The sequence below is a fragment of the Cytobacillus sp. Bac17 genome (assembly GCF_024519925.1).
GTDB lineage: Bacteria > Bacillota > Bacilli > Bacillales > Cytobacillaceae > Cytobacillus > Cytobacillus pseudoceanisediminis.
The window spans coordinates 1-57,671 of record NZ_JALJRC010000009.1 but is presented as its reverse complement, the minus strand read 5'-3'; the positions used below and the strand labels follow the sequence as shown (position 1 = coordinate 57,671).

Here is a 57,671-nt window from a genome sequence, read left to right as displayed (position 1 = left end):
CAAGATCCCCAGGGTCAGGAGTTTTCAGAGGCATTGATGAATTAAGGCCTGCACATGCGCTGACCTTTTCGAGAAATGGACTGAAGGTATGGCGTTATTGGAATGTAAAAAGTGCGCATCATGGGGATAATGTTGAGGAAACTGCTGAACGAGTGAGAGAATTATTTACGGATGCTGTAACAAGGCAGCTGGTCTCGGATGTCCCTTTATGCACGTTCCTTTCCGGCGGTGTGGATTCGAGTGCGATTACCGCTATTGCGGCAAAAGCTTACGAAAGAGATGGAAAGGGCCAATTGAACACTTATTCGATAGATTATGAGGGAAATGAAGAGTTTTTCAAGGCAAATGAGTTTCAGCCCAATTCGGATGGAGCATTTATCCGAAAAATGTCCCAGTCCTTTAATACGAGACATAACAGCTGTATAATCACCCAGCAGAAGCTGGCAGAGGATTTAATCGAATCCGTGCATGTAAGGGATCTTCCGGGCATGGCTGATGTCGATTCCTCCCTGCTATGGTTTTGCAGGGAAATAAAAAAGGATTTTGTTGTAAGCTTATCAGGTGAATGCGCGGATGAAATATTTGGCGGCTATCCATGGTTCCATAGAGAGGAAGACTTAAAGCGTAAGGGCTTCCCGTGGATGAGGTCGCTCGAAGCCAGACAGGGGCTATTGAAAGAAGATTGGAGGAAGAAATTAAATATCCATGACTATGCCATGGAAAAATATCTTCAGGCAATCTCTGAAACCCCTGCCTTAGACGGGGAAAGCAAGGAAGACGCAAGCAGGAGAGAACTTTTCTATATTAATATGATTTACTTTATGACGACCCTTTTGGACCGTAAGGACAGAATGAGCATGGGGGCGAGCCTTGAAGTCCGGGTGCCTTTTGCCGATCATCGATTGGTGGAATATGTATGGAATATTCCGTGGGAGATCAAAATGCATGGAAACCGCGAAAAAGGAATCCTGCGCAAAGCACTCGAAGGCATACTGCCGAATGAAGTCTTATACAGAAAGAAAAGCCCGTACCCCAAAACGCATAATCCGGAATATACGGGAGCAGTCCAAAAGATGCTCACTGGATACCTGGAAGACCGGTCATCCGCTCTGTATGAATTCTTTGATTACAGCCAGCTGAAGAATATAATAGAATCGGGCGGTGACTCATTCCAGGAACCATGGTTTGGGCAGCTTATGACTGGTCCTCAGCTGTTAGCACACCTTGCACAGATTCATATTTGGTTTAAAGACTATAATATAAATATTTTAGAATGAAAAAACAGCGGCAGTCTTAACTGCCGCTTTCATTATGGGGGTCATGCAGACGCTGCCGCAGGATAAGGAAAGCTGCCGCAGCGATACATCGCACACCCGAAAGCGGTAGCTTTTGGGAGGACGTGGCGTATTTAGTCTGCGTTCCTCAGTGAGCAAGGCGCTTCCGCTTTTCTTATTTAGACTGCTTTTGATGACACAAACGATTTGTTAACCCAGACTCTGGATCTCCAGCGCCATAACATGAGTAATCCTCTAAGCCATTCATCGGCAATAAAAGCGATCCAAATGCCGGCAAGTCCCAGTCCAAAATGAATTCCAAGAACATAGGAAAGGGTGACGCTTACACCCCACATGGACAGGATCCCCATATAAACGGGGAATTTTACATCGCCGGCTGCGCGGAGGGAGTTAATGACGACCAAATTAAACGATCTGCCGGGCTCCAGGAGTATGGTTAGAAGAATGAGAACACTGCCAATCTTTATGATGTCTGGATTAGAAGTGAATATGCCCATCAATTCTTCTGAGAATAAGGAGAAAATAACGGCTGTTCCGAACGAAATCATGATGGCAAGGCGCAGACTTTTCATGCACCTTTTATAGGCTGCCTCATAATCCTTTCCACCTACCATATGGCCTATCAAGATTTGAGTGCCCTGGCTGATGGCAACACTGAAAAGGAAAATGAACATCATAATATTTTGTGCATAAACTTTTGCAGTCAGAGCTTCTGTACCCAGAGCAGCGATGAAAATGGTAATGACCATCTGCGACCCATTATAGGATAAATGTTCACCTGCTGAAGGGATCCCAATTCTTAAAAGATTTTTGATATGTTTTTTTGGAAAGCGGAAAAGTAAGCGGAACGGAAGCGCTTTTTCTGTTCTTCTAAGCAGGACAGCGACAGCAGCAGCAAATCCGATCAATCTGCTGATGACAGTGGATATCGCCACTCCTTCTACACCCAATACAGGAAAGCCGAATGGGCCAAAAATGAATAAGTAATTGCCTATAACATTTAATATGTTCATGCCGATGGTAATGTACATAACATCTCTGGTAAACCCATAACTTCTGATGATGGCTCCAATTGTCATAATTAATGCCTGGACAAAGGATAAGCCGCCAACGATGACCAAATAGGCGTTTGCCTGGCTTAAAAGTTCCACCGGCAAATCCATCATCCGGAGCAGCGGTTTGCCAGATACATATAGAAGGATACTTAAGATGATTCCAAATACAAGGTTTGCCCCTAAGGAGACAATTGAAATTTCAGCAGCTGTTTTATTATTTTTTGCACCTAAATTTTGAGCAATAAGGATGGACGTCCCAGTTGCAACAAATCCAAACATGACGATCACGAGAGAAAGGATCTGATTTGCCACACCAACTGCAGCTACGGATTCATCCGAATATTGCGAGAGCATAAGCGTATCAGCATTCCCCATAAGCATGTGAAGCAATATTTCTATAAAGATCGGCCAGGTTAATGCAAATAATGTCAATTTTTTCTGGTTCTTAGTCATGGTTATTCTCCCTGTTTGTAAATAAATTTTCATGTAAATAGGAGGGGCCGACGACAATTAAAAACGAAAAAAGAAAAGCCTTAAGGTCTTGCCCTTAAGAACTTTCCTTACTTCAATCAGGTTTCCTATTTATTGAAGCTGGCGGGGAAGGACAGGATTTCAAACCCAAACCCATCAAGCTGAACTTTAAGGTTCTCCGCTTCTGCTGCAAATTCTTCGTCTGTAAGCATATTAGTAACTTTTACACCTTTCAGCGGATAAGGCAAAGTAACTTCCGCATTTTCATCCGCAGGATTGGCGAGCACGATGATTGTTTTAAAGTCATCGTATTTGCGGTAGGCAACTACATTAGAATCAGTTTGAATAAATTCAAAATGGCCATCATTTGCCAGCAGCTTTTCCTCTTTCCGCAGCTTAATCAGCCTTTGAATATGAGAATGTAAATCACGATCCTGTTTTTCCTCATCCCATTCCATGCATTTTCTGCAGCCGGGATCCATTTCACCGCTTAGCCCAATTTCATCACCATAATATATGCATGGTGAACCCATAAAGGTAAATAAAAGTGTATAAATAAGTTTTACCCTGTCTTTATCCTCTTTGCATTCCGTTAAAATTCTGGGTGTATCATGGCTTCCAACCAGATTGAATGCAGCTTCATAGACATTGGCCGGGTAGCTGTGGATTTCAGCGGTCATATTGTTGGCGAATTCAGTTCCGGTAATGGATTTTTTTGCAATTAAATTAAGCAAGTTCGTGGTAAAAGGATAATTCATGACAGCATCGAACTGGTCTCCGCGCAGCCAGGGCATAGAATTGTGCCAGATTTCCCCTAAAATATAGAGATCTGGTTTAATTCGTTTAACAGTCTGTCTGAATTCACGCCAGAACTGATGGTCAACTTCATTGGCCACATCCAGCCGCCAGCCGTCGATATCAAATTCTTCAATCCAGTAACTGGCCACTTTGAGCAAATAATTTTTTACCTCTGGATTATGTGTATTCAGCTTTGGCATCTGCTCAACAAAAGCGAAGGTCTCATAATTAGGATACTCCCCGCCTTTTAGCGGGAAACTATGAGGATGGAACCAATCTTTATATCTTGATTTTTCTCCTTTCTCAAGCACATCCTGGAAAGGGGGAAAATAGTATCCGCTATGGTTGAAAACAGCATCGAGCATCACTCTAATATCCCGCTTATGGCATTCTGCAACCAGTCTTTTTAATGTATCCTTTGAACCGAACTGGGGATCAATTTCCAGATAATCTATTGTATCATATTTATGGTTGGAAAATGCCTTAAAAACAGGCGTGAAATAGATGCCGGTGATGCCAAGCTCGTGAAGATAATCAAGATGTTCAATGACACCTTCAAAATCACCGCCAAAAAAGTTATCCTTAGAAGGCTGTTCACTGCCCCAGGGAAGAACTCCTTCGGGGTCATTGCCGCGATTCCCGTTAGCAAATCTTTCTGGGAAAATCTGATACCAGACTGTATCCTTCACCCAGGAAGGAGCTTTAAATACTTCTTCAGGATGCAGATAAGGAAAGTTGAAATAATAACCTGAATCAGAAGGAGCCTCCTCGTAAAAACCTTTTTCGGTCAAAATTAATTTTTCTTCACCAGACTTTAATTGAAAGCCATATCTGGATCTTCTATGTGGCGGGTCAATATATACATGCCAATAATCATGAATGCCATCAGATCCGGATTTCTTCATTTCCGTTTTTTCATACTGCCATTTTCCATCTGCCCAAAGATATTGGTCACCGTGTATTAAAGTGACTTCAGAAACATCTTCTTTCTTTGTTTGCAGTCTAATATGTAAGGTTTTCTTGCTGATGGGATAAACATAATGATCAGCAGGATAATGTATGATAGCTGCTTTTTCCATTGAAATTCCCCTTTCAAAGTGCAATCGCTTGCATTATACCATATGAAAGAAATGAAAATATAGTATAGAAATGAGTATCAATCTTTTGAAATTAATTTTCGCTTAAAAATATTTAGAAAAAAGTAGTTGTAAAAGCCCAAAAACCTTGTATAATAAAAATTAGAAATTGTGCAATCGTTTTCATTAAGCGGTTTCATTGGGTAATAGTTTAAGTGAACGCTCATATTTTTTAGAAATAGATAAAAGCGTTTACACTTTTGTGCAAACGGTTGTACTTTTTGCATTACTCAACAGATTTATTTAAAGGGGGCAATATCATGAAAAAGTCACTATCTTTCTTTATGATGCTGGTATTAGTGATCGGAATGCTGGCAGCTTGCGGTCCTCAGCGTGAGGCACAGCCGGAAAACACAGATAAAGATAACGGCACAAGCGAAAACCAGGCTGAAGAGCCAAAACCGGAAAAATTAGTAGTTTGGGAAGACACAGATAAAGGCATAGCTTTAAAGCCTGCCATTGAGTCTTTTGAAAAAGAATATGGAATTAAAGTTGAATTTAAAGAGTTGGGCATGGCAGATAAGATCCGTGACCAATTAAGACTTGATGGACCTGCGGGAAATGCACCTGACGTTGTTACACTTCCTCATGACCAGATTGGCCAGGTTGTAACTGAAGGTCTTCTTCAGGAAATCCAGGTAGAAGACAGTGTTCTTGATACTTTCACAGAATCATCCATCACTGCTCAAATGTTTGACGGAAAATTATATGGTCTTCCAAAAGCAACTGAAACACCAGTATTCATCTATAATAAAGCATTAATGGAAAAAGCTCCTGAAACAATGGATGAGCTTTACACTCAAGCTAAAGAATTGACGGCTGGCGGACAGTACGGATTCCTGGCTCTATTCGATAACTTCTATTTCGCACACGGACCTATTGCTGGCATGGGCGGATATGTTTTCAAGGAAAATGACGGTGCATTAGACCGTGAAGATGTAGGCTTAAACAACGAAGGCGCTGTTGAAGGTGCTGAGTTCATTCAAAAATGGTACAGTGAGGGCTTATTCCCTAAAGGAATCATCGGGGAAAGTGGCGGAGCAGCAATGGATGGCTTATTCAATGAAGGAAAAGCTGCTTCTGTTATGAATGGTCCATGGGCACTTCAAGGCATGAAGGATGCAGGAATTGATGTTGGAGTTTCTGTAATGCCAAAGCTTCCTAACGGTGAGCCTGTTAAAACATTCATGGGTGTTAAAGGCTGGCATGTAACTGCATTCACTAAAAACCCTTATTGGGCAACAAAATTTGTTGAGCATATTACAAATGAAGAAAACTCAAAAATCCGTTTCGAGACAACTCAGGAAATCCCTCCTGTAAAATCTCTTATTGAAGATCCTGTAATTGCAGACAATGAAGCTGCAAAAGCAGTCGCAGAGCAATCTCAATATGCTGTTCCAATGCCAAACATTCCTGAAATGGCTGAAGTCTGGGGACCAATGGCCTCTGCACTTCAAACGATTGCAACAGGAAAAGCTGAACCAAAGGCAGCACTTGACGATGCAGTAAAAACGATTAAAACAAATATCGAAACAAATCACCCTGCCAAGTAAATCTTGACAGACAAAGGGCGGTACCTCCCAGGAGGTATTGCCCATCATTTTTATATAATGCCAAAAAAAGTAGAAGGAGCCCGCTTCGGCTTAGCTCCAAGAGCCGCTGTCGTCTGGAGCTAGACAGTTAATCAACTTCAGAATTAATACATTCATATCTTTAAATTGAAGCGGCAGAAGCCGCTTTCCTGTTCCTCTTTAAAGCAACCGTTTGCACAAAAACAGCCGCTATTATTTTGGAAATGAATTATAATAATAGAAAATACTTTCTCCTATAAAGAAAGGGGAGGCCACAGCCATATGGAAACAAAAAAAATGACATCCAATCATGGAAGAAATGCTGCTCTATTATCCATCCTGCCTGGATTTGGACAGTTTTATAATAAACAATTCGTGAAAGGTGCCATATTCTTAATTCTTACTGTTTCGTTCTTTGCAGCATTCTATGACACACTAAATTGGGGATTCTGGGGACTTATTACACTGGGGGAAATTCCAGTTCTGGACCACTCAATTTTTCTCCTGATCGATGGAATTATCGCACTGATTGTAACAGCATTGGGACTTATCATATATGCTTTCAATATTTATGATGCATATAATAATGGAAAAAAACGTGATTTGGGGCTGAAATTAAACAGTGTCAGGGAACAGTACCACAATCTCCTTGATAATGGTTTTCCATATTTAATGATATCACCAGGATTTTTTCTCTTAGTTTTCGTAGTTATTTTTCCTATCTTATTCGTAGTTCTTCTTGCATTTACAAACTATGATCTATATCATTCTCCGCCTGCAAAACTGGTAGATTGGGTTGGCATTCAGAATTTTATCGATATCTTCAAGCTGGATTTATGGAGAAAAACCTTCTTTGGCGTAATGGGCTGGACAATAGTCTGGACTTTTGTAGCTACCTCTTTGCAGGTAGCTCTGGGTATTTTCCTGGCAATTCTCGTTAACCAGAAGGATCTTAAAGGGAAAGCGATTATCCGAACAATTTTCATTCTCCCTTGGGCAGTTCCTGCATTTATATCGATCCTGATTTTCTCAGGGATGTTCAATGAGACATTTGGTGTGATTAATAAAACGATTCTGGATGCAATTGGCATCGGTCCTGTTCCATGGATGACAGAGGAAAATTGGACACGTTTAGCATTAATTTTCATTCAGTCATGGCTTGGATTCCCGTTCATTTTTGCTATGACAACAGGTGTGCTGCAGTCCATTCCGGATGAGCTTTATGAAGCTGCAACAGTGGATGGTGCAACGATCCTGCAGAAATTCACAAAAATCACTCTGCCGCTGGTTCTTTTTGCAACGGCACCCATTATCATTACTCAGTATACATTCAACTTCAACAACTTTAATGTTATCTTCTTGTTCAATGGCGGGGGACCGGCCATTCCGGGCCAAAATGCCGGCGGTTCGGATATTCTTATATCCTGGATTTATAAACTGACAATGACTTCTGCCCAATACGGCAAAGCCGCTGCAGTTACCATGATCCTATCACTCATAGTCATCACGGTAGCCCTATGGCAGTTTAGAAGAACAAAATCATTCCAAGAAGAGGATTTGATGTAGCTATGAGCATGAAGAAAAATAAAATTATCCGGCTGACTTTTTCCTATGTCATCATTGCCTTGATGAGCTTTATTGTGATTTATCCGCTTTTGTGGGTAGTGGGTTCTTCCTTAAATCCAGGCCAAAGTTTGTCGGGATCCACAATGTTTCCTGAAAATCCGACATTAGACCATTACAAATACCTTTTTGATTCAGATAAATCCAATTATGTTAAATGGTACTGGAATTCTTTGAAAATAAGTACATTGACCATGATTTTAACGGTTATTACAGTATCCTTCACTGCGTACTCATTTTCCCGTTACCGCTTTATCGGAAGGAAAAATGGATTATTAACTTTCCTGATACTGCAAATGATACCCAACTTTGCAGCGCTGATTGCCATATTTGTATTAGCGACAAGAACAGGTTTAATTGATACACATCTTGGATTAATCCTTGTGTATGTCGGCGGACAGATTCCAATGAATACCTGGCTGATGAAGGGTTATCTCGATACGATTCCAAAAGAACTTGATGAATCTGCGAAAATGGATGGTGCGAGCCATCTGCGTGTCTTCTGGCAAATTGTTATGCCGCTGGCAAAACCAATTGTTGCGGTAGTTGCGCTATTTTCATTCATAGCTCCTTTTGGGGATTTTATCCTTGCAAGAATTTTATTAAGAACAGATGAAAAGTTCACAATGGCTGTAGGATTGTATGAAATGGTTGCGAAGCAATTTGGAAATGAATTTACAAAGTTTGCTGCTGGTTCTGTTTTAATTGCCATTCCGATTGCTGCACTGTTCCTTATGTTCCAAAAATACTTTGTATCTGGTTTGACGGCAGGGGGAACAAAAGGCTAATCTTAAAGGGCTGAAACTTTACTGGCCGCTGCAGTCTGCGAACTGAACTGGATTGCAGTCTCTCAGCGGCTTGAAAAATGAAGGAGGAGCGGCGATGAATAAAGGAATCATAACCTTCATCTTAATCCCGTTTCTTCTTTTTTATGCCCTGCCGGCAGGAGCAGCTGAAAAAGAAGAGCGTAAATGGCAAGATGAAACATTTTATTTCTTAATGGTTGACCGATTTAGCAATGGAGATCCCAACAATGACTTTAAAGTCGATGTTCAGGACCCAAAAGCTTATCATGGCGGAGATTTTAAGGGGATTACAGAACGCCTGGATTATATTAAAGATATGGGGTTTACCGCAATTTGGCTGACTCCCGTTTTTGATAATGAAGAGAAGGGCTATCACGGTTATTGGATTAAAGATTTTTATAACACGGAAGAGCACTTTGGCACAATGGATGAATTCAAGCAGTTAGTCCAAGAAGCTCACAAAAGAGATATGAAAGTGATTTTGGACTTTGTTGTAAATCATGTGGGCACCAATCACGAATGGGTTAATGACCCCGGGAAAAAGGACTGGTTCCATGAAAAACAAGATATCATCAACTGGACGAATCAATCTGAGATTGAAAATGGCTGGATTTATGGACTCCCTGATTTAAAGCAGGAAAACCCTGAGGTACAAAACTATTTAATTGATGCAGCAAAGTGGTGGATCGAAGAAACGGATATTGATGGATATCGTCTTGATACTGTAAAGCATGTTCCAAAATCATTCTGGACCGAATTCGCCAAAAATGTAAAGTCAGTCAAAGAAGACTTTTATTTGCTGGGGGAAGTATGGTCGGATGATCCAAAATATATTGCTGAATATGAAAAAACAGGAATAGACGGCTTTGTTGATTATCCTTTAAATGATCATTTAAGAACTGCCTTTGCAGAGCCTGACAAATCGTTAAGCTGGCTTTTTGCAAACTGGGACCGAAATAAGGCATTTTATGAAAATCCCTATCTAATGGGAAGCTTCATGGATAATCATGATACTGTCAGGTTCACTCGGGATGCTATCACAAAAAATCATCATCCGGGTCCAAGGTGGAAACTTGCCTTAACATACATGTATACCACACCTGGGATTCCAATTGTTTATTATGGAAGTGAAATAGCTATGGATGGCGGTGAGGACCCTGACAACCGCAGGCAAATGGATTTCCGTACAGATAAAGAACTGATTGATTATATCGCAAAACTTGGGGAAGTTAGGCAAATGCTGCCATCTTTAACAAGGGGCGACATGGAACTGCTGGAGGAAAAGGACGGTTTTGCCGTTTATAAACGGAATTACGAAGATGAAACAACGGTTATTGTGATCAATAATTCAACAAAGTCACAGAAAGCGGTACTTGATTCCACTCAATTAGAAGAAGGAAAAGAGCTTCGCGGCATGATTGCTGATGATCTCATCCGAGATAAAGACGGAAAATATGAGATGATCATTGACCGGGAAGAGGCTGAAGTATATGTTCTGGCAGAAAAATCGGGATTGAATATTCCGCTGATTGCAGCACTTGCAGCAGTTTATTCAGCCTTTATGATTTTTATCTATCTTTTATGGAAGCGGTCAAAACAGAAGAAATCCGAGTAATTTTGGCATTAGAGCCTCCCCTTCTTCCTATTCCTGTTAACTGTTTAAAAAAGGAAAGAAAATCAAACCTGTTTTGATTATAATATTAATAACAGAGACCTCACGGAGAGGGTGATTCTATTGGCAGTCACAATTAAAGATGTAGCAAAGATGGCAAAAGTTGCGCCTTCTACTGTTTCAAGGGTAATTGCCAACAATCCTCGCATCAGCGAGAAAACTAAGCAAAAAGTCAGGGAAGCAATGGAACAGTTAGGATATCATCCGAATTTTATTGCCCGAAGCCTTGCAAGCCAATCAACCCGCGCAATTGGGCTGATAATGCCCAGTTCTACGGATGTTGTATTTCAGAACCCCTTCTTTCCAACTGTCCTTAGGGGTCTGAGCGAGGGAGCCCATGAAAGGCATTATGCTCTCCATATGACAACCGGGAAAACAGATGATGAGATCTATGAAGGTGTTGTCCAAATGGTACAGGGCGGCCGGGTAGATGGAGTGATATTGCTGTATTCAAAAGTGGAGGATAAAGTTCTGGCCTTCTTAAAAGATAGGGATTTCCCATTTGTTGTTATTGGCAAGCCTTTTTCGGACGAAGAAGAAATCACTTACGTGGATAATAATAATTTCCGTGCAGCCAAAGAAGTAACGGAATACTTGATTAAGCTGGGCCATAAGCAAATTGCGTTTGTCGGCGGAAACTTGAATCTAACCGTTACAGTTGAACGTCTGCTCGGCTATGAAAAAGCATTAAGGGATGCTGGAATTGAACTGGTAAATGAATATATTGTTCATGAAGAATTCTTAAAAGAAGGAGGCCAGGAAGCTGTCAGAGAACTCATTTCCCTGACAAAACCTCCAACCGCCCTTGTGGTTGCCGACGACTTAATGGCATTGGGTGTCCTGAATACTCTGGATGAAATGGGTATAAAAGTTCCTGAAGATATGTCTATCATCAGCTTTAATAATGTGCTTCTGGCTGAAATGTCCAGACCTCCTCTAACTTCTGTCGATATCAATATATTCGATCTGGGATTTGAATCTGCCCGAAGCCTTATATACAGAATTGAAAACCCGCGGGAGCCTGTAAAGCGCATTATTATTCCCCATAAAATTGTAAAACGCTGCTCATGCAGCAGTCCGAAAACTGAAGAACCACAGATTGTATCATAAAAAAGGGAAGCCTGATGCAGGCTTCCCTTTTTTATCGCAGTCTAACGGTCAGTAAGACTCTCCAATGGAAGACTCAGAGGATTCATAAGAGGATTCATAAGAGATCATTGGGAGTCAAACTGCCCGTATAAGCCAGATTGGTTCAACTAACAATCAGAGGGGTTAATTGAACCCTTTCTGATTGAAGTTTCACTCTACCCGTTTACAATAGTGCCTCCATTGACATGAATCATCTGGCCGCTCACATAAGATGAATCATCACTGGCAAGATAGACATAGGCCGGAGCTAATTCATAAGGCTGTCCTGCTCTGCCTATTGGGGTATTTGATCCAAATTTTGATACCTTATCTGCTGTGAATGTAGATGGAATAAGCGGTGTCCAAATAGGTCCAGGAGCAACTCCATTTACGCGAATTCCCTGTCCAGCCAGCGATTTGGCCAATGAGCGTGTAAAGGAGACAATCGCTCCTTTTGTTGAAGAATAGTCGATTAGCTGCTCGTTGCCTTCATAAGCTGTTATCGAAGCAGTATTGATAATTGAGCTCCCTTTTTTAAGGTGAGGAAGTACTGCTTTTGTCAGATGGAAGAATGAAAAGATGTTTGTTCGGAATGTTTTTTCAAGCTGTTCAGCAGTGATATCAAGCAGGCTATTTTGAGGATGCTGCTCGGCTGCATTATTAACCAGTACATCGATTTGCCCAAATTTATCAAGTGTTTTCCTGACTGCATCCTTACAGAATGTTTCGCTTCCGAGATCTCCGGAGATCAGCAGACAGTCTTGTCCTTCAGCCTGAATGGCCTCTTTAGTCTTTTCTGCGTCTTCATGTTCTTCCAGATAGACAATCGCCACGCTGGCTCCTTCTTTGGCAAAATAAATGGCAGCTGATTTTCCGATGCCGCTGTCTCCGCCTGTTATTAAAACAACTTTTCCTTTTAATTTATCGGACCCTTTATAATTTGGATCAACAGTTTGGGGCTCAGGCTGCATTGGCGCCTCTGTGCCGGGCTGATGATCCTGATGCTGAGGCGGAAATTCCTTTGGATTGTTTTGAGTATTAGACATTACTAAATCCCTCCAAATCATTAATACTCTTTTAATTCCATTTTATTATGGTAAAAAAACATGGAAATTATTTGCATTTCTCTTATATAATGGATTTAAAAAAGAGTGGGGGAACAGGATTTGCAGATTCGATCAGCTGACAAAAGTGATGCAGAAGCCATTTTGGCGCATTGCCGGAAAGCTTTTGGAGAAACTGATTTTTTAATGACTGAGGCGGATGAGTTTAATTTAACAATTGAAGAAGAGGAAGCGTGGCTTGAGCAGAGCATTAGAACTGGAGATCTTATTTTATTAGCGGAAGTTGACAATGAAGTGATTGGAATGCTGAACTTTCGGCGTTCAAAAAGCAAAAAGGTAAACCATCTGGGGTATTTCGGGATTACAATACAGAAGAAGCATTGTAACCAGGGACTGGGAAGCAAAATGATGGAGCAATTTTTGAAGTGGGCGCAAGAGGAACCGGGTCTTGAAAAAGTATGCCTGGAAGTCTTTTCGTATAACCAAAGAGCAATCCATCTGTACAAGCGATTTGGATTTCAGGAGGAAGGACGCAAAATTAAACATATTAAAAGAAGCGATGGGTCTTATGCAGATGAATTAATGATGTATAAATTTGTAAAATAACCCTTAGCATTCTTTCTCAAACGGTGAAAATTAAAAAATCAGCAAATAAATTCATTTAAAGCAAGCTGGTTTTTCTGAAAAATTATAAAAGCAAACGGATTTTCTCCGTTTGCTTAAAATTACCGATAATTTACGAATTGAACATCAACAGTCAAATCTGCCTCTTTAACAGCAGCAATAATCTTCTGCAGGTCATCGCGGTTTTTGCCGGTTACTCGGACCTGATCATCCTGAACCTGGCTCTTCACCTTTAAACCGCTGTTTTTAATAAGGGTATTGATCTTCTTGGCATTGTCTTTATCAATTCCCTGGACAAGCTTTGCTCTTTGGCGTACAGTTCCGCCTGATGCCCCCTCAATCTTGCTGTAATCAAGATTTTTTACAGGTATGCCCCTTTTTATCAATTTACTCAATAAAACATCTTTAAGCTGTTCCATTTTAAATTCATCATCAGATAGAAGCACGAGCTCTTCTTTATCGAGCTTTATATCACTTTTGCTGCCTTTAAAGTCATAACGGGTGGAGATTTCCTTCATGGCAATATTAATGGCATTGGTTACTTCAGAAAAGTCAACTTTGGATACAATATCAAATGAGCTTTCTTTAGACATGACAGCCTCCTTGGAGATAACATTTTAAGTTTCACTTCTTGTCCTTATTATAGTAAAATATAGCAGTTCAAACAACTTTAGGAGTTATGTGATCTTAATTGGGAAAGATTTAATATAATGAATATTTGTTTACTGGAAACTAAGAAGGAGGAAAAGGGATGGCTTTAGAAGAGAATTTAGGCCGTGCTGCTAAACTGATTGTTTCAAGGGAAGCGGCTTTTGGCTATTTTTTGACGGATGGAGAGGAAGATGTTCTTCTTCATCAGAACGAGACAGATGAAAAGCTGGAGGAAGGACAGGAAGTCGAGGCTTTTCTTTATATGGACTCGCAGGGAAGAATTGCAGCAACAACTGTGATTCCGGAAGTTCAGGCTGGTACATATGGATGGGCGCATGTAAGTGATGTAAAGCCCGGCATCGGTGTATTTATCAACATCGGCATTCAGAAGGACATGCTCCTCGGTGAGGAAGATTTGCCTGTACATGAAGCCGTCTGGCCGATTGAAGGGGATAGGTTATACATTACACTCCGGGTGAATAAGAATAACAGAATTTATGTAAAAATGGCTACTGATCCTGTCATTACAGATATTTCAATAAAGGCAGCCAAAAGTGATTTTAATAAGAATATTCACGGACATATATATAGAACTGCAAAGGTTGGGAGCTGGATTTTTACAGCTGAGGGCTTTAAAGGCTTTATCCATGAATCCCAGCGCAAAAGGGAGCCCCGTCTTGGCGAAAAAGTTGAGGGACGGATTGTTGATGTGAAAGAGGACGGAACAGTGAATGTTTCCCTTATACCCAGAAAACATGAGGTATTGGACGATGATTCCGAAAAAATCCTATCTTATCTTGAAAGCCGCAATGGTGCGATGCCATTTGGCGATAAAAGCGCGCCAGAAGATATACAGGATCGTTTTCAGCTAAGCAAAGCTTCTTTTAAAAGGGCTTTGGGAAGGCTTATGAAGGAAGGCAAGGTTTATCAGGAAGATGGATGGACATATATAAAGAAAGACTAATTCACAATCTAAAAACGGACAAGCCAATGCTTGCCCGTTTTATTATTATAGATGATCTGTCTTTTTGGAATATTGGTTTTTCCCGGCTTTGCGGTTTTTCTCGCGCATCATATTTTTTTCGTGAAGAAGCGCATTATTGTCTTTTGCTTTTTTATCATTATCGGAAGTATGCGGCATAATAATAATACTCCTTTCATACTGAGAGGTTTATCCTTCAGAATATTACTGAAGTACAATCATATTGTCTGTCAGAATGAAATGGAGTATGTATTCTTCACTAGGTTTATATTTGCTTTTGGTAGAAAATCGCAATTGTTCCTGGACCCGTATGGGACCCGATTGCAGAGCCTATGGATGTAATATAGACTTCTTTGGCTTTTAGCTCTTCCAGGATTAATTTTTGCATTTCAAGAGCTGTGTCTTCATCATCAGCATGGCTGATGCCGACCGTCTGATTCTCAAACGAAGTCCCATTTTCTTTCATCAGCTCAATGATGCGGCGAAGAAGCTTTTTCTTGCCGCGCAGTTTCTCAATCGGTACAAGTTTGCCATCTTCTACAGTTAGCAGAGGTTTAATGTTCAAAAGTCCGCCTAGAAATGCGGAAGCTTTAGAAACACGGCCGCCTTTTGCCAGGTATTCGAGATCATTTACAGTGAATAAACTCTCGAGGTGCCGGCATCGAAGTTCGATATCTTGCTGTATGTCTTCCTTGGATGCGCCTGATTGTGCGTTAGCAGCCGCTGCCTTAACGATTAATCCATATCCCAATGAAGCCGCCTTAGAATCGATAATGGATAATTTGAAATCCGGGTATTTCTCTTTTACTTGCTCCAAAATCATTACAGCGGTCTGGTATGTACCTGAGAGTCCGGAGGAAAAAGAAACATAAATGCCGTCTTCATTTTGTTCTGCCATCTTCATGAACGTTTCCTCAAAATGGAGAGGGGATACCTGAGATGTTTTAGGCACCTGGCCCTCACGGATAGCATCATAAACATCCTTAGGTTCTATGGTGACTAAATCTTCATATTCTGTATCATTCAGTTGAACCTTTAATGGGAAAAGTGTGACGCCATTTTCTTCATAAAAGCTTAGCGGCAGATCACACGCACTGTCAGCTAAAATTTTTACTGACATTTTCTTTCACCTGCTTTCAAACTATATGAATTAAGTTTATAGAAATCAAGGAGAAAAAACAATGAATTGTGTTGAAAATGACACTTTTCGCAAGTCCAACGGGCAGTAAGACTCTTACTTTCAGAATCAAAGGAATAGAAGGGGATATAAGCGGGGGGCAAACTGCCCGTATGCTGTGAAAACGTCTTTGTGACCCGCTTCCTCCCATAAGCTGCAGCTTTTGGTTGATGATTATGCTGACGAAGCCTTCCTTGTGCTGTGTGCCTCAACTAACAATCAGCGGGGAAAAATCCCCCGCTGATTGAAGATTCACTTTACTGGGTAAAGAAAATAATAAAAAAATTCAGGGGGTAAAAAATGGTTTGGTTAGAAACTAAGAAAGTATTTATTGTTTTGATTGGCGCGATATTGAACGCAATTGCGATGAATTTTTTTCTGATACCTGCCAATGTATATGCGAGCGGTTTTACAGGTGTGGCACAGCTATTATCAAGCATTCTTGGGGATTTTGGATCAACAGGAATTCTGCTGTTCATTCTAAATATTCCTGTAACCATTTTAGCCTGGAAGAAGGTTGGAAGGTCTTTTACTATTTACAGTTTTCTAAGCGTATTCTTAATGTCATTTTTCTTGGAAATCATACCGGTAATTCATGTTTCAAAAGATATTTTGCTTAATGCCGTTTTTGGAGGTGTGATTGCGGCTGTTGGCGTAGGGATAACACTGAAATGGGGGGCTTCCACAGGAGGAATGGATATCATCGCAATGGTATTGTCCCGAATGAAAGACAAGCCTGTCGGTACATATTTTTTCACACTTAACGCCATTATTATAATAACAGCTGGCTTTTTGTATGGATGGGAAAAAGCTTTATACACTCTTGTTACCCTTTATGCCTCAACCAGGGTCATTGATGCCATTCATACAAGACATGAGAAACTGACAGCATTAATTATAACGAAAAAATCGGAAGAAATGAAAAAAGCCATCCATGACCATCTGGTCAGGGGAATTACAACCATTCCGGCAAAGGGGGCTTTTACAAATGAAAACAAGGAAATGATGATGATTGTCATCACCCGTTATGAGTTATTCGACCTTGAAAGAATTATTAAAGAAGTAGATCCGAATGCCTTTACAAATATTGTCCAAACCGCTGGTGTTTATGGTTTCTTCCGCAGGGATTAAATGAATGGAGGGATGAAGGATGCTTCGGCTTTTGACTGCTGCTGCTCTGATTATCTTCACTATGCCTTTGCAAAGTTTTGAAGCTTCTAAAAAGGAAATGCCATTTGATTTTAAAGTAATGCCTCAAGCAGGAACGGAAACAATGGAGATAGAATTGCTTCTGAGGAATACTGCCAATTACCCGCTAAGCTTTGAGTTTAGGACTTCCCAATTTTACGAAGTAAATATATTAAATCAAAATGGCGAAATGGTATATTCCTCTTCAGAAGGTAAAGCATTTTTACAAGCTATACAGACCATTGCCGTCAAACCGGATGAATTCAAGGTGTGGAAAGAGCAGTGGGATTATCGGCACAATGGCAAAAGAGTAAAGGAAGGGGAGTACATTGTAAAAGCCAGGCTTTTGGCATCAAACTTAAATGGCAAAGAACTGGAGACCAAAGCGGAATCAGAAGCCTCTGTCTATATCCCAGGACAAAATCCTGCCTTTCGCCATGTTAAGGTTACTGGAGAGAATGGCTTATATTCAGTATCAATTGAAGGGCGTCCAAAAAACGGAAAGCTATGGTATACAGTTGAAGATGGCCATAATGAACTGCTGCCTGAAAAGGGAGTATCAGCTCTTTCAAATAACTGGGAGAACTATAATATAAAAGTAAGCATTCCTGCTGATAAATTGCCTGAAAACGGATCAGTGATTTTGCATTTATATGAAAAAAGCCATAATGACGGACATATTATAAATCCCTTTCCTGTTATCCTGGAAAGGAGGTAAAAAAGAAGCTGGCAGCCATCGAGGCTGCCAGCTTCTTTTTAGCGATTCTGCGAATATTGCTCAAGCTCCTGCTGCATCTCCCGCAGCTGTGCCTGTTCAGCCGCCGTGGAATTGGCAAACGCGGAACTTAAAGCATTTTTCGCACGGGAAACAGTTTCTTCGCCTGCAGAACTTTTAGCTATTTCCACATATTTTCTGGCTTCCTGAAATAATCTGTTTCCCATCGTTATATTCCTCCGAGGGATGATTCTTTCACATTAGCTAATTTTTGGGCTTCCGCCTCTGCATAGGTCATGTGGTACGGGATACGTTCATCATGCTTACTAACAGTATCAACACCCTGTTGTACGAAGCGTTTTGATTTATTACGTTTACCCATTCGAATCCCCTCCATGAAAGAGTTTAAAGCAGCATTGTGCTGCTCCATCCTTTAGTATGCTCTATAGGAATGATTTAAAAAGGGAATTTAAAGGACTGGTTGCCATTAAATTTCTTTTGGTCATTTGCTTATAGTGCTTTAAGGTTTAATAATTCATTTAAATAGATTCCGATTCCATCCTCCTCGTTGGTTAAGGTGACTTCATTGGCAATATTTTTCACCTGGTCAATAGCATTGCCCATGGCAATCCCGTAGCCTGCATATTCAAGCATTTCAAGATCATTGTCTTCATCACCGAAAGCTATGATCCGCTCAGGCGGTATTTGGAAGTAATCAGCTGCTTTTTGGAGGCCAACAGCTTTATTCAGCCCTGTTTTTACGATTTCAATGACATGCCATGGAGCCGCCCAGCGACGGTGATCAATCACTTCGGCATGGACTTCGGAAAGATGGGCTCTAATTGTTTTTACATGTTCTTCATCTGTGTGGATCAGCATGCTTGTCGGATTATCATTAAGATAATTGCGTAAATCTCCAGTCGTAATTTTGGGATCGCCAAAACCGAAGATATCCAGAAGCTTTTCATCATGGTAATGCAGGTAAACATCATCTATAACTTCTGCTACAATATTATGCACTGTATAGCTATTAACGGCTTCTACAATTTCCTTTGCAACGTCCATTTGCAGAGGTGTATGATAAACTCCCCAATTATGATCTTTAGGATGATGTATGTAAGCACCATTGAAATTGACAATTGGCGTAGTCAATCCCATTTCACGATAATAAATTTCGCTGGAGCGAAATGGCCTTCCGGTGGCAATCATCACTTCATGTCCTTGTTCGCGTGCCTTTTGAATAATCATTTTAGTTTTAGCTGAGATGGTTTTGTCATCTTTTAATAATGTTCCATCAAGGTCCAGTGCAATTAAATGTTTTTCTGCCATAAGATCTCCTTCTAAGCGCTCAGCACTTTTTTATAAGAATTTAACTGCAGTTTACGCACTGCAGCCAATTGCTTATCTTGAAGTATGCCCCGCTTTTCTTTTAAGTGTAAAGGTTTTGGAAAAAAAAAGTCTACATGTTAAACTGAAAATATAGAAAGAATTTACATCAAAACAAGAGCGTAAGCTTTTACAAAATCATTTTATACATATATGTTATCAATATTATTATAATTTTGTAAAAAAATTCACTTGTGCCCTAACAGATTTAGGAGGAAGAACTGTGGTTGTTATTGAACATAAGCATATCAAAGAAATTCCTGTTCTTGAACTGGCCAGACAGGAAGTAAAAGGGGAACGCTTGCCTTTTATTATTTTCGTTCATGGCTTTACGAGTGCCAAAGAACATAATCTGCATTATGCCTATCTGCTAGCTGAAAAAGGGTTCAGGGTGGTGCTTCCAGACACCTTGCTTCATGGGGAAAGATCTGAAGGTTTATCAGGCAGCGATTTAAATTTCAGGCTATGGGATATTGTTCTAAATACAATTGCGGAATTGAACATAATCAGGGATGTCTATGAGGATGCAGATCTGATCGACAAGGGAAGAATAGGGCTTGTGGGCACCTCCATGGGAGGAATAGTCACTTTGGGCGCCTTGACCCAGTATGAGTGGGTCAAAGCTGCAGTAAGCCTTATGGGTATGCCGTATTATGAAAAATTTGCTCAGCTTCAGCTGGATGAATTGAAGAAGAATAATATTAAAATTCCGCTTTCAAGCGAAGAACTAGCAGATCTGCTGGGGACCTTAAGGGAGCGGGATCTAAGTCTTCAGCCTGAAAAACTTGGAGGAAGGCCGCTTATGTTCTGGCATGGCAAAAAAGACCCGGTTGTGCCTTATTCCTATACATACCAATTTTATGAGACCATCCAGCCCTTATATAGTGACTCACCTGAAAACCTCATGTTTATATCAGATGAACAGGCGGGGCACAAAGTAAGCAGGGAAGGGCTGCTGGAAACGGTTAAATGGTTTGGGGAACATCTATAACCAACATTTTTTCAATTCATTTAAATATTTGTTAAGATATAGATAAAGTAAATAATGAAGGAGTGCTGCAGAAATGGACCAGGATTTAAAAGACAGCATCATGGGTGCACTTGAACTTGTTGTTGACCCGGAGCTGGGGATAGATATTGTGAACTTAGGCTTAGTATATGATGTGAAAATGGAAGAGGAAGGTAAAGCCGTGGTAGATATGACTCTTACTTCCATGGGGTGTCCTTTGGCAGGAACAATTGTTGAGCAAGTAAAGTCAGCATTGGCTGATATTCCCGAAGTAAAGGACACTGAAGTGAACATTGTCTGGAACCCGCCTTGGTCTAAAGACAGAATGTCCCGCTATGCAAAAATTGCACTTGGCGTACAATAAGATTGAATCTTAAAAACAGCAGGATTATTTTCCTGCTGTTTTTTTATGCCCTTGCTTTAATTCCTTTGAACACATCTCTGTAAATTCTTTGAAAATGAGCATTGTATGTGAGGTAGTTCACTTATTTAACATGCCGATTATCCTATACTAACGATGGAAAGACAAAATTGCGTTGATGAAACATCCAGGACCTGTGGCTGTTAAGGAGGCATCTCAAATGGGATTTGATAGAGATTTTAATAAAGACCCTTTTATTGTGATATGGGAATTAACAAGGGCATGCCAGCTAAAATGTCTGCATTGCCGTGCGGAAGCGCAATACAGGAGAGATCCGCGAGAGCTTTCCTTTGATGAAGGGAAGTATTTGATTGACCAAATCAAGGAAATGAACAACCCTATGCTTGTTTTTACGGGTGGTGATCCATTAATGAGGCAGGATGTATTCGACATTGCCGAATATGCTGTAAAAAAAGGCGTGCGTGTGTCAATGACGCCCAGTGCGACACCGAATGTAACAAAAGAAGCTATTGAAAAAGCCAAAGAGGTCGGCTTAGCTCGATGGGCTTTCAGCCTTGATGGGCCAAAAGCGGAAATCCATGACCATTTTAGAGGTACTGCCGGTTCCTTTGATTTAACGATCGAAAGGATTAAATATTTGCACGAGCTTGAAATTCCAGTCCAGATTAATACAGTTATTTCGCGTTATAATATCGATTATCTTGAGGAAATGGCTAAAGTTGTAGAAGAACTCAAATGTGTTCTTTGGAGTGTGTTCTTCCTCGTCCCAACAGGGAGAGGGCAGGAAACAGATATGATTTCTCCGGTTGAACATGAGATGGTATTTACATGGCTGTATAACTTAAGCAAAAAAGTTACTTTCGATATCAAGACAACAGCTGCCCAGCATTACCGCCGAGTGGTCATTCAGCAAAAAATGAAGGAAGCGAAGGCTCAGAATGAGGACATTCAATATCTCGATGCACTTACACAGCAAGGGCTAACGGGTTCTATAGATGGTTTAGGCAGGGCTCCTAAAGGTGTGAATGACGGAAATGGATTTGTTTTCATTTCACATATTGGGGATGTTTATCCTAGCGGGCTTCTGCCTGTTAAAGCAGGGAATGTAAGGGAACAGCCACTTGCTGAAATATACAGGGAATCGCCAATTTTTAAAGACCTCAGAAATCCTGATAAATATAAAGGGAAATGCGGACAATGCGAGTTCCGTTATGTATGCGGGGGATCCAGGTCACGGGCATTTGCCATGACAGGGGATTATATGGAAAGCGAGCCGTTTTGTGTTTATATTCCAAAGGCACTTAGAAAGAAAGCGGCAAAATCATAAAAGAAAGGGAGTGCCGTTTGGATGCACTCCTACTCGATGCTGCAATATACGGCAGGGCAGTTTTCACAGCCTATTTCATTTTTTAAATATTGAAGATCTTTGACTGTGATTTTTCCATTTAGAATGGTAATGATGCTGTCTTTTTTCAGTTCACCCAGTATCCGGTTGGTGCTTTCCCTGGATGTGCCGCAGAAATTCCCAAGATCTTGATTCGTAAGGGGCAGATCAATGAGTATGCCATCCTTAACTTTTATGCCATAGCTGTTAGTCATTCTGATAAGGGTTGAATACAGGGCACCTTTTTTTCCGTTAAGGACGAGATCTCTAAATTTGGTCTGAGTATTACGAAAGTGGTCGCTCATCCATTTCATAAATTCATAAGCCAATGTGCTATTATTAAATATCTCCTTTTCCAGGACATCTTTTTTTATCACAGCTACTTAAATATTTAGGGTTACTGGTAAATAGGGTAAGCTCGCCAATAATTTCATTTTCTCCGCATAACCTGAAGGTAAGTTCTCTGCCATCAGCTGTTATCTTGCTGATTTGTATCTTGCCTGAAAGTATAATATAAAGTTCAGCAGCATCCATACCTTCCTGAAAAATGTAAGCCCCTTTGGAGGTTTTCATACGCCGGTCTGCAAAATGAAGAAGCTCTTTAATCTCTATGGAATGTGTCGGTTTAATGGCTGTGCGAGCCATATTAATCCTCCTTCATAAAACAACTGTCTTTTTTCACAATAATATCATTTGTATAGTGAAAACATTGCCGGCTTTTGTGTCTTTATTGTGGCATTTTCTATTGAAATGGTGTGTCTTTGTTATTATATAAACAATTCCCTATTAACATTGAAACGATTGTATGTTCTAATAGTAGAAGCCCTTAATTTGAGATACCGGGTTATTTCTGTTATTTTAAGGGAAAGGCTAAAATATACATCTGTATAGAAAGCTTATTTAAGTCACTCTTTATATGGAGTTGAACGAAATGGCTAAAACAATCGTTAAAGATAAATTGAATAGACCTTTAAGAGATCTTCGTATTTCTGTCATTGACCGCTGTAATTTCCGCTGTCAATACTGCATGCCGGCAGAAGTCTTCGGCCCGGATTTCGCTTTCCTTCCAAAAAATGAACTTCTGAGCTATGAAGAAATTGAACGGCTGGCTAAAATTTTTGTAAGCCTTGGTGTGGAGAAGATCAGGTTAACAGGCGGAGAACCTCTTATGAGAAAGGATATGCCTAAACTTGTAAAAATGCTTTCAGACATTGAGGGCTTAAAAGATATAGGTCTTACCACAAATGGTGTATTGCTGCCCAAACATGCGAAAGATTTAAAGGAAGCAGGGCTGGTGAGGGTTAACATCAGTCTGGACAGTTTGGATGATGAGCTGTTTGGAAAAATAAACGGACGCAATGTGGGTGTCAAACCAGTTCTTAAAGGAATCGAGGCAGCAAAAGAAGCAGGGCTTGGCGTCAAGCTTAATATGGTTGTTAAAAAAGGCCTGAATGATTCTGAAATTGTCCCGATGGCTAAGTTCTGCAAAGATAACGGCTTACAGCTCCGCTTTATTGAATACATGGATGTCGGCAGTACAAACGGCTGGAAGATGGACGAGGTTGTTACCAAAAAAGAAATTTATGACATTTTAAAGGAACATTATTTATTGGAACCGGTAGATCCGGATTATTTCGGAGAGGTTGCCAAGCGATACCGTTATAAGGATACTGATGTAGATGTTGGGTTTATTACATCTGTTTCTGAATCTTTCTGTTCAAGCTGCACACGTTCAAGATTGTCAGCAAACGGCCAAATTTTTACATGCCTATTTAATGGAGAAGGACATGATCTGAAGGGATTTATGAGAAAAGGCGCCACGGATGAAGAAATTACTGATCGGATTGTTAATATTTGGAACGGCAGAAAAGACAGATATTCAGACGAACGGACTGAAGAGACCATTGCCAGCAGGAAAAAAATTGAAATGTCCTATATTGGAGGATAAAAAAAGCATGCTTTGCTTTGTCACGAGAAATGGACATAGGCGGGCAGGCTTTTTATTTTGTCGTTCAGACTGCAAAAAAACTGCAGCCGTTATTGGCTGCAGATCGTAATGTTTATAAATATCTTGGAAAAAGAATGTTATTCTCAAGGTGAACATGCATGAAGGTTTGGCTTTCCAGATCTTCCAGCCGCTTATACACTAGACGGTACGATCCGCATGCATCTGAAGGTGGAGTATAATCAGATGTAATTTCTCTTAATTCCTTTAAAATTGAACCTGCATGATCATGCTCTTTCTCAAGCTCCCGGATATAGCTGATGATTTCTTTGCGATTTTCAACCTGAGGATCTTCAAGCTTCAGGAGCATTGGAAAAACTGACTCTTCCTCTTTAGAAGTATGTTCAAGAAGCTCATGCTTCAGCTCAAAGAATAATTGGTGGACTTTTAAAAGCTCCTCATGGCTTTCTCCATGGACTCTTGAAACCTTTGTTACATACGGGCTTAATAGCGATAGTTCCTCCTCAAGAGGACGATGATATCGATTGATCACATGTTCAATAATGTCTTCTGATGCACTGTCTGTCCAAACCTCTAAATCATCGGTTTGGTTTTCCTTCTGAATAACCTCGTTCAGTTCTTTTATCAGAACCTCCATATCTGCAGACTGATCAGAAACTGCACGCACCAGCGGAATATTTCCACCGCAGCAAAAATCAATGCGATGACGTTTAAAAACATCACTTGTCTTTGGAAATTCATTTACAATATCTTTTACCAGACGGTCTTCTGTAAGATGTATGGTCATTGAATTTTCCTCCTTCTATCTTGTGAACTATCTAAAGAATAAACGAATTTCCTTTTTAATTTGGTGACGGGCATCACACTTGCAGGCTTTTTATAAAGTTTTTTGGGTAGGCTATTTTCGCATAAATTGTTGTTCTTTGCCTATCAATGTTGTCCGTTGATTTCCACTCCAGGCTGCTCGCTTTCCGCGGGGCGGGCGGTGAGCCTCCTCAACGCTCCGCGTCTGCGGGGTCTCACCTGTCCCGCTACTCCCGCAGGACATTGAGTAAGCTCCCTTGAGTAAACACCGCACGAAGAAAATGCGAGTGCATTTTCGAGGATCTCGCACCTTCCACTACAATCAACTCAGTAAATAATATAGAAAAAGCAACAAACCTTACGAAAACGGCCTTTGGGTAAAACCATGCACATATGAAACTGAAAGTGTGATGATTGTCATGTTATAAGTTTTCATGTACGTTTATAATAATTGAAATAGAAAAAGCGTTAAGAAAAGTACATAGGAGCTGATATAATGCTGGAAAAAAGAACTCCCATTCCTGTTGGGGAAGCAGTAAAAAAAATCATGGCCTATCAATTAAAAGGAAGTGCAGAATACATATCCATTAATGAAAGCAACGGTCGTTTTCTTGCAGAAGACTTAAAAGCGACCCATGATGTCCCTCATTTTGACCGATCACCATATGATGGATTTGCTGTTCGTTCAGCAGATACAAAGGAAGCTTCAATGGAAAATCCCGCAGTATTTGAGGTAGTAGATCATATTGGCGCAGGGCATGTAACTTCCAAAAACATTGGTCCATTCCAGGCTGTGAGAATTATGACTGGTGCGCAAATGCCTGAAGAATGTGATGCCGTAGTAATGCTCGAGCTGGCAAAAGCATATGAAGAAGACGGTAAGAATTTTATGTCCATTAAACGCTCCTATAATAGTGGAGACAATGTTTCCTTCAAGGGCGAAGATGCGAAAAAAGGAGATTCACTGGTCAAGAAGGGGACAAAAATCAACCCGGGAATTCAGGCTATTCTTGCTACCTTTGGCTATGCCGAAGTACCGGTTGCAAAGAAGCCTGTTATCGGATTATTTGCAACAGGCACAGAGCTATTGGAAGTACACGAACCGCTGCAGCCAGGGAAAATCAGAAACAGCAATGCCCATATGATTACAGCCCAAATTGAAAGGGCTGGGGCGGAAGTTATTTATTATGGAAAGCTCCCTGATGAATTTGATACATGTTTCGATGCTGTGAAAGAAGCATTGAACAGCGTGGATATACTGATTACTACTGGCGGTGTATCTGTAGGCGATTTTGATTATCTGCCGGGCATTTACGAAAAGCTTGGGGCAGAGGTCCTTTTCAATAAAGTTGCGATGCGGCCCGGAAGTGTGACTACAGTTGCCCAGCATGAAGGGAAGCTTTTGTTTGGACTTTCCGGAAATCCTTCTGCCTGCTATGTCGGATTTGAGCTTTTTGCAAGACCGATTATCCGGAAAATGCTGTTCTCTGAGAAGCCGCATTTAAGAAAAGAAACTGCAGAGCTCGTGGCTGAGTTTCCAAAAGCAAATCCATTTACACGATTTGTCCGGACAGCTGTGAATTATTCAGGAGGCAGACTGGTTGCGGCGCCAAGCGGAGTGGATAAATCAAACATTGTGATGAGTCTCGCCGGCGCGAATTCACTAATGATTCTGCCCGGCGGAACTAGAGGCTATGGCATGGGCGACATTGTTGAGGTGCTATTGCTTGAGGACCATGAAGGAAGCGAATGGCCATGGTAAAGGAACCTGTTATTTTTCAGGTATCCGGCTATCAAAACAGTGGAAAAACAACATTGGTTAACAAAATAATTTCCGGATTAAAAGGGAAGGGCCTTTCTGTCGTTACCATTAAGCATCATGGTCATGGAGGCAAACCCGAAACCCCAGAAGGAAAGGATTCCAGCAATCATATTGAATCAGGAGCAGACGCTTCAATTGTTGAGGGTGGCGGCAGACTGCTTTTACAAGCTGAGAAGAAAAGCTGGAGCCTGGAGGAGCAAATTAATATTGCCGTGCAGCTGCAGCCTGATGTAGTGCTTATTGAAGGTCATAAAAAGGCTTCATACCCTAAAGCACTCATGCTCAGAAGTGATGAAGATAGGTACCTTATAGAGGAACTGACAAATATCTGTGCACTCTTCTGCTGGGAAGATAAAGTGATTAAGCACAAGGCTGCAGATTTGGAAACTCCGTTTTTCAGCATCCGTGATCCCAAAGGCACTGAGTGGATTATTGAGTATTTAGTGAGCGAAAGTAAGAAAAAGAAATAAAATTAAACAAAACAGTCCATTTTTTTTTGGAGCTGTTTTTAATAATTCTCTAAAAGTTGAACGTTTTGTGGCGATTTGTTTACCAGTGATAATCTTCACTTATTATTTACGCGGAAAATTATATATTATTGGCAGAAAGCAGCGGGGAGGTATTATGGATGAAGTTATTTATGCCAAAACAGCATGGAGCCTGGGCAATGCTGATCCTGCCATTTTGGCTCGGGGCGGCGGCATCTGATATTATTTGGTCTCATATCCCGTTTTTTTTAGGATGGATATTATTATATCTGGCTACTTATCCTGGCCTTCTTCTATTTAAAAGAAAAAGGATGGCTTTTTATGCAAAGTGGGCTATTATTTATTTGGTTCCGGCTATTTTACTGCTATTATTCCCTTTACTGGCAAGGCCGTCGATTATCATATTTGGACTTCTTATGATTCCTTTTTTTATCATTAATGCACGCTATTCGTCTAATAACAGAGATAGGGCATTGGGTAACGACTTTAGTGCCATTAGTGCCTTTTCCATAGCAGGCCTTGCGAGCAGCTATTTGCCGCATGGGGAAATTACACCGCTGGCCTGGACAGTATTTGCAGCTTCCATTTCATTTTTTGCCGGAAGCACCTTCTATGTAAAATCAATGATCAGGGAAAAGAAAAACATTTCCTTCAAATGGATTTCGTGGATCTTTCATGCTGCGGTACCGATCCTCTGGCTGCTGGCAGGTGGATGGATTGTATCTGCAGCGTTTCTTCCCAGCCTTTTTCGGTCCATTACATTTTATGGGAAATCATTTACACCTAAAAAAATTGGGATATATGAAATTGCGAATGCAGCCATATTCTTTTTCATGTTATTACTTGCCATTCATAATTAAAGACCGGCCTGACCAGGCCGGTTTTTTAATTTATCCAGAAATAGCTGTGCTGAGTATAAATAAATATTAGAAATCTTTAAAACTTCAGTAAAATAGGTTGCAATTTTTTCTTTCAGTTTCTATAATAAGAGAAACATAAATTCATAAATATGTATATAAATGATTAAATATACAATTAAGTGTGGAAGGAGCAATTATGAACGTTTCAATCATCGGAACAACCGGATATGGGGGTGCGGAATTGCTCCGTATCCTTAAACAGCATCCAGAATTTAATATTAAATCGATTCATTCAACGAAAGAAGATCTGCCCATTTGGAATGAATATCCCCATCTATATGAAATCATTGACAAGAACTTACAGGGGATTGATCCAGCTCAAATAGCAGACCAGTCTGATATTGTTTTTCTGGCAACACCATCTGGAGTATCAGGGAAACTTGCTGAAAATTTTTCAGGCAAGAATATAAAGGTAATTGACCTTTCCGGTGATCTTCGAATCCCAGCTCAAGCCTATCTGGAGTGGTATAAACACACTCCTGCTAACGAATCTCTGGTAGAAAAAGCAGTATATGGGCTTCCTGAGTGGCATCATGACGAAATAGCTTCCGCAGAAATCATATCTAATCCTGGGTGCTATCCAACAGCTGCTCTGTTAAGTCTTGCACCAGTTGTAAAAGAAAATTTAATAAAGCCCGATAGCATTGTGGTCGATGCAAAGTCCGGTGTGTCAGGGGCAGGAAGGGCGCTTTCAAGATCAACAAGCTATGCAGAAGCTAATGAAAACCTGCGTGTTTATAAGGTAAACCAGCACCAGCATACACCTGAGATCGAACAGCAGCTGATGAAATGGAATTCCGCTCTAAAGCCGATTACATTCACGACCCATCTTCTTCCTATCACAAGAGGCATTATGACAACCAGCTATGTTCAGCTGACAAAAGAATACACTTCTTCTCAAATTCTTGAACTTTATCAATCAGTTTATGAAAAACAGCCGTTTATTCGAATTCGTCCTGAAAATTCTTTCCCTTCCGTAAAAGAGGTGGCAGGCTCTAATTTTTGCGATATAGGTGTTCATGTGGATTCCAGAACGGGCAGACTGACAATAGTTTCAGTGATTGATAATTTAATGAAGGGAGCAGCCGGGCAGGCTGTACAAAATGCCAATATTATGAGCAAATTGGATGAAAAAGCAGGTCTCGGATTTGTACCGCTCTATCCATAAGGAGGAAAGATAAATGCAATTAGTATCTCAAACTGAAGTAACCGAACTGCCGACAGGAAGCATCATAACACCGAAAGGCTTTACCGCAGCTGGCGTCCATGCAGGGCTGCGCTATTCAAAAAAGGACCTGGGAATTATATTAAGCGATACTCCTGCACAATGTGCAGCTGTCTATACAACAAGCCATTTTCAGGCTGCCCCTTTAAAAGTTACTCAGGAAAGCATTGCAGCAGAAGGCCTCATTCAGGCTGTTATAGTAAATAGTGCATGTGCCAATGCCTGTACAGGGGACCAGGGGCTAAAGGATGCTTATCAAATGAGAAAATCAGCTGCAGATAAATTCAATTTAAAGGAACAGCATGTGGCGGTTGCCTCTACTGGTGTCATTGGAGAATATATGCAGATGGATAAGATAGAAGAGGGCATTAAGATGCTGAAGCCAGGCAATGAGGCATTACACTCAGAGGATTTTCAAACAGCTATATTAACAACGGATTTAGTGATGAAGAAGTGCTGCTATTCGGCAGTAATCGATGGGAAAACCGTTACAATGGGCGGCTCGGCAAAGGGGTCTGGAATGATTCATCCCAATATGGCAACCATGCTTGCGTTTATCACAACAGATGCAAATATAGACTGCGGAGATTTGCAATTTGCATTGAAACAGGTTACCGATCGAACATTCAATCAGATAACCGTTGATGGAGATACCTCAACAAATGATATGGTATTGGTCATGGCCAATGGAACCAGCGGTATAAATAAACTTTCGCCGAACCATCCAGATTGGGATGTATTTATACAGATGCTTTCTCAAACGAGTGAAAGTCTTGCCAAACAGATTGCAAAAGATGGTGAGGGAGCAACAAAGCTGATAGAAGTGGAGGTATCAGGGACAAAGTCGGATGACGATGCCAGAATGATTGCTAAACAGATTGTCGGCTCGAACCTTGTTAAGACTGCTATATATGGAGCGGATGCCAATTGGGGCAGAATTATCGGGGCAATCGGACAGAGCCAGCCAGCTATTGATCCGTCTTCGGTAGATATCGCAATCGGACCTATAGTCATGCTGAAAAATAGTGTTCCACTGGCATTTTCTGAAGAAGAAGCAAAAGAGTACTTATCAAATGCCGCCATTCAGATTACTGTGAATCTTCACCAGGGAGCAGGCAAAGGGAAGGCCTGGGGATGTGACTTATCCTATGATTATGTCAAAATCAATGCAAGCTATCGTACCTGAGGGGGATGCCATTTGAAAAGTATTGTCATTAAGTGCGGAGGCAGTGTAATGGAAGAGCTGGGAGATGCTTTCTTTGATAGTCTTTTAGAGTTGAAGAAGGAAGAATACCAGATTGTTTTTGTTCACGGTGGAGGGCCGGCAATTAACAGCATGCTGGAACTTTTTAATATCCCTCATGAATTTGTCAATGGGCTAAGAAAAACGACTCCGGAAGTTCTGGAGGTAGCAGAGATGGTCTTGTCAGGACAATCCAACCGCAAGCTTACCTCAATGATCGAACTGCATGGATTGAGAGGGTTTGGCGTAAATGGCAGTGATGCGGGGTTGCTAAAGGCAGAATTTATCAATCAGGATGAGCTTGGACTGGTTGGTGAAATAACGGCAGTTAATCAGTCGGTACTGGAAATGTTATTTAATGAAGACCTGGTCCCTGTCATTACTCCTATTGCAGCTGCAGAAGGCGGGATGAAATTGAATATCAATGCCGACTATGCGGCGGCAGCCGTTGCCAATGCCATTAAAGCTGAACATTGCATCTTTGTAACGGATGTAAAGGGAATATCCATTGACGGCAACCTCTCTCCTCAGCTTGACGCGGATGAAATTGAACAGCATATTAACGATAAAAAAATTACAGGCGGAATGATTCCAAAGGTTACCTCTGCCTTGAACCTAATCAGCAAAGGGCTAAATAGCGTAATGATTGTATCAGGAAAAGAAAAGTTTTATGAGGAAGGCATATGGAACGGTACGAATATATCTGCCAAGAAGGAGGTCTTAACTTGAGTAATCTATTTCCAACGTATGCCCGGTGGGAAGTGGAGCCGGAAAAAGCAGAAGGAAGTTATCTTTTTGATAAAAATAAGAAGCGCTATTTGGACTTCACCTCAGGGATTGGAGTCTGCAATCTTGGTCACCGTCCAGCAGCTGTACAAAAATCAATCAATGAACAGCTGAATAAATTCTGGCATGTTTCCAATTTATATATACAGGATCAGCAGGAGGCTGCAGCAAAGACTCTCTCTGAAGCTGCGGGCATGGACCTTGTATTCTTTGCCAACAGCGGAGCAGAAGCAAATGAAGCAGCGATTAAGCTTGCAAGAAAAGCTTCGGGAAGGAAAAAAATCATTACTTTTCAGCAATCATTCCACGGGAGAACCTTTGCCACAATGGCTGCAACTGGCCAGGAAAAAATTAAAAAAGGCTATGGTTCCATGCTTGAGACTTTTAAGTATGTTCCTTTTAATGATATTAATGCATTGGAGGAAGAGATTGACGCGGAAACAGCGGCTGTAATGCTGGAAATTGTACAGGGTGAAGGCGGGATTCACATTGGGAATCAGGAGTTTCTTACAAAAACTGAGCAGCTTTGCAAAGAATATGGGGCGCTCCTGATTGTAGATGAAATTCAGACCGGCATTGGCAGAACGGGTAAAGCCTTTGGATTTCAGCATTTTGACCTTACGCCCGATATCGTAACCGCAGCTAAAGGCCTGGGAAGCGGATTGCCAATAGGCGCAGTGATTGGAAAAAAAGCATTGGAAGAAGTATTTGGACCAGGAAGCCATGGATCAACATTCGGCGGGAACCCGATCAGCATTGCAGCAGCTATTGCTACAATGAAGACAATATTTGATGATGATTTTTTACAAGGCGTTCAGGAAAAGAGTGCATATCTTGCTGACAAATTGGCTGAATCGCTTGAACAGATTGAAGCTGTTAAGGAGATTCGCTATCTTGGTTTAATGGTCGGTATTGAATTAGATATCCCCCTTCCATCTTTGTTAAAGGAATTAAGAGCCAATTGCTTGCTTGCATTGCCTGCTGGGGAAAATGTTTTGCGGCTGCTGCCTCCGCTGACAGCATCAAAATCTGAAATAGATGAAGCGGTGCAAATTCTGCAATCCACACTAAAGGAATTTTCAAAATCAGCTGTTTAAGCTGTATTATTTTTCAAGTGTATGAATAAAAATTAACTAGGTTATATAAATATACAGATAGCTTTGGGGTGTTGATAATGGAAGGATACCTTCATTTAAATAGCGGCCATTCCTATAAAGGCCAATGGCTGACGGATCAGCCTGAAAAGGATGTAGAAGGGGAAATCGTTTTTTTTACAGGAATGACAGGCTACCAGGAAGTATTGACAGATCCCTCTTATAAGGACCAAATTATTGTGTTTACCTATCCTTTAATCGGAAATTACGGAATAAATGAGTCTGATTTTGAGAGTAAGAAACCTCATGTGGCAGGGGTTATTGTTTATGAAGGAAGCAGAAATCCTTCGCATTACAAATCGGCTTATTCGCTTCAGGAATACCTTCAGAAATGGAATATTCCATTATTAGGGCATATGGATACCCGATCAATTGTAAAGAAAATCCGTTCAGAAGGAAGCATGCCGGCAAAAATGTCTTCTTCGGAAACTGCCCCCGGCGGATTGCTGCTTCGAAAGGATAAAAAAGTTTGCAAAGTATCTTCGCAAACAATGGAGTGCTGTGGAGAGGGAAGCATTCATATAGTTGTCATCGATTTTGGCGCTAAAAAATCAATTGTGGATTCATTGCTGAAAAGAGCGTGCAAGGTTACATCTGTTCCTTACAATACAAGCTTTGAACAGATTAAAAAACTAAATCCAGACGGTGTAGTGCTTTCAAACGGGCCTGGAGATCCTAAAGAATTAAAAAGCATCCTTCCGGAATTAAAAAAGGTGCTGGAGCAGTATCCGGCATTGGGAATTTGTCTTGGCCACCAACTGGCTGCTTTAGCATTTGGCGGCAACACAAAAAAACTGTCCTTCGGCCATAGGGGTGCCAACCACCCGATTGCGGACATGAAGAAGGGCACAGTATTTATGTCATCACAAAATCATAGCTATGTGGTTGATGAAGAAAGCATAAAAGATACCGGGTTTAAAACCCGCTATGTAAACCTGCATGACCAGTCAATTGAGGGACTAATGCATAAGGTCCTGCCAATCCATACGGTCCAATTCCATCCGGAAGCCCATCCGGGACCTGCGGATGGTGATTATATTTTTGATGAGTTTATGAACATGATTCAAGAGGAGAATAGGAGAGTTTTCGCTTATGCCTAAAGACACCAGCATCCAATCCATATTAGTAATCGGCTCCGGCCCGATTGTCATCGGGCAGGCAGCAGAATTTGACTACGCAGGAACACAGGCCTGCGCAGCATTAAAGGAAGAAGGCTATAAGGTTATCCTTGTTAATAACAATCCGGCTACCATTATGTCTGACAAAGCTTTTGCAGACAAAGTCTACTTTGAGCCGATGACAGCTGACAGCCTTGAGAAGATTATAAAGATAGAACGTCCCGATGGCCTGCTTGCCACACTGGGAGGCCAGACAGGTTTAAATCTTGCTTTTAAACTGAGTGAATCAGGTGTGCTTGAACATTATGGAGTGAAGCTTTTGGGCAGCAGCATTGAATCCATTAAGAAAGGCGAAGACCGGGAAGCTTTTCGTAAGCTGATGAACGAGCTTAACGAACCTGTTCCCGAAAGCATCATTGTCCATGAAGTAAATGAAGCCATCCAATTTGCCCGCGAAATTGGATTTCCTATTATCGTCCGTCCAGCTTATACTCTTGGCGGAACAGGAGGAGGTATAGCAGGAGATTTTGATGAACTGACATCTTTGGTGCAGGGCGGTTTAAAAGAGAGTGCGATCAGCCAATGCCTGGTTGAAAAAAGCATAGCAGGATTTAAGGAAGTAGAATACGAGGTCATGCGGGATTCACAGAATACGTGCATCACTATATGCAATATGGAAAACATTGATCCTGTAGGAGTTCATACCGGTGACTCAATTGTTGTCGCACCTTCACAAACCTTAACAGATGATGAGTATCAGATGCTGAGAACAGCTTCTATCAAGATCATATCCGAGCTTGGCATTATTGGAGGGTGCAACATTCAGTTTGCCCTTGATCCTCATAGCAAGAATTATTACCTAATTGAAGTCAATCCTCGAGTCAGCAGGTCATCTGCCCTTGCTTCCAAAGCAACAGGCTATCCAATTGCCAGAATGGCTGCAAAGCTTGCCGTCGGGTATACCTTATCGGAAATTATCAACCCTGTAACAGGAGATACTTTTGCAAGCTTTGAACCAGCCCTGGATTATGTCATCGTTAAGTTTCCAAAATGGCCATTTGATAAATTTCCTTCTGCGGACCGCAAACTCGGAACGCAGATGAAAGCAACCGGAGAAGTAATGGGGATTGACCGGAATCTCGAACGGGCTCTCTTAAAGGCAATCCATTCACTTGAAGTGAAGGTGAATGATTTGAAATCACCTGGCTTATCAGCTAAATCGGTTACCTCACTTGAGGAACTGCTGTTAAAGCAGACTGATGAAAGATTCTTTACCGTAATTGAATTACTCCGGAGAAATTACTCATTGCAAGCTTTACACTCTATCACAAAAATTGATTATTTCTATCTCAATATACTCAATGAAATGGTAAAGCTGGAAAGGCAAATCTCTGCTTTAACACTTGATGAAGCAACAAAAGAAGAGCTGCAGCTATTTAAGGAAAAGGGCTTTAGTGATAAGTTTCTTGCATTGGAATGGAAAGTTTCGGAAAAAGCAGTCAGGGACAAACGCAAAAAGGCTGGCATTCTGCCTGCCTATAAAATGGTTGACACATGCGCAGCTGAATTTGAAGCACAATCTAATTATTATTACTCCAGTTATTTTGGCGAAAATGAACAAGTAAAGAGTGATAAGAGGAAAGTCCTGATTATTGGAAGCGGCCCCATCAGAATTGGCCAGGGCATTGAATTTGATTATTGCTCCGTTCAGGGAGTATTTGCTCTGAGGGATGAAGGCGTTGAGACAATCATGATCAATAATAACCCTGAAACGGTAAGTACGGATTATACAACCGCTGACAGGCTTTATTTTGAACCGCTAATTCTTGAGGATATCTTAAATGTTATTGAAGCAGAAGGGATTTCAGAAGTCATTGTGCAGCTTGGCGGGCAGACAGCTCTGAATCTGGCATCCGCACTTGAAAGTTATGGTGTTACCCTGCTTGGAACTGACTCAAATACCATAGATGCATTAGAGGACCGGAAGCTATTTTATCAGCTGCTGGATGATTTGAATATTCCGCGGATAAAAGGTGATGTTGTCCACTCAGAAGAAGAGCTAAAAGAAGCAGCCGAAAACATTGGATTCCCGATTCTTGTCCGCCCATCCTATGTTATAGGAGGGAGAGGGATGGAACGTATTTCTTCATCATCTGAGCTGGAGGGTTATTTAGCGAAAGGTGATGTCCCTTATCCGATTTTAATTGATCAATTCGTGCATGCTTCAGAAGCTGAGCTTGATCTGGCAGCAGACGGAAATCATATCTGTGCACCTGCAATTATGGAGCATATTGAAAAAACGGGTGTTCACTCTGGCGACAGCATGTCCGTTCTCCCGCCGCAAAATCTTTCAGAAAATGTCCAGAATAAAATGCTAGCCTTTGCAAAAGCCATTGTGCAAAAGCTCCGGTATAAAGGACTCATGAATATTCAGTATATCGTTAACGGCGAAGAAGTATTTATTCTTGAAATAAACCCTCGTGCAAGCAGAACTGTACCAATTATCAGCAAGGTAACAGGCGTACAGCTAGTGGGGATTGCGACAAAAATATTGCTTGGGAAATATAGTTTGTCGAAAGATGAAATTCCGGATGCTGCAAAACTCCCATTTGTATGTGTGAAATTCCCGGTTTTCTCTAATTATGCTTTAAAGGGATTGGACAGCAAAGTAGGTCCTGAAATGAAATCAACAGGAGAGGCCATTTCACTCGCACCAAATTTTGAGGCGGCAATCAGAAAGTCTTTCCATGCTGGTTTAAATGATGCTAAAGGCAAATGTGTCGTAATTGCAAACTCTCCAGAAACAGAAGAACTAACTCATTATATTAATAAGGCTAAAGTAGTACCTGTTTTTCTGACTCAAGGCAATATGGATTGGAATGTCCAGGAAACCTTCGCCTTATATAATCCTGGCATAAGTGAAGAAGATAAGAGAATGAGAGAAATGGGAACCAAAAACAGAATTTTGACTTTCAGTGAAAAAGAAACGCTTATTGCATTATTAAAATCAATGTCTGCAGGCGATTGGGATGTTAAATCCATTGAAGATTGGCAGGGCATTAAAAATAATACTGGAGAAAAGGAAGTGGGCGTCTTATGATTTCAATTCAGGCTGCGGATAAGGGTATAAATATAAAAGGAAAAGATTTTCTAACACTTGCAGACTTTTCATCAGAGGAAATTAAGGGGCTGCTGGAAAAAGCAAAGCAATTAAAAGAAGCTCATCTGCAGGGTGCAGAAACTCCCATCCTAAAAGGCAAAATTCTTGGCATGATTTTTGAAAAGTCATCTACACGCACAAGAGTTTCCTTTGAAGCAGGTATGCTGCAGCTTGGGGGCCATGCCTTATATTTAAACAGCCAGGACCTGCAGCTTGGAAGAGGAGAAAGCATTGCGGATACAGCTAAAGTGCTTTCACAGTATGTTGATGCGATTATGATCCGCACATTCTCCCATGCAAAGATCCAGGAACTGGCTCATCATGCGGACATTCCGGTCATTAACGGCTTGACCGATCTTTATCATCCGTGCCAGGCTCTTGCCGATCTCCTTACAATTGAAGAGAAAAATGGGGAGTTAAAAGGCCAAAACCTGGTATATGTAGGCGATGGCAATAATGTGGCCCATTCTTTAATGATTGCTTCTGCCAAGATGGGGGTAAATATCACGATTGCCTGTCCTATAGGGTATGAGCCAGATAATTTTGTTCTCCAGCAATCACAAGAGTTTGCCGAACAAAGCGGTTCAAAGGTAAAGATAACATCTAACCCTGAAGAAGCGGTTGCTAATGCCGATGCCATCTATACAGATGTCTGGACGAGCATGGGACAGGAAGATGAGAATGAACAGAGGCTGAAAGACTTTGCTGATTATCAGGTTAATGAATATCTTGTCCAAAAAGCCAAAAAAGATTACGTCTTTTTGCATTGCCTGCCTGCCCATCGCGGTGAGGAAGTTACAGTGGAGGTCATTGATGGAAATAATTCCGCTGTCTTTCAGCAGGCTGGGAACAGGCTTCATGTTCAAAAAGCCATTCTTTCAGAGATATTATAATGAAAAAGCCTTCTCAGCACAGAGAAGGCTTTTTCATTAAGATAGGAAATAAACCAGCGGTCCAACAATAAAACAATAAATCGCAAAATACTTCAGGTTTCCTTTAGCCATAATATTCATAAACCATTTTAAAGAGAAGTAAGATGCAACTAGTGAAGCAACAAAGGCAATTGTATAGGGAATCGCATATTCAGATAAATTGGGATCCGTAAAAATGTCATTAAAACCAAGAATCATTCCGCCGGCGCTTACCGGGATATATAAAAGGAAAGAGAACCTTAGAGCTGTTTCCTGTTTCATCCCCAGCCCCATTGCCGCTACAATAGTGGCACCGGAACGGCTGATTCCCGGTATCAGGGCAACTGCCTGTGCAAGTCCTACAATAATTGCATCCTTATAAGATAATTCAGCATCATTTTTCCGTCCGCGTAAATTGCGGATCAGCCACAGTGCAAGTCCTGTCACGATAAGAGTAATCCCAACTGTTTTTATATTTGCAAGGTGCATATCGATAAAATCCTCGAGCAAAATGCCGATGACACCTGCAGGAATGGTTCCAATAATCAAGTAAATGATAAATCGAAAGTCTGATTCCGCCTGTTTATCTTTGGTTGTAATGTATGCAAGGCCGTTTCGGATGAGTCTCATAATATCTTCCCTGTATATAAGCAGCACAGCTAATAATGAGGCTGTATTTACAAGGAGGGCAAAGCTAAGGCCTTTGATGTCAAGCCCGAAAAAATGCTGGGCAATCTCCAGATGCCCGCTCGATGAAATGGGAATAGGCTCTGTAAATCCCTGAAATAATCCCAAAAACAAGTATTTAAGCAATGTTAGAAAATCAGTCACAAGTAAATCCTCCATAATCAAATCTCATACCACCCATTTAACTATAAAAAAGGCATCAGAGTAAAGTGATATCCTTTTCATTGCTTTTGTGCGATGCCAATAGTTTCCCTCATGAGAGATGCAAGAGTGGAAATAATAATAAGTGATTTACGATTAAAGGAGGTATTCAGCATGGGGCAAAACAGACAATTCAAGCCTGGCCAGAAAGCGCCTAATAATGGAATTTATATAGAAATTGGCGAAACGGGAAGTAACGTCAATAATCCTCAAATGCTTAAAATGAGAGCTGGGGATCAATTTCCGGAAACATCCAATCATAACCGGCTTTGGACGTATAAAAGAAAGCCTTGATTTTGATTAATGATAAAGAAGATGGGGAAATAGTATAAACAAAGTAGCCATCCCAATTGCGGATGGCTTTTTAGACTGAGAATAAACTGCTGGAAACTTTACATATGAAAAGATTGGATTATAATAAAATTAAAGGTCAAAAAAGGTCAAATAGGAGGTTGCACAGTGGATTTAAATCGGATGACAGAGCGGCTTCAGGAAGGGTTATTAAATGCACAGTCCATAGCAATACGCGAGCAGCATCAGGAAGTGGATGAAGCACATTTATTCCTGGCTTTAACGGGACAGGAAAACAGCCTGATATCATTATTACTGTCAAAAATGCAGATTCCGGCTAATTCTTTTAATAATAAAATGAAGGAAGCACTGAGGAAAAAACCGCAGGTGTCCGGTTCAGGAATGGATCAAGGAAAATTGTATATATCCGGTAAACTGCAGCGGCTGCTGGCGGAAGCAGAAAATTATATGAAGATCTATCAGGATGAATTCATGTCAGTTGAGCATGTTTTCATGGCTGCTGCAGCAGCGGAAACCGAAACGGCAGCAGTTTTAAAGGCTTACGGAATCAATAAAGAAAAAGTGGAGCAGGCGATTAAGGAGATTAGGGGGAATCAGAGGGTGACATCGCAAAATCCGGAATCAACATATGAGGCTTTAAAAAAATATGGAAGAGATCTTGTTGCAGAGGTGAAACAGGGGAAAGTTGATCCTGTAATTGGCCGGGATAGTGAAATCAGGCATGTCATTCGCATCCTTTCAAGGAAAACCAAAAATAATCCAGTTTTAATAGGCGAACCTGGGGTAGGAAAGACAGCTATTGTCGAAGGATTGGCACAAAGAATAGTACGTAAAGATGTGCCTGAGGGCCTTAAGGATAAAACCATTTTTGCCCTTGATATGAGCGCTTTAATTGCTGGAGCCAAATTCCGGGGGGAATTCGAGGAAAGACTGAAAGCTGTATTAAATGAGGTTAAGAAAAGCGAAGGCAGAATTCTTCTTTTTATTGATGAACTTCATACCATTGTTGGAGCGGGCAAGACAGAAGGAGCAATGGATGCAGGGAATATGCTGAAGCCTATGCTTGCAAGAGGTGAATTGCACTGTATAGGAGCTACCACTCTTGAGGAACACCGCAAATATATCGAAAAGGATCCAGCCCTGGAACGGCGTTTTCAGCAGGTATTAGTGCAGGAGCCGGATGTAGAGGATACAATCTCAATTCTCAGAGGGCTGAAGGAGCGCTTTGAAATCCATCATGGAGTCAATATCCACGATCGGGCTATAGTGGCTGCCGCAACCTTGTCAGACAGATATATTACTGACCGGTTCCTTCCTGATAAAGCGATTGACCTGGTTGACGAAGCTTGTGCCATGATCAGGACGGAAATCGATTCAATGCCATCGGAGTTGGATGAAGTTACAAGAAGAGTCATGCAGCTTGAGATAGAAGAAGCAGCTTTACGAAAAGAGAGTGATGAAGGAAGCAAGCAGAGGCTTGCAGACCTGCAAAAGGAACTGGCTGAATTAAAAGACCAGGCTAACAGCATGAAAGCAAAATGGCAGCTTGAAAAAGAAGGAATCCAGAAAGTTCAGGAAAAACGGGAGCAGCTTGAGAAAATACGCCGTGAACTGGAAGAAGCAGAAAATAATTATGACTTGAATAAAGCTGCAGAACTGCGCCATGGAAGAATCCCTTCTTTGGAAAGGGAGTTGAAAGATCTTGAAAGTGCTGTTAACGAGAATCAAGGGGAAAGGCTGCTGAGAGAGGAAGTAACAGAAGAAGAAATTGCCGGCATTGTGGCAAGGTGGACAGGTATTCCAGTAGTTAAACTTGTTGAAGGAGAACGCGAAAAGCTGCTTCGTCTTGAAAGCATTCTTCACGAAAGAGTGATTGGCCAGGATGAAGCTGTCCAGCTTGTGTCAGATGCTGTCCTTAGGGCAAGGGCAGGAATTAAAGATCCTAACCGCCCTATTGGCTCCTTCATCTTCCTGGGCCCTACTGGGGTAGGAAAGACAGAATTGGCAAAGGCACTTGCACAGTCACTATTCGATAGTGAAGAACAAATAATCCGAATTGATATGTCCGAATATATGGAAAAACATGCTGTATCAAGATTGATTGGTGCTCCTCCGGGGTATGTAGGATATGAGGAAGGCGGTCAGCTGACAGAAGCTGTCAGAAGGAAGCCATACTCAGTAATCCTGCTTGATGAAATTGAAAAAGCCCATCCTGAAGTATTCAATATCCTTCTGCAGATGCTTGATGATGGAAGAATCACTGACTCACAGGGCCGTACGGTTGATTTTAAAAATACGGTTATCATTATGACTTCCAATATCGGCTCCCATTTTCTTTTGGAACGTTCTTCTGGTGAAGAAGATATATCTGAAGAAACAAGAGAAACTGTCCTTGGACAGCTGCGGAGCCATTTCCGTCCAGAGTTTCTGAACAGAGTGGACGAAATTATTCTGTTTAAGCCTTTGGTTCTTAATGAAATAAAGAGTATCGTTTTAAAATTAATTACTCAGCTTCAAGCAAGATTATCCGATCAGCATATTAAGTTGAGTATAAATGATAATGCCAAAGAATATATTGCAGAAAACGGATTTGATCCCGTCTATGGAGCCAGGCCGCTCAAGCGCTTTATCCAAAGGAACGTTGAAACAGCACTCGCCCGCAAAATAATCGCAGGTGAAATTAAGGATTACAGTGAAGTTGTCATATCCGCAGATAACGGCAAAATGGAACTGCTGGTAAAATAGGGAACAAATGAAAAGAATCATCCTGAATCAATCAGGATGACTCTTTTCATTTCCTGCATAAGCAGCAGATTAATGAAGTCCTTCTTTCTCAACAGGACCTTCAGGAATGATGGAAGCGACAACAAAAATTAAAACACTTGTCCCAACCGCCAGAATGGAGCCGGTTACAAAATCGTATGGCGCTCCTAGCATTGAAGAAACTACGTACGTTAACATTTGAACAAGAAGGAAAGTCCAGAAGAATGTCCAAAAGAATCTCATCTATTTCACCTCTAACATAATTAATCCCTTTTCATATTAGCATAAGCTATTAAAGAAATAAATTTATTTTTACATCCTATACATGTACTTTTCAACTCTCTGATTGGATACAGCCTGCTTCATATTGAACTTGTCTAAAACTAGGCAAATCCCCCATTCATTTTAATTTTACTCACATACATTATTATGAACAAACTTGCAAAGGAGTTTTACTATGGAAAGCCGGAACTTCCAGCTGGATACAGAATGGTGCATGATTCATTACCCAGATAAACCTAGTGGTTTCGGTATCCTGATTATTGGGGATGATCGGCACTTTGTTGACAGAAACTGCAGTTTTTGGACTCAAAATGAAGGGAAATATTCATTAATTAAGAAGCTCAGGGAAGATGGCTATACGATTTTTTATTCAAATCTTTACGGGAGGCACTGGGGGAACGACCAGGCTGTTGATAAGGCTAAATGCTTGTATGAACATATTCTGCGAACGGAAATTATTAACGAAAAGATCCATATTATTGCTGAGGGCATGGGAGCATTGGTAGCCCTTAGATTATTGCATGAAATGAGCGATTTAATCCGTTCAGCTGTATTAATCAATCCCATCCTTTCACTAAAGCACCATCTCGAGCAGGAAAAAGAGCATAAGTTTTTTTACAAGAAACTATTAAAAGAACTGGCAGTTTCATATGAAATAGAATCGGATAAAATAGCGGATCTGCTCAGCAGGCATGAAAAAAACCTTACAACGGGCCTTAAAGTGCCAGTCAGAATCATTCAGGTACTGGCGGGCGGAAGAGCTTACAAGCAATCAGATTATTTAAAGAAACGATCAATACAATGGGAAAATGAAAATAGCCCTATCTCTGTGTTTTATACCCTTCCAGATAAAAAACAGCGAATGTCTTCTCAAATGACTAACTTCTTTAGAAAATATGAAAAAGTTCTATAAAAACAGCTGCCATTCCGCAAAGAAATAAAGACAATCCCTGAAGCATAGTATACATTAATATGCTTCTAAGGAGGACTGAAAATGGACAGGGCAGTAATAGTAGGGACGTTTGAATTTATAGGATTCAGTCTGTGCAAGCACCTGCTTGAACAGGGCTGTGAGATAGATGGAATTCATTATAATAAGGAAAAAGAAGATGCTTTAATCAACGAAAAACGCCTGGCAATCGGACGGAATGCCAACTTCTATGAAAAAAACTATTCATCATGGATTAATTCTAAAAGAGAAATAGTAAAAAATGATGTAATTTTTATAGATATATACGATTTATATATAAAGAATGAGCTTGCCTCTTTAAGGGAGAAGGAGCTTATTGAGGAATTTCTTATAAAAAATTTGGATGAATTCAAGGACCTGCAAGTGAAAATTGCATTCCTTCTCCCTATTCAGTGGCTTAAAGACATCAGCAGAACACACAGCCGCTTGGAAGATGCTATTGACATCCTTAGAGAAAACAATATTTCAGTTTCATGCTTTTACCTGCCTGTTATATACGGTCCCTGGCAGCCAAAGGAATTTAGTTTTCACCAGGCTCTTGCTAATATAAAACGAGTAAAGATAAATGAAAGGGAATGGATACATGACGCTATTTTCATTGAGGATCTTATCTGTTTCTTATCGAATTGTTCAGATAAGCTTTTAGGAGAATCCTGCCTTTTAATGAGCAGCGTCACTGGGCATTGGCAAAAATGTGCAGATTACCTTTCACTTGACTATAATAATAATTGGGACAGTCCCGATCTGGCAAAAGGAAAAGTAATTGAAAAAGCGATTGTGTGTTCCGTGAAATACTCCGAAGGTCTTGAGAAGCAAAGAAGCCATATTCTTTCTATAGAGATCCCGGATGGTTTGTAAACTAGAAAAAAAACTTTTCAATTAACATACAGACAAGGTAGAATTGAATTAGTCTGGTAAAATAAACCGGTCATACCATTAGTATGAAGTGAAAGACAGAGAGGCGGAGAAAGAGGAGATGCATAAGACATTAGTGAAATTCGGGATCCTTCTTTTGTGCCTTCTTTTATTGGCCTCCTGCGGACAATCGATGTCTACAGGAAAACTTGAAAAAGCTGGATTATTAGTGCCCGATACCGTCAATGATCAGGTATGGGGGACGAAAGGCTATAAAGGCATGTTAAAGATTCAATCCCATTATAATGTGGAGGTTTATTATAAAGAGGGCATGAATTCTGAGATGGTTGTTGAAAGAGCTGTTAAAGAGTTTGATCAAAAAGGTGTAAACCTGATTTTTGGACATGGCAATGAATACGCGGCATACTTTAATAACATTTCAAAAAAATACCCTGACATTCATTTTGTCAGCTTTAATGGCGATGCCAAAAATGACAACACCACCAGCTTGAATTTTGAAGCCTATGCAATGGGATTCTTTGGCGGCATGGTTGCTGGCCATATGACGAAAACCAATAACATAGGAATACTCGCAGCTTTTGAATGGCAGCCGGAGGTAGAAGGTTTTTATCAAGGTGTAAGCGAAATTGATGAAGGTATAAACGTGCAAATCCAATATGTCGGCAACTGGGACAATGATAATAAAGCCATAGCTCTCTTGGACAAAATGATTGCCAATAAGACAGATGTTGTCTATCCAGCTGGAGATGGGTATAATGTTCCTGTCATCGAGAAACTAAAAGAGGAAGGGCTCTACGCCATCGGCTATATTTCCGACCAGGCTGATCTGGGTGAATCAGTCGTCCTGACCAGTACGGTTCAGCATGTCGATGTTTTGTATGAACTAGTGGCAAAAAAATTCAACGAAGGCGAATTGGAATCAGGAAATCTAACCTTTGATTTCGAGGATGAAGTTATTTCACTTGGGAAATTCAGCCCTGACGTCGACGAAGAATTCAAAAAAGAACTAAACGCTGCCATTGAGAATTACAAAAAAACAGGCAAACTGCCCAACGAGTAATTTTTATACATAGGAGGTACTACATGATGCAGCTAAACGAAAAAAATATGGAATTCATGCAAATCGCCATGAAATACCTGCCAGAAGCCAAACAGCAGCTTGACGAAGCAGGCATTGAACTATCCATGGAAATGATCCAGCCATTCATGAACCTATTCACCAAAGTCATGAACGAAGCCTACGAAATGGGTAAAGCGGATGCTTTGAAAGAGAGTGAGTGAACCAGCCTTTAGGCTGGTTTTTTGTTTGGGATCTTATCTCTGCGGGATTTTAATGATTGTAAAAATGACACCAAGAGGTTAGCTGAGGGAGCAAATGACTAATATAATGGCGCAATAAAGATGAAGAACAGCGCAAATAAAGTAATTAAGGCCGCAATCAGGTTTTGAGAGCACAATTAAGCCAGAGGAAACGCAAATATCATAGAAGATGGAGCAAAGGAGTAAATGAACAGCGCAATTAAAGTAAATTACGCCGCAATTAGGTCCCGAGGGCGCAAAAAAGTAAGAGGAAGACGCAAATGACTTAAATAACGGAGCAATAAAGAAAAAGAACAGCGCAATTAAAGTAAATTACGCCGCAATTAGGTCCCGAGGGCGCAAATAAGCAAGAGGAAGACGCAAAAAACCTAAATAATGATAAAAGTATTTGCGCAAATCAATAGAATAACGAAGCAATTAGATTTCGAGAGACAAAAATATTACATAACATTCAAAAATCAAAAAGGGAATTTACTTATCTATTGCGAATTTTAACTGAGAAAACTAAAGGAGGTAATGTAATGATAATGAAGCCAAGAACTATTCCAAGAAGAATTCTGCAAAATGAAGCATTATTGCGGAGACTGCCCGAATTTCATCGTAAGAGGCATGAAATTGAAAAAGATAACCGAAATCGAATTAGTGGATATAAAGGAGAAAGGCAGCTTGATTACTTTTTAGGTTTTCTTCCAAATGAATTTAAAGTATATAATGATCTCCGTTTTAAAAACCACACTGCCTTTCAAATCGATACCCTTCTAATAACTCCCTTTTTTACAGCTATTATTGAAGTGAAGAATTATACCGGTACTTTGTACTTTGAACCTCTTTCTGATCAAGTGATTCAAAAACACGCTGAAAAAGAACTGGTTATCCCTAATCCTATTTCACAGGTAAAGCGGCAAGCAGCACAGTTCATAGATTGGATGCAAAATGAAAAACTGCCAGTCGTACCTATTGAACATTTTGTAGTAATGGCTAATCCATTAACCTATATAAAAACCGAGAAGGAAAATAGAGATATTTTAAACACAGTAATCCATGCCGAGAAAATAATAGACAGGCTGCTGGAAGCCAAAAATCACTATCAAAAACAATTACTTTACCCCCATCAGATAAAAGAAATTAATAAAAAACTTCTTTTAAAACATACCCCATCCAATAAGAAAATTCTCGAAATATATGGAATAGCGGAGAAAGAATTAATTCGAGGGGTTCAGTGTAACTCTTGCAACTCCTTTAATATTATAAGGAGAAATCGGAAGTGGCATTGCTCTATATGTCAAAATATATCCAACACTGCTCATCGACAAGCTATCTATGACTATTTCCTTCTTATTAACGATCAAATATCGAATACGGATTGCCGCGAGTTCCTCAATATTAAATCCAGGCACATGACCTATAAATTTTTATCTTCAATGAATCTCAAAAACAAAGGTGTCACAAAGTCCAGGGTTTATATAGAAAATAATCCAGAATAGCCCCCTGCCCCTACTTCTTCAAAAACATCTCCAGCAAAGGCCCTGCTTTTTTCAGCAATGGCTTTAACTGATGAGCAGAAGTCATGAGTGTATCAATGTTGCCCATTAGTTCCTCAAAGTTGATGTTATTCAGGATATTTTTTCCGTTTTCATTAGGGGGATCTTCCTTTTCATCGCTTTTTCTGCTTCTTCCGCCAAGCAGCCATTCATCGGCTTCATGTGCATTACTGCTCCTGTCCCCAAAAAGCCAGTCACCTTTTCCCTGAGCTTCTTCACTTTTTTCGAATTCTTTTTCAACTTCATCTGACTCATGTCTTCTTACTCTATCACCAAAAAGAAAATGGCTTAAAGGGTCTTCTGTATTTTTTTTGACTTTATCATCCTTATCAAACATATGTCATTCTCCTCCTTTCAGATGCCTATACAACAGCATATGAAGAAAAGTTAACTGGGTATAGACATTTGTGCAGTAATAAGTAAAGGACGGTAAAAAGTGTTGCGTTATTATATATACTTTTGATAAAATTAGTACCAAGTCATAATAATTGATAATAATATTAAAATAGAGAATGCTTATGGGTTTGTAAATATGAAAGGGAGTGGGACTCCATGAATGCTGGTATTATAGGAATCGGAAGATATCTTCCTGAAAAAGTGGTAACAAATGCAGATTTGGAGAAAATAGTTGATACTTCTGATGAATGGATTCGGACCAGGACTGGAATTGAGGAAAGAAGAATAGCGGACGATAGCATAGATACATCTGATATGGCCTATGAGTCAGCACTTAAAGCCTTGGAAAATGCAGGCATTGAAGCAGAGGATTTAGATCTTATTTTAGTTGCAACGGTTACACCGGATCATCCATTTCCATCTGTTGCATGCATGCTTCAGGAACGATTAAAAGCAAGCAAGGCGGCGGCAATGGATATTAGCGCTGCATGTGCAGGTTTTATGTATGGTATCATAACGGCAAAACAGTTTATTGAAACAGGGACATACAAACATGTATTAGTAGTAGGTGTTGAAAAGCTTTCAAAAGTTACAGACTGGAATGATCGTAATACAGCCGTATTATTTGGAGACGGAGCAGGTGCAGCTGTAATCGGGCCAGTCTCAGATGGCAGAGGAATATTATCCTTTGAATTAGGTGCAGATGGTACAGGAGCAAAACACCTATATCAGGATGAATATATCATTATGAATGGACGCGAAGTGTTCAAATTTGCGGTTCGCCAAATGGGTGAAAGCTGCATCAACGTACTTGATAAGGCTGGATTATCCAAAGAAGATGTAGATTTCCTAATTCCTCATCAGGCGAATATCCGCATTATGGAAGCTTCCCGCCAAAGATTGGAACTCCCGGTTGAGAAGATGTCGAAAACAGTGGATAAATACGGAAATACTTCTGCCTCATCTATTCCAATTGCATTGGTGGAAGAACTGGAAGCGGGTAAAATTAAAGATGATGATTTGCTCGTGATGGTCGGCTTCGGCGGAGGGCTAACTTGGGGAGCCATTGCGATGAGATGGGGAAGATAAGATACCTCATTTTAAATATGATGATAATTTAAAAGGAGCTGCATCAAAATGAATAAAAGAAGAGTTGTCGTTACAGGCATCGGAGCTGTAACACCGCTTGGAAATAATACAGAGACGACATGGAACAATATTAAATCAGGGGTTTCGGGTGTTGGTCCTCTGACTAGATTAAATGCAGATGAATATCCGGCTAAGGTAGCTGCTGAGGTAAAGGATTTCAATCCCGAAGAATATATTGACAAAAAAGATGCCAGAAAAATGGACCGCTTCACACACTATGCTGTTGCTTCAGCCTTTATGGCTGTAAAGGATGCGAACCTTCAGATCACAGATGAAAATGCGCATCGGATCGGTGTTTGGATTGGTTCAGGCATTGGCGGTATGGAAACTTTTGAAAATCAATATGAGACATTTATGAAACGCGGGTACAGAAGGGTGAGCCCCTTCTTCGTTCCAATGATGATTCCGGATATGGCAACGGGTCAGGTCTCCATTTACTTAGGGGCGAAAGGGTTTAACTCTTGCACTGTAACTGCATGTGCCACTGGTACAAACTCAATTGGCGATGCCTTTAAGGTTATTCAGCGCGGCGATGCCGATGCGATGATCTCCGGGGGAGCAGAAGCGCCAATCACAAAAATGTCTGTGGCTGGATTTTGTGCCAACACTGCGCTTTCAACCAATCCAGATCCAAAAACAGCAAGCCGTCCATTTGATCAAAATCGTGATGGATTTGTTATTGGAGAAGGTGCAGGGATTGTCGTACTTGAAGAATTGGAGCATGCACTTGCCCGCGGCGCAAAAATTTATGCTGAAATCGTCGGTTATGGCGCTACCGGGGATGCTTATCATATCACTGCACCTGCTCCAGGCGGAGAAGGCGGAGCAAGAGCCATGAAAATGGCGATTGAAGACGGCGGCTTAAAGCCGGAAGATATTGATTATATTAATGCCCATGGTACAAGTACAGATTATAATGATAAATTTGAAACATTGGCAATAAAAGAGGTGTTCGGGGAGCATGCTTATAAATTGGCAGTAAGCTCGACTAAATCCATGACGGGACATCTTCTGGGAGCTGCAGGCGGAATTGAAGCCATTTTCACAGTTCTGGCTATGAAGGAAGGGATCCTGCCGCCGACCATTAATCTTGAAAACCCGGATCCTGAATGTGATCTGGATTATGTTCCAAATAAGGCAAGGGAAAAAGAAATAACAGCTGCAATGAGCAATTCCCTTGGCTTTGGCGGCCACAATGCAACCATCGTCTTTAAAAGATATGAATAAAAACTAAACCAGAGCCGATTCAATGGAAGATGAACCTCCTTTGAATCGGCTTCTTATTTTGAAGAACAAAATGCTGCCGCATACATAAAATTTATTAACTATCGAATAAATGGAGGTGGGAAAATGGGATAGTCAAAACAGATTTATGGCTCGAAGAAAGTTTTAATGAACCGCTTAAAATATGTGAAAAACTTACAGGACCCTTTAATGATCATAACCCCAAAAAAATATACGAATACTTAATGGATTTCGGCATGTATAAACCTGACCGGTTCAGCAGGAATGATTTTAAGGAATTAAAAGAAAAAGAAACATGGAATCTAGCAGAAAAAATATACTTAAAGTATAGGAAGAAGTGGGGCGGTCCTAATATTGATGTTTATATATTCCCGTCGGCAGGAGGAGGCCCTTTTTCGCGGCATTCCGGAAAATCGGGAGTTTCATTTGCGAATATGCTCTTTCTGTTTCTTCCTTCTGATATAGAAGAGGACGAAATAGAGGCTTTATTTGTGCATGAATATCACCATGCTTGCAGAATTAACTCACAGAAAAAAACGCTTGAAGAATTTACGCTGCTAGATTCCATCATATTGGAAGGGCTTGCCGAACATGCGGTAGAAATTCACTGTGGCAAGAAATTCAGAGGATCCTGGTGCAGCAGATACTCAAAAGATGAAATCAGGAATTTCTGGGATAAATTGATTAAAACTCATCTGAAATTAAAAAAGAATGAGAGGCTTCATCAGAAGATACTGTATGGTGAAAGACCCTACCCTCCATTAATTGGTTATGCTGCTGGCTACGAAATTGTAAGGGGATTTAGAGAGAAAAAAAGTTTTTCTACAAAACTATCTTTTAGTGCGCCATCCGAATATTTTGTGGATCAAACTTTATATAAACTGGAGTCGTAATCGCTTTAAAGCCCTAAAATGTGGGCTTTTTTTTTAGTGGAGAAAAATGAATCTTAACAAATTTTAAAAAAATCTTGCAATTGTAATAACTTTGTAATAATATTTTAGACAAATAGAATGAATTAACAGAATAATTCGAAAAGGTAAGAGGTGTCCTATGAGCGCAAATCCCCGTCAACATAAAGACGCACCATTACTAGAGGTGAAGAATTTAGAAACGGCTTTTTCCATAGATGGTACATACTATAATGCAGTTGATAATGTTTCTTTTAGAGTTAAGCCTAGACAAATAGTTGGAATCGTAGGAGAGTCGGGCTGCGGTAAATCTGTAATGAGCCTCTCTGTCATGAAGCTCCTGCCTAAAGGAATTGGCCAAATCCGAAATGGAGAAATCATCTTTGACGGTATTCATTTGGAGAAGATGACAGATTCAGAGATTAATAAAATCAGGGGAAAAGACATCGCAATGATTTTCCAGGAGCCTATGACTTCTTTAAATCCTGTTTTTTCTATTGGGTTCCAGCTGCAGGAAGTATTATTCAATCATATGAAAATCTCCAAAAAAGAAGCGCGGCTTAAGAGTATCGCACTTCTAAAAAGTGTGGGAATTTCAAGGCCTGAAAAAATTGTAGATGAATATCCGCATCAGCTTTCAGGAGGTATGAGGCAAAGGGTCATGATCGCCATCGCCATTGCCTGCCAGCCGAAGCTATTGATCGCCGATGAGCCGACAACTGCTCTGGATGTTACTGTACAAGCCCAAATTCTTGAGCTTTTAAAAGAAATCCAGGAAGTCAACGATATGTCCGTCATTCTGATTACTCATGACCTGGGTGTTGTGGCCGAGATGTGTGATGAGGTCATTGTTATGTATGCAGGAAAGATAGCAGAACGGACTGATGTAGATTCCTTATTTCACAATCCAAAACATCCTTATACTCAGCTCCTGATGGGAGCTATTCCGAAAATGGATGAAGAAGTGGAAAAGCTAAGCACAATAAAAGGAATTGTGCCTTCATTAAAAAATATGCCTAAAACAGGGTGCAAATTTGCGGCGCGCTGCCCTAAGGCAATGCCTGAATGCCTGACTGTTACACCTCGATTGGCAGAAAATGAAGCAGGACATGAGGTTGCCTGTCTGCTTTACGAGACAAGCCAGCCAAAACAAGAGGTGAACGCATGATGAGTACAGAGCATAATAACACAGCTGTTTTAAAAAAGGATAAAAGCAGCAATGAAGTGCTTTTAGAGGTTAAGAACTTAAAGACTTACTATCCAATAAAAGGCGGAATCCTTAGAAAGACTGTGGCGGTCGTTAAGGCTGTCGACGATATTTCCTTTGAAATTAAGAAAGGGGAGACGCTGGGGCTGGTGGGGGAATCAGGCTGCGGAAAATCAACCGCAGGCAGAACGATCCTCAGACTTCTAGAACCAACAGACGGACAAATCATATTTGACGGACAGGATATCACAAATGTAAGAGGAACCAGTCTAAGGAAAATCCGCCAGGACTTCCAGATGGTTTTCCAGGATCCTTATGCATCATTAAATCCCACGATGATGGTTGGGCATCTTGTGTCAGAGCCCATCAGGAACTATAACAGCAAATCCGAAAAAGAACTTAAGCCGGAAGTAATGGATCTTCTTGCGAAAGTTGGGCTGCCTGAAGATGCTTACTATAAATACCCGCATGAGTTTTCCGGCGGGCAAAGACAGCGTATCGGAATCGCAAGGGCACTGGCTTTAAGACCAAAGCTCATTATTGCGGATGAGCCTGTTTCCGCCCTGGATGTATCGGTCCAATCTCAGGTATTGAATCTGCTGAAAGAGCTTCAGGATGAATTTGATCTTACTTTCTTATTTATAGCCCACGATTTGAGTGTAGTTAAACATATGAGTGACCGGATTGGGGTTATGTATCTTGGTGGCCTTGTAGAAGTCGCTGAAAAGGACAGCCTCTATGCAGAGCCTTTGCATCCTTATACTCAAGCTCTAATCTCTGCGATCCCGGAACCGGATCCGCGCAAGAAAAAGGAAAGAATTATTTTAGAGGGGGATGTGCCAAGCCCGATTGATCCTCCAAAAGGATGTACCTTCCATCCGCGCTGCGCGCATGCAATGCCGGAGTGCCAAAGTGTAAAACCGCACTTAAAGGAGGTGAAGCCTGGGCATAGAGTCGCTTGTCACTTATATAAATAAGGCTTTGTCAAAAAATATTTTTCGGGGGGAAACTAATGAAGAAATCAGCATTTTGGCTGCTATCACTTCTGCTGGTCATGTCTGTATTCCTGGCAGCATGTTCTGGCGGCGGAGAGAAAGCCAGCACTGAAAAGGAACCAAAAGATGATGGGAAAGCATCAGGAGAAGCTCAAGAGGGTGGAACAGTAACATTCGGTTACACTCAGCCATTTAAAGGTGTTTTATCTTATGCTTATTACGAGGGTGAAGATGATGTCAATGCCCTTCAGTTTATGCATGAAGGCTTGCTCAAAGTAAATGATGAGCTTATATCTGAACCGAATCTGGCAGATTATGAGTTATCTGAAGACAATACTAAATTAACTTTCAAGCTTAAGCAAGGAGTTAAATGGCATGATGGTGAAGAATTAACAGCAGAAGATATGGAATTTGCATGGTATTTAATTGCTGATCCAACTTATGAAGGTGCACGTTTTGCTAACGTAGCAATGATCAAAGGTGCTCAAGAATATAAAGACGGAAAAGCTGAGTCAATTGAAGGGATCAAGGTAGTTGATGATTATACAATTGAAGTGACAGTAACTGAGCCTTCTGTTAACTTATTGGAAAATATTTGGGTTTATCCTGAGCCAAAGCACCATTACGGGGATATTTCTTCTAAAGAGCTTCCGGACTCAGATCAAATCCGTAAAACTCCAATCGGTGTAGGGCCTTTTAAAGTGAAAAACATCGTACCTGGTGAAATGATTGAATTTGAGCGTTTTGATGATTACTGGCAAGGACCAGCTAAATTGGATGGTGTAGTTTACAAAATTATTGATGGTTCTCTTGCGCAAGGTTTAGTGCAAAACGGAGAAATCGATGTTATTGAAGCTCCAAAAGATCAGTGGGAAGCTATTAAAGCTCTTGACAATGTAAATCCAGTAGAAGCAGATGCCATGTCTTACAGCTATATCGCTTTTGACTGGGGTCATTATGACACTAAAAAAGGTGTAGTAGTTTCTGATAACAAGAAATTCCAGAACAAATCCCTTCGCCATGCCATGGCACACGCAATTGACCGTCAGGCATTTATCGATGGCTTTGCAAACGGATTAGGAAAACCATTAAACACTCCTTTCCCATCAGTATCTTGGGCAAAAATTGATGATTCAGAACTCAATCAGTATGAGTATGATCCAGAGAAAGCAAAGAAATTACTTGACGAAGCAGGCTATGTAGATAAAGACGGCGACGGCTTCCGTGAAGATCCAGAAGGCAAGCCATTTACAATTAATTTTGATGCAATGGCAGGCGCTGAAACTTCAGAAGCACGTGCTCAATTCATCCTTCAATCCTGGCAGGAAGTTGGCTTAAATGCTAAGCTAAACGGCGGTTCATTAAAAGATTTCAACCTATTCTATGACACTATTGAAGCAGATGACCCATCTGTTGAAACATTCATGGGTGCTTGGGGACTTGCTAATGATCCAGATCCAGCTGGAATCTGGTTATCCACTGACAAGTGGAACATGTGGAGATGGTACAGTGAAAAGTCTGATGAGCTAATCAAGAAAGGGGTAACTTTCCCTGAAGATGCTAGTAAAGATGTAACTGAACACCGTCAGGAAGTCTACAACGAATGGCAAAAGCTTGTTAACGAAGAATTGCCGATCATTTTCTTCGAGCAGCGTGTAGATCCATGGGCGATCAACAAGCGTGTTGGCGGAGTGAAAGTAACTCCATTTGGAACTGATGAGTTCCACAAGTGGCACATTGTAGAGTAATAGGATAAAAGGAACCTGTATTCCTTGGGGGGATTTTGTTCTCCCAAGGAATACAAGTTTAACCAGCGAATAAATTTTTGTTTGGTAAGGGGAATGGAAATGCTACAGTACACAATTCGACGACTCATAGGTATGATTCCAATAATTTTCCTTATCTCAGTAGTGGTTTTCACCCTCGCAAAGCTTATGCCTGGTGATGCCCTATCTGGAAAAATTGACCCATTAAACTCAGATCCGGAGTATATTGAAGAAATGCGTGAGCAGATGGGATTGAATGATCCTATTCCTGTGCAGTATGTCCGCTGGATGAGTGGTGTGGTCCAAGGAGATTTTGGAGATTCATTTGTTCATAAGCGCCCGGTTATGGAATTAATTGGTGACCGTTTGCCGAACACGATCATTTTAGGAATATCAGCTCTTTTAATTACTTATTTATTAGCCTTTTTAATGGGAAGATACTCTGGGCGATTTGCCTATAGCATGGGAGATTATTTAATATCAGCCTTTAACTATCTAGCACTTGCAATTCCCAGCTTTGTTGCAGCTTTGGTTGCCATTTATATTTTTGCCATCAATCTTGGATGGGTTCCAGCCAGTGGAAGTATCGGCAGCGGGGTAGAAGCGGGAACACTGGAATATTACTTAAGTAAAGCAAAACATACAGTATTGCCGGCTATTGTCCTGGGAGCCATGGCTACAGCCGCTTACACACAGTTCTTGAGAAATGATATGATCGAAAGCTCTCGCAAGGATTATGTTCGTACAGCAAGAGCTAAAGGTACGAAAGAATCTGCGATTTATAATAAGCACATTCTAAGAAACTCAATCATACCTATTGTTACATTACTTGGATTCGATATTGCCAATCTTTTTGGAGGGGCAATTATCACAGAAACCATTTTCACATACCCTGGCATCGGTTATTTATTCGTAGAATCAGTTAATGCACGTGATTATTCTGTCATGATGGCCATTGCCATGATGCTGACTATTTTGACCCTGATTGGAAATTTAGTTGCAGATTTACTATATGGTCTAGTAGATCCGCGTATTCGTTTAAGTTAGGTAGGTGGGAGTATGGAACCATCAATATCACAGCAAACTTCGCCAGGTTTAGCAGAACCTGTTAAACCTCCGAAGAGTCAATCACCATGGGCTCTCGCCCGCCGCAAGTTTTTGCGCAATAAAGTAGCAATGGTCAGTCTGGTCTTCCTGCTGCTGGTCTGTGCAATGTCCATATTGGCTGAGCCGCTAACTATGCCAGTTGAGGAGACAGCTAAGATCAATTTAACACAAATGAGTAAAGAACCATCTGCTGAACACTACTTTGGCACTGACAAGTCAGGCAGAGACGTCTTTGCCAGAACTCTGCACGGCGGCAAGACTTCACTCTTGCTTGCATTCTCTATCACGCTAGCTGTTATTACTATTGGTACTCTTGTTGGTGCTACTGCGGGGTATTTTGGCGGCTGGGTCGATAATGCCCTAATGAGATTTACAGACTTTATGATGAACTTCCCATTCCTGCTATTTGTTATCGTATTAAAATCAATTTTTATCGAATCAAGTACAGGAACCCTTATATTCGTAATAAGTGTACTCAGCTGGACAGGAACTGCCCGTCTTGTGCGAAGCAAGGTCATGGCTGAGAAGGAAAATGAATATATTATGAGTGCGGTTTCCATCGGATGCTCTGCACCAAAGACCATTTTTAAACACTTGCTGCCGAATGTAATGTCAACCATTATCGTTCAGGCGACCATTACACTGGCAGCGATGATTGTAGCTGAAACAGGCCTAAGCTTCTTGGGATTCGGTGTTCCGATCAACATTCCTACGTGGGGGAATATGCTCCAGGAAGCAAGAAGTCCGGATGTTTTAACCAGTAAGTGGTGGATATGGATTCCGCCAGCAGCGGTTTTAACATTTACAATCCTATCGATCAACTTCATTGGAGAAGGCTTAAAAGATGCCTTCAATCCTAAATCCAACAGATAGTTAAGAAACGCCTATTTCAGGCGTTTTTTTGTTTTTTTCAGGCTAATAGCTTGTACATATCCGAACAGCTTCCTTCATATACATGTAAAAAAAGACTGGGAGTGAGTTTATGGCAGCATTAAGACCTTTTGGGACTCACGCATATAGTAAAGAAAATGTTATTTAGGGCATTTTGGCTTTTAACTGGTTTTGGGATTTCTGTTTCAGGAGGAGTCAGTGTAATAGGGTATTTAAATTTGCTTACAACTGGACATACCTTCAAAGAATATCTCTATTTTATTATCTCGCGTCCAGAATGTTATTTGCTTCCGATAGGTATCATTATTATAACTTTAAGCATATATTTTCCTTATTCAAGTGTGAATGAATAAAGCGAAGGTATTTATTCAGCAATGTCATTACAAAATTTATTACAAAAAATGGATTGCGAGTGCAATATAGGAATAAATTTACGGCCTACTGCCCATACTGAGTGACAAATAGTTTGTTGAAGTGGGGGTTGAAAAATGTTGTATCTTCATGATGTTTGGGTGAATTGGTTTGAAGGAGAGGAGAATGGATACAATGTATGCCATTTTCATGAATGGAGAAAAGATGATGGCGTAGAACTGCTTGATCAGGTTCCGCTGTTAAAGATTGACCCGGTTCTTTTTAATTATATTGAAAATGATCTTTCTGAGCTGCCACAACAACTGCTAGATGATATTTATCAAAAAGCTTACTTAAGGAAAAATCATGAACGCATTCAATTGGAGTATTGTTTTGTTGTTTCAGACGGGACAGGCATATTGGCAGTCGATACGATCGGCTACAATATCCCTATCAGAAAAAGCAGACTTATCCCGCGGCAGGAGCAGCTGGCATATGAAATGCTTGAAAATCAGGAAACGGCAGCCTATTCGTTTAATGATCAAACAGCATTAAAGGAATTTCATATCCTTTCTCCATCTCCGGATTTGATGGCAGGCCTGACGAGAAAAGAAAGACAGCTTAAACAGCTGCTGTTTATGGCGCTGGATCAGCTTCACTCTTCCAAAAATGATGCTGAGATCCGTTATTGGTATACGGAGTGGAGCCCGGAACGCTATTCGAAAATACAGTCAATGAACTTTGAAGAGGCATGGTATGAACTTTACGATGAAAGTAAATACGGCTGGTCAGGTAAACACGAGAAGTTTTGTGAAAATTTAATTAAAGGACAGCCGTTTTTTGAGAAGATGTGGGAAATGGAGCATGGTCCAAAAGTGAATTAGAAAAAATAAAAAAACAGCCAAAAGGCTGTTTCAGACTGTCGACAAACTCGATGAAAATCGTGCTTGTCTGCAGTCTTTTTTATTTTAAAATAGAAGTAATACAATG

At 40.8% G+C, this 57,671-nt stretch carries 54 protein-coding genes and 1 pseudogene (1 of these 55 running past the window's edge); 41 read left to right on the top strand and 14 right to left on the bottom strand.

The genetic code is table 11. The features are described 5' to 3' along the window. Positions 1-1,277, top strand: the 3' portion of a protein-coding gene (gene asnB / locus NR125_RS12990; RefSeq protein WP_071157557.1) for an asparagine synthase (glutamine-hydrolyzing). It extends 571 nt beyond the left edge of the window; only the last 1,277 of its 1,848 coding nucleotides appear in the window; its start codon lies beyond the left edge, outside the window; its stop codon occupies positions 1,275-1,277. Positions 1,278-1,453: 176 nt separating this feature from the next. Here asnB and NR125_RS12985 read toward each other — a convergent pair whose 3' ends face one another. Both NR125_RS12985 and NR125_RS12980 read right to left on the bottom strand, forming a co-directional pair. Then, on the bottom strand, positions 1,454-2,803 hold the full coding sequence (locus tag NR125_RS12985; RefSeq protein WP_009331271.1) for an MATE family efflux transporter: 1,350 nt from the start codon (positions 2,801-2,803) through the stop codon (positions 1,454-1,456). A 125-nt stretch (positions 2,804-2,928) separates the two neighbouring features. Beyond that, a complete protein-coding gene (locus tag NR125_RS12980; protein ID WP_192908346.1) occupies positions 2,929-4,698 on the bottom strand; it encodes an alpha-glycosidase in 1,770 nt (589 codons plus the stop codon). Positions 4,699-5,015: 317 nt separating this feature from the next. Here NR125_RS12980 and NR125_RS12975 point away from each other — a divergent pair, with 317 nt between their 5' ends. From NR125_RS12975 to NR125_RS12955, 5 genes are all read left to right on the top strand, one after another. After that, the gene (locus NR125_RS12975; protein ID WP_009331269.1) at positions 5,016-6,308 is read left to right on the top strand and encodes an extracellular solute-binding protein; all 1,293 of its coding nucleotides are present in this window, start codon (positions 5,016-5,018) and stop codon (positions 6,306-6,308) included. Positions 6,309-6,608: 300 nt separating this feature from the next. Beyond that, complete coding sequence (locus NR125_RS12970; RefSeq protein ID WP_009331268.1) at positions 6,609-7,892, top strand: carbohydrate ABC transporter permease; 1,284 nt, start codon at positions 6,609-6,611, stop codon at positions 7,890-7,892. A gap of 2 nt (positions 7,893-7,894) precedes the next feature. Further along, positions 7,895-8,737: a sugar ABC transporter permease gene (locus tag NR125_RS12965; protein WP_019381459.1), complete on the top strand. Its 843-nt coding sequence runs from the start codon at positions 7,895-7,897 to the stop codon at positions 8,735-8,737. 94 nt (positions 8,738-8,831) lie between these two features. Continuing rightward, a complete protein-coding gene (locus NR125_RS12960) occupies positions 8,832-10,370 on the top strand; it encodes an alpha-amylase family glycosyl hydrolase (protein ID WP_009331266.1) in 1,539 nt (512 codons plus the stop codon). 120 nt (positions 10,371-10,490) lie between these two features. Beyond that, positions 10,491-11,537 (top strand): LacI family DNA-binding transcriptional regulator, encoded by a 1,047-nt coding sequence (locus NR125_RS12955; protein WP_009331265.1) that lies wholly within the window; start codon positions 10,491-10,493, stop codon positions 11,535-11,537. A 194-nt stretch (positions 11,538-11,731) separates the two neighbouring features. Here NR125_RS12955 and NR125_RS12950 read toward each other — a convergent pair whose 3' ends face one another. Next, positions 11,732-12,601 carry an SDR family oxidoreductase gene (locus NR125_RS12950; RefSeq protein WP_192908347.1) on the bottom strand — a complete coding sequence of 290 codons (870 nt, stop codon included), beginning with the start codon at positions 12,599-12,601 and terminating at the stop codon, positions 11,732-11,734. A 120-nt stretch (positions 12,602-12,721) separates the two neighbouring features. Between NR125_RS12950 and NR125_RS12945 the strand changes: the two genes are divergently transcribed. After that, on the top strand, positions 12,722-13,225 hold the full coding sequence (locus tag NR125_RS12945; protein WP_019381462.1) for a GNAT family N-acetyltransferase: 504 nt from the start codon (positions 12,722-12,724) through the stop codon (positions 13,223-13,225). Between the two features lie 119 nt (positions 13,226-13,344). Here NR125_RS12945 and NR125_RS12940 read toward each other — a convergent pair whose 3' ends face one another. Continuing rightward, positions 13,345-13,836: a YajQ family cyclic di-GMP-binding protein gene (locus NR125_RS12940; RefSeq protein ID WP_009331262.1), complete on the bottom strand. Its 492-nt coding sequence runs from the start codon at positions 13,834-13,836 to the stop codon at positions 13,345-13,347. 158 nt (positions 13,837-13,994) lie between these two features. Between NR125_RS12940 and NR125_RS12935 the strand changes: the two genes are divergently transcribed. Continuing rightward, the gene (locus tag NR125_RS12935) at positions 13,995-14,858 is read left to right on the top strand and encodes a CvfB family protein (protein WP_192908349.1); all 864 of its coding nucleotides are present in this window, start codon (positions 13,995-13,997) and stop codon (positions 14,856-14,858) included. A 45-nt stretch (positions 14,859-14,903) separates the two neighbouring features. Here the strand turns inward: NR125_RS12935 and NR125_RS12930 are convergent, their stop codons facing one another. Together NR125_RS12930 and NR125_RS12925 are read right to left on the bottom strand one after the other, a co-directional pair. Then, positions 14,904-15,035, bottom strand: a complete 132-nt coding sequence (locus NR125_RS12930) for a DUF3941 domain-containing protein (RefSeq protein WP_009331260.1) — start codon at positions 15,033-15,035, stop codon at positions 14,904-14,906. Positions 15,036-15,141: 106 nt separating this feature from the next. Further along, on the bottom strand, positions 15,142-15,996 hold the full coding sequence (locus tag NR125_RS12925; RefSeq protein WP_009331259.1) for a DegV family protein: 855 nt from the start codon (positions 15,994-15,996) through the stop codon (positions 15,142-15,144). 357 nt (positions 15,997-16,353) lie between these two features. Between NR125_RS12925 and NR125_RS12920 the strand changes: the two genes are divergently transcribed. Further along, positions 16,354-17,184, top strand: a complete 831-nt coding sequence (locus tag NR125_RS12920) for a YitT family protein (RefSeq protein ID WP_009331258.1) — start codon at positions 16,354-16,356, stop codon at positions 17,182-17,184. A 19-nt stretch (positions 17,185-17,203) separates the two neighbouring features. Beyond that, complete coding sequence (locus tag NR125_RS12915; protein ID WP_009331257.1) at positions 17,204-17,959, top strand: BsuPI-related putative proteinase inhibitor; 756 nt, start codon at positions 17,204-17,206, stop codon at positions 17,957-17,959. A 38-nt stretch (positions 17,960-17,997) separates the two neighbouring features. Here NR125_RS12915 and NR125_RS12910 read toward each other — a convergent pair whose 3' ends face one another. From NR125_RS12910 to NR125_RS12900, 3 genes are all read right to left on the bottom strand, one after another. After that, on the bottom strand, positions 17,998-18,183 hold the full coding sequence (locus NR125_RS12910; RefSeq protein ID WP_009331256.1) for a DUF3813 domain-containing protein: 186 nt from the start codon (positions 18,181-18,183) through the stop codon (positions 17,998-18,000). Between the two features lie 2 nt (positions 18,184-18,185). Next, positions 18,186-18,338 carry a hypothetical protein gene (locus NR125_RS12905; RefSeq protein WP_009331255.1) on the bottom strand — a complete coding sequence of 51 codons (153 nt, stop codon included), beginning with the start codon at positions 18,336-18,338 and terminating at the stop codon, positions 18,186-18,188. Between the two features lie 128 nt (positions 18,339-18,466). Beyond that, the gene (locus tag NR125_RS12900; protein WP_192908350.1) at positions 18,467-19,285 is read right to left on the bottom strand and encodes a Cof-type HAD-IIB family hydrolase; all 819 of its coding nucleotides are present in this window, start codon (positions 19,283-19,285) and stop codon (positions 18,467-18,469) included. A 280-nt stretch (positions 19,286-19,565) separates the two neighbouring features. Here NR125_RS12900 and NR125_RS12895 point away from each other — a divergent pair, with 280 nt between their 5' ends. The 3 genes from NR125_RS12895 (at position 19,566) to NR125_RS12885 (ending at position 22,060) form a co-directional block, all read left to right on the top strand. Continuing rightward, on the top strand, positions 19,566-20,333 hold the full coding sequence (locus NR125_RS12895; protein WP_009331253.1) for an alpha/beta fold hydrolase: 768 nt from the start codon (positions 19,566-19,568) through the stop codon (positions 20,331-20,333). Positions 20,334-20,406: 73 nt separating this feature from the next. Continuing rightward, entirely contained in the window at positions 20,407-20,715 is a 309-nt protein-coding gene (locus NR125_RS12890) for a metal-sulfur cluster assembly factor (protein WP_009331252.1), read from the top strand. Positions 20,716-20,932: 217 nt separating this feature from the next. After that, on the top strand, positions 20,933-22,060 hold the full coding sequence (locus tag NR125_RS12885; protein ID WP_009331251.1) for a TIGR04053 family radical SAM/SPASM domain-containing protein: 1,128 nt from the start codon (positions 20,933-20,935) through the stop codon (positions 22,058-22,060). A gap of 29 nt (positions 22,061-22,089) precedes the next feature. Here the strand turns inward: NR125_RS12885 and NR125_RS12880 are convergent. Next, positions 22,090-22,762, bottom strand: a pseudogene (locus tag NR125_RS12880) (Crp/Fnr family transcriptional regulator). 286 nt (positions 22,763-23,048) lie between these two features. Between NR125_RS12880 and moaA the strand changes: the two are divergent. Next, positions 23,049-24,065, top strand: coding sequence for a GTP 3',8-cyclase MoaA (gene moaA, locus NR125_RS12875; RefSeq protein WP_009331249.1), 1,017 nt, complete (start codon positions 23,049-23,051; stop codon positions 24,063-24,065). 112 nt (positions 24,066-24,177) lie between these two features. On the opposite strand, the gene ric is transcribed toward moaA, so the two are convergent. Further along, a complete protein-coding gene (gene ric, locus NR125_RS12870) occupies positions 24,178-24,870 on the bottom strand; it encodes an iron-sulfur cluster repair di-iron protein (RefSeq protein ID WP_009331248.1) in 693 nt (230 codons plus the stop codon). A 513-nt stretch (positions 24,871-25,383) separates the two neighbouring features. Here ric and NR125_RS12865 point away from each other — a divergent pair. From NR125_RS12865 to argF, 10 genes are all read left to right on the top strand, one after another. Further along, on the top strand, positions 25,384-26,649 hold the full coding sequence (locus tag NR125_RS12865) for a molybdopterin molybdotransferase MoeA (RefSeq protein WP_019381466.1): 1,266 nt from the start codon (positions 25,384-25,386) through the stop codon (positions 26,647-26,649). Next, on the top strand, positions 26,637-27,179 hold the full coding sequence (gene mobB, locus NR125_RS12860; RefSeq protein WP_192908352.1) for a molybdopterin-guanine dinucleotide biosynthesis protein B: 543 nt from the start codon (positions 26,637-26,639) through the stop codon (positions 27,177-27,179). The genes NR125_RS12865 and mobB overlap by 13 nt, the downstream gene beginning before the upstream one ends. A 158-nt stretch (positions 27,180-27,337) precedes the next feature. Beyond that, the gene (locus NR125_RS12855; protein ID WP_192908353.1) at positions 27,338-28,057 is read left to right on the top strand and encodes a YwiC-like family protein; all 720 of its coding nucleotides are present in this window, start codon (positions 27,338-27,340) and stop codon (positions 28,055-28,057) included. A gap of 196 nt (positions 28,058-28,253) precedes the next feature. Further along, the gene (gene argC, locus NR125_RS12850; protein ID WP_192908354.1) at positions 28,254-29,285 is read left to right on the top strand and encodes an N-acetyl-gamma-glutamyl-phosphate reductase; all 1,032 of its coding nucleotides are present in this window, start codon (positions 28,254-28,256) and stop codon (positions 29,283-29,285) included. Positions 29,286-29,298: 13 nt separating this feature from the next. Further along, on the top strand, positions 29,299-30,528 hold the full coding sequence (argJ, locus tag NR125_RS12845) for a bifunctional ornithine acetyltransferase/N-acetylglutamate synthase (RefSeq protein ID WP_071157539.1): 1,230 nt from the start codon (positions 29,299-29,301) through the stop codon (positions 30,526-30,528). A 12-nt stretch (positions 30,529-30,540) separates the two neighbouring features. Then, positions 30,541-31,314, top strand: coding sequence for an acetylglutamate kinase (gene argB, locus NR125_RS12840; RefSeq protein ID WP_192908356.1), 774 nt, complete (start codon positions 30,541-30,543; stop codon positions 31,312-31,314). After that, positions 31,311-32,468 (top strand): acetylornithine transaminase, encoded by a 1,158-nt coding sequence (locus NR125_RS12835; protein WP_019381471.1) that lies wholly within the window; start codon positions 31,311-31,313, stop codon positions 32,466-32,468. The genes argB and NR125_RS12835 overlap by 4 nt, the downstream gene beginning before the upstream one ends. A gap of 77 nt (positions 32,469-32,545) precedes the next feature. Further along, positions 32,546-33,625 carry a carbamoyl phosphate synthase small subunit gene (locus NR125_RS12830; protein ID WP_192908357.1) on the top strand — a complete coding sequence of 360 codons (1,080 nt, stop codon included), beginning with the start codon at positions 32,546-32,548 and terminating at the stop codon, positions 33,623-33,625. Then, positions 33,618-36,743 (top strand): carbamoyl-phosphate synthase (glutamine-hydrolyzing) large subunit, encoded by a 3,126-nt coding sequence (locus NR125_RS12825; RefSeq protein WP_192908358.1) that lies wholly within the window; start codon positions 33,618-33,620, stop codon positions 36,741-36,743. The genes NR125_RS12830 and NR125_RS12825 overlap by 8 nt, the downstream gene beginning before the upstream one ends. Beyond that, positions 36,740-37,696 (top strand): ornithine carbamoyltransferase, encoded by a 957-nt coding sequence (gene argF / locus NR125_RS12820; protein ID WP_192908359.1) that lies wholly within the window; start codon positions 36,740-36,742, stop codon positions 37,694-37,696. Before NR125_RS12825 ends, argF begins: the two co-directional genes overlap by 4 nt. 36 nt (positions 37,697-37,732) lie before the next feature. Here argF and NR125_RS12815 read toward each other — a convergent pair whose 3' ends face one another. After that, positions 37,733-38,545, bottom strand: a complete 813-nt coding sequence (locus NR125_RS12815) for an undecaprenyl-diphosphate phosphatase (protein WP_372675459.1) — start codon at positions 38,543-38,545, stop codon at positions 37,733-37,735. Positions 38,546-38,716: 171 nt separating this feature from the next. Here NR125_RS12815 and NR125_RS12810 point away from each other — a divergent pair, with 171 nt between their 5' ends. Beyond that, entirely contained in the window at positions 38,717-38,896 is a 180-nt protein-coding gene (locus NR125_RS12810; protein WP_009331234.1) for a YjzC family protein, read from the top strand. 165 nt (positions 38,897-39,061) lie between these two features. Next, the gene (gene clpB / locus NR125_RS12805) at positions 39,062-41,659 is read left to right on the top strand and encodes an ATP-dependent chaperone ClpB (RefSeq protein ID WP_251157090.1); all 2,598 of its coding nucleotides are present in this window, start codon (positions 39,062-39,064) and stop codon (positions 41,657-41,659) included. 69 nt (positions 41,660-41,728) lie between these two features. Here the strand turns inward: clpB and NR125_RS12800 are convergent, their stop codons facing one another. Further along, entirely contained in the window at positions 41,729-41,920 is a 192-nt protein-coding gene (locus NR125_RS12800; RefSeq protein WP_009331232.1) for a DUF2929 family protein, read from the bottom strand. Between the two features lie 214 nt (positions 41,921-42,134). Between NR125_RS12800 and NR125_RS12795 the strand changes: the two genes are divergently transcribed. From NR125_RS12795 to NR125_RS12775, 5 genes are all read left to right on the top strand, one after another. Further along, positions 42,135-42,872 carry a serine aminopeptidase domain-containing protein gene (locus NR125_RS12795; protein ID WP_009331231.1) on the top strand — a complete coding sequence of 246 codons (738 nt, stop codon included), beginning with the start codon at positions 42,135-42,137 and terminating at the stop codon, positions 42,870-42,872. 81 nt (positions 42,873-42,953) lie between these two features. Further along, positions 42,954-43,787: a hypothetical protein gene (locus tag NR125_RS12790; protein ID WP_071157531.1), complete on the top strand. Its 834-nt coding sequence runs from the start codon at positions 42,954-42,956 to the stop codon at positions 43,785-43,787. Between the two features lie 118 nt (positions 43,788-43,905). Beyond that, on the top strand, positions 43,906-44,865 hold the full coding sequence (locus tag NR125_RS12785) for a BMP family ABC transporter substrate-binding protein (RefSeq protein WP_071157530.1): 960 nt from the start codon (positions 43,906-43,908) through the stop codon (positions 44,863-44,865). A 26-nt stretch (positions 44,866-44,891) separates the two neighbouring features. Further along, complete coding sequence (locus NR125_RS12780) at positions 44,892-45,086, top strand: ComZ family protein (protein WP_009331228.1); 195 nt, start codon at positions 44,892-44,894, stop codon at positions 45,084-45,086. Between the two features lie 521 nt (positions 45,087-45,607). Next, positions 45,608-46,609 (top strand): nuclease-related domain-containing protein, encoded by a 1,002-nt coding sequence (locus tag NR125_RS12775; RefSeq protein WP_232292456.1) that lies wholly within the window; start codon positions 45,608-45,610, stop codon positions 46,607-46,609. A 10-nt stretch (positions 46,610-46,619) separates the two neighbouring features. On the opposite strand, the gene NR125_RS12770 is transcribed toward NR125_RS12775, so the two are convergent. Beyond that, positions 46,620-47,003: a hypothetical protein gene (locus NR125_RS12770; protein WP_009331226.1), complete on the bottom strand. Its 384-nt coding sequence runs from the start codon at positions 47,001-47,003 to the stop codon at positions 46,620-46,622. Positions 47,004-47,218: 215 nt separating this feature from the next. Here NR125_RS12770 and NR125_RS12765 point away from each other — a divergent pair, with 215 nt between their 5' ends. From NR125_RS12765 to NR125_RS12720, 10 genes are all read left to right on the top strand, one after another. After that, positions 47,219-48,151: a beta-ketoacyl-ACP synthase III gene (locus NR125_RS12765; protein ID WP_009331225.1), complete on the top strand. Its 933-nt coding sequence runs from the start codon at positions 47,219-47,221 to the stop codon at positions 48,149-48,151. Between the two features lie 48 nt (positions 48,152-48,199). Continuing rightward, on the top strand, positions 48,200-49,438 hold the full coding sequence (gene fabF / locus NR125_RS12760) for a beta-ketoacyl-ACP synthase II (protein ID WP_009331224.1): 1,239 nt from the start codon (positions 48,200-48,202) through the stop codon (positions 49,436-49,438). Between the two features lie 242 nt (positions 49,439-49,680). Then, entirely contained in the window at positions 49,681-50,349 is a 669-nt protein-coding gene (locus NR125_RS12755; protein WP_009331223.1) for a DUF2268 domain-containing putative Zn-dependent protease, read from the top strand. A gap of 157 nt (positions 50,350-50,506) precedes the next feature. Continuing rightward, positions 50,507-51,532 carry an ABC transporter ATP-binding protein gene (locus NR125_RS12750; protein ID WP_009331222.1) on the top strand — a complete coding sequence of 342 codons (1,026 nt, stop codon included), beginning with the start codon at positions 50,507-50,509 and terminating at the stop codon, positions 51,530-51,532. Then, positions 51,529-52,548, top strand: coding sequence for an ABC transporter ATP-binding protein (locus NR125_RS12745; RefSeq protein WP_009331221.1), 1,020 nt, complete (start codon positions 51,529-51,531; stop codon positions 52,546-52,548). The genes NR125_RS12750 and NR125_RS12745 overlap by 4 nt, the downstream gene beginning before the upstream one ends. 35 nt (positions 52,549-52,583) lie before the next feature. Next, the gene (gene opp4A / locus NR125_RS12740; protein WP_192908361.1) at positions 52,584-54,314 is read left to right on the top strand and encodes an oligopeptide ABC transporter substrate-binding protein; all 1,731 of its coding nucleotides are present in this window, start codon (positions 52,584-52,586) and stop codon (positions 54,312-54,314) included. 99 nt (positions 54,315-54,413) lie between these two features. Continuing rightward, entirely contained in the window at positions 54,414-55,379 is a 966-nt protein-coding gene (opp4B, locus tag NR125_RS12735; RefSeq protein WP_019381485.1) for an oligopeptide ABC transporter permease, read from the top strand. Positions 55,380-55,391: 12 nt separating this feature from the next. Further along, complete coding sequence (gene opp4C, locus NR125_RS12730) at positions 55,392-56,312, top strand: oligopeptide ABC transporter permease (RefSeq protein WP_009331218.1); 921 nt, start codon at positions 55,392-55,394, stop codon at positions 56,310-56,312. Between the two features lie 155 nt (positions 56,313-56,467). Further along, on the top strand, positions 56,468-56,683 hold the full coding sequence (locus NR125_RS30225; protein ID WP_009331217.1) for a YuzI family membrane protein: 216 nt from the start codon (positions 56,468-56,470) through the stop codon (positions 56,681-56,683). 135 nt (positions 56,684-56,818) lie between these two features. Further along, positions 56,819-57,565: a YjbA family protein gene (locus tag NR125_RS12720; RefSeq protein ID WP_009331216.1), complete on the top strand. Its 747-nt coding sequence runs from the start codon at positions 56,819-56,821 to the stop codon at positions 57,563-57,565. The last annotated feature ends 106 nt before the right edge of the window (positions 57,566-57,671 follow it).

Bases quoted from the DNA above. Each gene is read 5' to 3' on its own strand.
- NR125_RS12770 (WP_009331226.1), bottom strand. From the start codon at position 47,003: ATGTTTGATAAGGATGATAAAGTCAAAAAAAATACAGAAGACCCTTTA.
- NR125_RS12980 (WP_192908346.1), bottom strand. From the start codon at position 4,698: ATGGAAAAAGCAGCTATCATACATTATCCTGCTGATCATTATGTTTAT.
- NR125_RS12800 (WP_009331232.1), bottom strand. From the start codon at position 41,920: ATGAGATTCTTTTGGACATTCTTCTGGACTTTCCTTCTTGTTCAAATG.
- argJ (WP_071157539.1), top strand. From the start codon at position 29,299: ATGCAATTAGTATCTCAAACTGAAGTAACCGAACTGCCGACAGGAAGC.
- argC (WP_192908354.1), top strand. From the start codon at position 28,254: ATGAACGTTTCAATCATCGGAACAACCGGATATGGGGGTGCGGAATTG.
- NR125_RS12790 (WP_071157531.1), top strand. From the start codon at position 42,954: ATGGACAGGGCAGTAATAGTAGGGACGTTTGAATTTATAGGATTCAGT.
- NR125_RS12960 (WP_009331266.1), top strand. From the start codon at position 8,832: ATGAATAAAGGAATCATAACCTTCATCTTAATCCCGTTTCTTCTTTTT.
- NR125_RS12720 (WP_009331216.1), top strand. From the start codon at position 56,819: ATGTTGTATCTTCATGATGTTTGGGTGAATTGGTTTGAAGGAGAGGAG.
- NR125_RS12985 (WP_009331271.1), bottom strand. From the start codon at position 2,803: ATGACTAAGAACCAGAAAAAATTGACATTATTTGCATTAACCTGGCCG.
- opp4A (WP_192908361.1), top strand. From the start codon at position 52,584: ATGAAGAAATCAGCATTTTGGCTGCTATCACTTCTGCTGGTCATGTCT.
- NR125_RS12745 (WP_009331221.1), top strand. From the start codon at position 51,529: ATGATGAGTACAGAGCATAATAACACAGCTGTTTTAAAAAAGGATAAA.
- NR125_RS12920 (WP_009331258.1), top strand. From the start codon at position 16,354: ATGGTTTGGTTAGAAACTAAGAAAGTATTTATTGTTTTGATTGGCGCG.
- NR125_RS12970 (WP_009331268.1), top strand. From the start codon at position 6,609: ATGGAAACAAAAAAAATGACATCCAATCATGGAAGAAATGCTGCTCTA.
- argF (WP_192908359.1), top strand. From the start codon at position 36,740: ATGATTTCAATTCAGGCTGCGGATAAGGGTATAAATATAAAAGGAAAA.
- NR125_RS12865 (WP_019381466.1), top strand. From the start codon at position 25,384: ATGCTGGAAAAAAGAACTCCCATTCCTGTTGGGGAAGCAGTAAAAAAA.
- NR125_RS12910 (WP_009331256.1), bottom strand. From the start codon at position 18,183: ATGGGAAACAGATTATTTCAGGAAGCCAGAAAATATGTGGAAATAGCT.
- NR125_RS12905 (WP_009331255.1), bottom strand. From the start codon at position 18,338: ATGGGTAAACGTAATAAATCAAAACGCTTCGTACAACAGGGTGTTGAT.
- NR125_RS12855 (WP_192908353.1), top strand. From the start codon at position 27,338: ATGAAGTTATTTATGCCAAAACAGCATGGAGCCTGGGCAATGCTGATC.
- NR125_RS12785 (WP_071157530.1), top strand. From the start codon at position 43,906: ATGCATAAGACATTAGTGAAATTCGGGATCCTTCTTTTGTGCCTTCTT.
- NR125_RS12810 (WP_009331234.1), top strand. From the start codon at position 38,717: ATGGGGCAAAACAGACAATTCAAGCCTGGCCAGAAAGCGCCTAATAAT.
- NR125_RS12915 (WP_009331257.1), top strand. From the start codon at position 17,204: ATGCTTCGGCTTTTGACTGCTGCTGCTCTGATTATCTTCACTATGCCT.
- NR125_RS12925 (WP_009331259.1), bottom strand. From the start codon at position 15,996: ATGTCAGTAAAAATTTTAGCTGACAGTGCGTGTGATCTGCCGCTAAGC.
- NR125_RS12935 (WP_192908349.1), top strand. From the start codon at position 13,995: ATGGCTTTAGAAGAGAATTTAGGCCGTGCTGCTAAACTGATTGTTTCA.
- NR125_RS12780 (WP_009331228.1), top strand. From the start codon at position 44,892: ATGCAGCTAAACGAAAAAAATATGGAATTCATGCAAATCGCCATGAAA.
- ric (WP_009331248.1), bottom strand. From the start codon at position 24,870: ATGACCATACATCTTACAGAAGACCGTCTGGTAAAAGATATTGTAAAT.
- moaA (WP_009331249.1), top strand. From the start codon at position 23,049: ATGGCTAAAACAATCGTTAAAGATAAATTGAATAGACCTTTAAGAGAT.
- NR125_RS12885 (WP_009331251.1), top strand. From the start codon at position 20,933: ATGGGATTTGATAGAGATTTTAATAAAGACCCTTTTATTGTGATATGG.
- NR125_RS12830 (WP_192908357.1), top strand. From the start codon at position 32,546: ATGGAAGGATACCTTCATTTAAATAGCGGCCATTCCTATAAAGGCCAA.
- opp4C (WP_009331218.1), top strand. From the start codon at position 55,392: ATGGAACCATCAATATCACAGCAAACTTCGCCAGGTTTAGCAGAACCT.
- mobB (WP_192908352.1), top strand. From the start codon at position 26,637: ATGGCCATGGTAAAGGAACCTGTTATTTTTCAGGTATCCGGCTATCAA.
- NR125_RS12975 (WP_009331269.1), top strand. From the start codon at position 5,016: ATGAAAAAGTCACTATCTTTCTTTATGATGCTGGTATTAGTGATCGGA.
- fabF (WP_009331224.1), top strand. From the start codon at position 48,200: ATGAATAAAAGAAGAGTTGTCGTTACAGGCATCGGAGCTGTAACACCG.
- NR125_RS12930 (WP_009331260.1), bottom strand. From the start codon at position 15,035: ATGCCGCATACTTCCGATAATGATAAAAAAGCAAAAGACAATAATGCG.
- NR125_RS12940 (WP_009331262.1), bottom strand. From the start codon at position 13,836: ATGTCTAAAGAAAGCTCATTTGATATTGTATCCAAAGTTGACTTTTCT.
- NR125_RS12890 (WP_009331252.1), top strand. From the start codon at position 20,407: ATGGACCAGGATTTAAAAGACAGCATCATGGGTGCACTTGAACTTGTT.
- NR125_RS12765 (WP_009331225.1), top strand. From the start codon at position 47,219: ATGAATGCTGGTATTATAGGAATCGGAAGATATCTTCCTGAAAAAGTG.
- NR125_RS12795 (WP_009331231.1), top strand. From the start codon at position 42,135: ATGGAAAGCCGGAACTTCCAGCTGGATACAGAATGGTGCATGATTCAT.
- NR125_RS12750 (WP_009331222.1), top strand. From the start codon at position 50,507: ATGAGCGCAAATCCCCGTCAACATAAAGACGCACCATTACTAGAGGTG.
- NR125_RS30225 (WP_009331217.1), top strand. From the start codon at position 56,468: ATGTTATTTAGGGCATTTTGGCTTTTAACTGGTTTTGGGATTTCTGTT.
- NR125_RS12950 (WP_192908347.1), bottom strand. From the start codon at position 12,601: ATGTCTAATACTCAAAACAATCCAAAGGAATTTCCGCCTCAGCATCAG.
- NR125_RS12755 (WP_009331223.1), top strand. From the start codon at position 49,681: ATGGATTTCGGCATGTATAAACCTGACCGGTTCAGCAGGAATGATTTT.
- NR125_RS12900 (WP_192908350.1), bottom strand. From the start codon at position 19,285: ATGGCAGAAAAACATTTAATTGCACTGGACCTTGATGGAACATTATTA.
- NR125_RS12965 (WP_019381459.1), top strand. From the start codon at position 7,895: ATGAGCATGAAGAAAAATAAAATTATCCGGCTGACTTTTTCCTATGTC.
- opp4B (WP_019381485.1), top strand. From the start codon at position 54,414: ATGCTACAGTACACAATTCGACGACTCATAGGTATGATTCCAATAATT.
- NR125_RS12825 (WP_192908358.1), top strand. From the start codon at position 33,618: ATGCCTAAAGACACCAGCATCCAATCCATATTAGTAATCGGCTCCGGC.